Annotated in this window: 53 protein-coding genes, 2 tRNA genes and 1 pseudogene (1 of these 56 running past the window's edge); 17 read left to right on the top strand and 39 right to left on the bottom strand. The window is 63.8% G+C overall.

What is annotated here, in order from left to right; genetic code table 11:
• Positions 1-1,285, top strand: the 3' portion of a protein-coding gene (locus tag QMZ05_RS10965; RefSeq protein ID WP_353700759.1) for a porin. Its footprint begins 344 nt before the window's first position; the window shows 1,285 of its 1,629 coding nt (coding positions 345-1,629); its start codon lies beyond the left edge, outside the window; the stop codon is at positions 1,283-1,285.
• 85 nt (positions 1,286-1,370) lie between these two features.
• On the opposite strand, the gene QMZ05_RS10960 is transcribed toward QMZ05_RS10965, so the two are convergent.
• The gene (locus tag QMZ05_RS10960; RefSeq protein WP_353700758.1) at positions 1,371-2,747 is read right to left on the bottom strand and encodes a LysM peptidoglycan-binding domain-containing M23 family metallopeptidase; all 1,377 of its coding nucleotides are present in this window, start codon (positions 2,745-2,747) and stop codon (positions 1,371-1,373) included.
• Between the two features lie 110 nt (positions 2,748-2,857).
• On the bottom strand, positions 2,858-3,514 hold the full coding sequence (locus QMZ05_RS10955; protein WP_353700757.1) for a protein-L-isoaspartate(D-aspartate) O-methyltransferase: 657 nt from the start codon (positions 3,512-3,514) through the stop codon (positions 2,858-2,860).
• Positions 3,515-3,886: 372 nt separating this feature from the next.
• On the opposite strand from QMZ05_RS10955, the gene QMZ05_RS10950 reads away from it, so the two are divergent.
• Positions 3,887-4,264, top strand: a complete 378-nt coding sequence (locus QMZ05_RS10950; protein WP_095734447.1) for a response regulator — start codon at positions 3,887-3,889, stop codon at positions 4,262-4,264.
• A gap of 102 nt (positions 4,265-4,366) precedes the next feature.
• On the opposite strand, the gene surE is transcribed toward QMZ05_RS10950, so the two are convergent.
• The 12 genes and pseudogenes from surE to QMZ05_RS10890 form a co-directional block, all read right to left on the bottom strand.
• Entirely contained in the window at positions 4,367-5,134 is a 768-nt protein-coding gene (surE, locus tag QMZ05_RS10945) for a 5'/3'-nucleotidase SurE (RefSeq protein WP_353700756.1), read from the bottom strand.
• A 78-nt stretch (positions 5,135-5,212) separates the two neighbouring features.
• Positions 5,213-6,304 (bottom strand): hypothetical protein, encoded by a 1,092-nt coding sequence (locus QMZ05_RS10940; protein ID WP_353700755.1) that lies wholly within the window; start codon positions 6,302-6,304, stop codon positions 5,213-5,215.
• A gap of 16 nt (positions 6,305-6,320) precedes the next feature.
• Positions 6,321-7,652 (bottom strand): serine--tRNA ligase, encoded by a 1,332-nt coding sequence (serS, locus tag QMZ05_RS10935; RefSeq protein WP_353700754.1) that lies wholly within the window; start codon positions 7,650-7,652, stop codon positions 6,321-6,323.
• Positions 7,653-7,850: 198 nt separating this feature from the next.
• Complete coding sequence (gene tatC / locus QMZ05_RS10930) at positions 7,851-8,657, bottom strand: twin-arginine translocase subunit TatC (protein WP_146984055.1); 807 nt, start codon at positions 8,655-8,657, stop codon at positions 7,851-7,853.
• Positions 8,654-9,175: a Sec-independent protein translocase protein TatB gene (tatB, locus tag QMZ05_RS10925; protein WP_353700753.1), complete on the bottom strand. Its 522-nt coding sequence runs from the start codon at positions 9,173-9,175 to the stop codon at positions 8,654-8,656. The genes tatC and tatB overlap by 4 nt, the downstream gene beginning before the upstream one ends.
• 160 nt (positions 9,176-9,335) lie before the next feature.
• Positions 9,336-9,569 carry a twin-arginine translocase TatA/TatE family subunit gene (locus QMZ05_RS10920; RefSeq protein WP_146984058.1) on the bottom strand — a complete coding sequence of 78 codons (234 nt, stop codon included), beginning with the start codon at positions 9,567-9,569 and terminating at the stop codon, positions 9,336-9,338.
• A 345-nt stretch (positions 9,570-9,914) separates the two neighbouring features.
• A pseudogene (gene scpB, locus QMZ05_RS10915) lies at positions 9,915-10,610 on the bottom strand (SMC-Scp complex subunit ScpB); the annotation flags it as partial.
• Between the two features lie 22 nt (positions 10,611-10,632).
• Positions 10,633-11,454, bottom strand: a complete 822-nt coding sequence (locus tag QMZ05_RS10910) for a ScpA family protein (protein WP_050420355.1) — start codon at positions 11,452-11,454, stop codon at positions 10,633-10,635.
• Positions 11,451-12,473 carry a beta-N-acetylhexosaminidase gene (gene nagZ / locus QMZ05_RS10905; RefSeq protein WP_353700752.1) on the bottom strand — a complete coding sequence of 341 codons (1,023 nt, stop codon included), beginning with the start codon at positions 12,471-12,473 and terminating at the stop codon, positions 11,451-11,453. The genes QMZ05_RS10910 and nagZ overlap by 4 nt, the downstream gene beginning before the upstream one ends.
• A gap of 46 nt (positions 12,474-12,519) precedes the next feature.
• Positions 12,520-13,992 carry an SPOR domain-containing protein gene (locus QMZ05_RS10900; RefSeq protein WP_353700751.1) on the bottom strand — a complete coding sequence of 491 codons (1,473 nt, stop codon included), beginning with the start codon at positions 13,990-13,992 and terminating at the stop codon, positions 12,520-12,522.
• Positions 13,993-14,110: 118 nt separating this feature from the next.
• Positions 14,111-15,907 carry an arginine--tRNA ligase gene (gene argS, locus QMZ05_RS10895; protein ID WP_353700750.1) on the bottom strand — a complete coding sequence of 599 codons (1,797 nt, stop codon included), beginning with the start codon at positions 15,905-15,907 and terminating at the stop codon, positions 14,111-14,113.
• A gap of 10 nt (positions 15,908-15,917) precedes the next feature.
• The gene (locus QMZ05_RS10890; RefSeq protein ID WP_353700749.1) at positions 15,918-17,126 is read right to left on the bottom strand and encodes a deoxyguanosinetriphosphate triphosphohydrolase; all 1,209 of its coding nucleotides are present in this window, start codon (positions 17,124-17,126) and stop codon (positions 15,918-15,920) included.
• A gap of 137 nt (positions 17,127-17,263) precedes the next feature.
• On the opposite strand from QMZ05_RS10890, the gene erpA reads away from it, so the two are divergent.
• On the top strand, positions 17,264-17,593 hold the full coding sequence (erpA, locus tag QMZ05_RS10885) for an iron-sulfur cluster insertion protein ErpA (RefSeq protein ID WP_016846874.1): 330 nt from the start codon (positions 17,264-17,266) through the stop codon (positions 17,591-17,593).
• Between the two features lie 63 nt (positions 17,594-17,656).
• Here erpA and QMZ05_RS10880 read toward each other — a convergent pair whose 3' ends face one another.
• A complete protein-coding gene (locus tag QMZ05_RS10880; RefSeq protein WP_353700748.1) occupies positions 17,657-20,785 on the bottom strand; it encodes an efflux RND transporter permease subunit in 3,129 nt (1,042 codons plus the stop codon).
• A 3-nt stretch (positions 20,786-20,788) separates the two neighbouring features.
• Positions 20,789-21,922, bottom strand: a complete 1,134-nt coding sequence (locus tag QMZ05_RS10875) for an efflux RND transporter periplasmic adaptor subunit (protein WP_353700747.1) — start codon at positions 21,920-21,922, stop codon at positions 20,789-20,791.
• A gap of 171 nt (positions 21,923-22,093) precedes the next feature.
• On the opposite strand from QMZ05_RS10875, the gene QMZ05_RS10870 reads away from it, so the two are divergent.
• The gene (locus QMZ05_RS10870) at positions 22,094-22,552 is read left to right on the top strand and encodes a GNAT family N-acetyltransferase (protein WP_353700746.1); all 459 of its coding nucleotides are present in this window, start codon (positions 22,094-22,096) and stop codon (positions 22,550-22,552) included.
• Between the two features lie 10 nt (positions 22,553-22,562).
• The gene (xth, locus tag QMZ05_RS10865) at positions 22,563-23,360 is read left to right on the top strand and encodes an exodeoxyribonuclease III (protein ID WP_279705920.1); all 798 of its coding nucleotides are present in this window, start codon (positions 22,563-22,565) and stop codon (positions 23,358-23,360) included.
• 49 nt (positions 23,361-23,409) lie between these two features.
• On the opposite strand, the gene QMZ05_RS10860 is transcribed toward xth, so the two are convergent.
• The 5 genes from QMZ05_RS10860 to QMZ05_RS10840 form a co-directional block, all read right to left on the bottom strand.
• Positions 23,410-24,246: a tetratricopeptide repeat protein gene (locus tag QMZ05_RS10860; RefSeq protein WP_167528861.1), complete on the bottom strand. Its 837-nt coding sequence runs from the start codon at positions 24,244-24,246 to the stop codon at positions 23,410-23,412.
• On the bottom strand, positions 24,233-25,957 hold the full coding sequence (gene ilvD, locus QMZ05_RS10855; RefSeq protein ID WP_353700745.1) for a dihydroxy-acid dehydratase: 1,725 nt from the start codon (positions 25,955-25,957) through the stop codon (positions 24,233-24,235). Before ilvD ends, QMZ05_RS10860 begins: the two co-directional genes overlap by 14 nt.
• A gap of 346 nt (positions 25,958-26,303) precedes the next feature.
• Positions 26,304-27,890, bottom strand: a complete 1,587-nt coding sequence (locus tag QMZ05_RS10850) for a diguanylate cyclase (protein ID WP_353700744.1) — start codon at positions 27,888-27,890, stop codon at positions 26,304-26,306.
• Positions 27,891-28,193: 303 nt separating this feature from the next.
• On the bottom strand, positions 28,194-29,171 hold the full coding sequence (locus tag QMZ05_RS10845) for an NADPH:quinone oxidoreductase family protein (protein ID WP_353700743.1): 978 nt from the start codon (positions 29,169-29,171) through the stop codon (positions 28,194-28,196).
• Between the two features lie 74 nt (positions 29,172-29,245).
• Complete coding sequence (locus QMZ05_RS10840; RefSeq protein WP_353700742.1) at positions 29,246-30,433, bottom strand: ABC transporter substrate-binding protein; 1,188 nt, start codon at positions 30,431-30,433, stop codon at positions 29,246-29,248.
• A 196-nt stretch (positions 30,434-30,629) separates the two neighbouring features.
• Between QMZ05_RS10840 and QMZ05_RS10835 the strand changes: the two genes are divergently transcribed.
• Together QMZ05_RS10835 and QMZ05_RS10830 are read left to right on the top strand one after the other, a co-directional pair.
• On the top strand, positions 30,630-31,523 hold the full coding sequence (locus tag QMZ05_RS10835) for a LysR family transcriptional regulator (RefSeq protein WP_353700741.1): 894 nt from the start codon (positions 30,630-30,632) through the stop codon (positions 31,521-31,523).
• Between the two features lie 266 nt (positions 31,524-31,789).
• Positions 31,790-31,972: a hypothetical protein gene (locus QMZ05_RS10830; RefSeq protein ID WP_146984079.1), complete on the top strand. Its 183-nt coding sequence runs from the start codon at positions 31,790-31,792 to the stop codon at positions 31,970-31,972.
• Between the two features lie 273 nt (positions 31,973-32,245).
• Here the strand turns inward: QMZ05_RS10830 and QMZ05_RS10825 are convergent, their stop codons facing one another.
• From QMZ05_RS10825 to QMZ05_RS10810, 4 genes are all read right to left on the bottom strand, one after another.
• Positions 32,246-33,160, bottom strand: coding sequence for a hydroxymethylglutaryl-CoA lyase (locus QMZ05_RS10825; RefSeq protein ID WP_353700740.1), 915 nt, complete (start codon positions 33,158-33,160; stop codon positions 32,246-32,248).
• The gene (locus QMZ05_RS10820; protein WP_353700739.1) at positions 33,157-35,166 is read right to left on the bottom strand and encodes an acetyl/propionyl/methylcrotonyl-CoA carboxylase subunit alpha; all 2,010 of its coding nucleotides are present in this window, start codon (positions 35,164-35,166) and stop codon (positions 33,157-33,159) included. The genes QMZ05_RS10825 and QMZ05_RS10820 overlap by 4 nt, the downstream gene beginning before the upstream one ends.
• A 2-nt stretch (positions 35,167-35,168) precedes the next feature.
• Positions 35,169-36,773, bottom strand: a complete 1,605-nt coding sequence (locus tag QMZ05_RS10815) for a carboxyl transferase domain-containing protein (RefSeq protein ID WP_353700738.1) — start codon at positions 36,771-36,773, stop codon at positions 35,169-35,171.
• 85 nt (positions 36,774-36,858) lie between these two features.
• A complete protein-coding gene (locus QMZ05_RS10810) occupies positions 36,859-38,031 on the bottom strand; it encodes an isovaleryl-CoA dehydrogenase (RefSeq protein WP_074126098.1) in 1,173 nt (390 codons plus the stop codon).
• A 192-nt stretch (positions 38,032-38,223) separates the two neighbouring features.
• On the opposite strand from QMZ05_RS10810, the gene QMZ05_RS10805 reads away from it, so the two are divergent.
• Positions 38,224-38,877 (top strand): TetR/AcrR family transcriptional regulator, encoded by a 654-nt coding sequence (locus tag QMZ05_RS10805; protein WP_353700737.1) that lies wholly within the window; start codon positions 38,224-38,226, stop codon positions 38,875-38,877.
• Positions 38,878-38,879: 2 nt separating this feature from the next.
• Complete coding sequence (locus QMZ05_RS10800; RefSeq protein WP_353700736.1) at positions 38,880-39,377, top strand: Lrp/AsnC family transcriptional regulator; 498 nt, start codon at positions 38,880-38,882, stop codon at positions 39,375-39,377.
• Positions 39,378-39,431: 54 nt separating this feature from the next.
• On the opposite strand, the gene QMZ05_RS10795 is transcribed toward QMZ05_RS10800, so the two are convergent.
• A complete protein-coding gene (locus QMZ05_RS10795; RefSeq protein ID WP_074126096.1) occupies positions 39,432-39,737 on the bottom strand; it encodes an ETC complex I subunit in 306 nt (101 codons plus the stop codon).
• Positions 39,738-39,996: 259 nt separating this feature from the next.
• Here QMZ05_RS10795 and opgC point away from each other — a divergent pair, with 259 nt between their 5' ends.
• Positions 39,997-41,160, top strand: coding sequence for an OpgC domain-containing protein (opgC, locus tag QMZ05_RS10790; protein ID WP_353700735.1), 1,164 nt, complete (start codon positions 39,997-39,999; stop codon positions 41,158-41,160).
• A gap of 234 nt (positions 41,161-41,394) precedes the next feature.
• On the opposite strand, the gene QMZ05_RS10785 is transcribed toward opgC, so the two are convergent.
• From QMZ05_RS10785 to QMZ05_RS10760, 6 genes are all read right to left on the bottom strand, one after another.
• Positions 41,395-43,215 (bottom strand): carbamoyltransferase C-terminal domain-containing protein, encoded by a 1,821-nt coding sequence (locus tag QMZ05_RS10785; protein WP_353700734.1) that lies wholly within the window; start codon positions 43,213-43,215, stop codon positions 41,395-41,397.
• Positions 43,216-44,253: 1,038 nt separating this feature from the next.
• Positions 44,254-45,030, bottom strand: a complete 777-nt coding sequence (locus QMZ05_RS10780) for a cyclase family protein (RefSeq protein WP_353700733.1) — start codon at positions 45,028-45,030, stop codon at positions 44,254-44,256.
• Positions 45,031-45,371: 341 nt separating this feature from the next.
• Positions 45,372-45,448: transfer RNA gene (locus QMZ05_RS10775), tRNA-Pro, on the bottom strand.
• Between the two features lie 116 nt (positions 45,449-45,564).
• Positions 45,565-46,047 (bottom strand): DUF192 domain-containing protein, encoded by a 483-nt coding sequence (locus QMZ05_RS10770; RefSeq protein ID WP_353700732.1) that lies wholly within the window; start codon positions 46,045-46,047, stop codon positions 45,565-45,567.
• Positions 46,048-46,221: 174 nt separating this feature from the next.
• Positions 46,222-46,884, bottom strand: a complete 663-nt coding sequence (locus QMZ05_RS10765; protein WP_074126089.1) for a cold-shock protein — start codon at positions 46,882-46,884, stop codon at positions 46,222-46,224.
• Between the two features lie 199 nt (positions 46,885-47,083).
• Complete coding sequence (locus tag QMZ05_RS10760) at positions 47,084-47,800, bottom strand: Sir2 family NAD-dependent protein deacetylase (protein ID WP_353700793.1); 717 nt, start codon at positions 47,798-47,800, stop codon at positions 47,084-47,086.
• 249 nt (positions 47,801-48,049) lie between these two features.
• Here QMZ05_RS10760 and QMZ05_RS10755 point away from each other — a divergent pair, with 249 nt between their 5' ends.
• Positions 48,050-48,211, top strand: coding sequence for a hypothetical protein (locus QMZ05_RS10755; RefSeq protein WP_353700731.1), 162 nt, complete (start codon positions 48,050-48,052; stop codon positions 48,209-48,211).
• Positions 48,212-48,321: 110 nt separating this feature from the next.
• Here the strand turns inward: QMZ05_RS10755 and QMZ05_RS10750 are convergent, their stop codons facing one another.
• From QMZ05_RS10750 to QMZ05_RS10740, 3 genes are all read right to left on the bottom strand, one after another.
• Positions 48,322-48,597, bottom strand: coding sequence for a hypothetical protein (locus QMZ05_RS10750; protein ID WP_353700730.1), 276 nt, complete (start codon positions 48,595-48,597; stop codon positions 48,322-48,324).
• A 306-nt stretch (positions 48,598-48,903) separates the two neighbouring features.
• Complete coding sequence (locus QMZ05_RS10745; protein ID WP_353700729.1) at positions 48,904-49,089, bottom strand: hypothetical protein; 186 nt, start codon at positions 49,087-49,089, stop codon at positions 48,904-48,906.
• Between the two features lie 243 nt (positions 49,090-49,332).
• Positions 49,333-49,680, bottom strand: coding sequence for a GrlR family regulatory protein (locus QMZ05_RS10740; RefSeq protein ID WP_353700728.1), 348 nt, complete (start codon positions 49,678-49,680; stop codon positions 49,333-49,335).
• 169 nt (positions 49,681-49,849) lie between these two features.
• Between QMZ05_RS10740 and QMZ05_RS10735 the strand changes: the two genes are divergently transcribed.
• From QMZ05_RS10735 to QMZ05_RS10715, 5 genes are all read left to right on the top strand, one after another.
• A complete protein-coding gene (locus QMZ05_RS10735; RefSeq protein WP_157863264.1) occupies positions 49,850-50,023 on the top strand; it encodes a hypothetical protein in 174 nt (57 codons plus the stop codon).
• A gap of 97 nt (positions 50,024-50,120) precedes the next feature.
• Complete coding sequence (locus tag QMZ05_RS10730) at positions 50,121-50,369, top strand: hypothetical protein (protein WP_353700727.1); 249 nt, start codon at positions 50,121-50,123, stop codon at positions 50,367-50,369.
• A 683-nt stretch (positions 50,370-51,052) separates the two neighbouring features.
• On the top strand, positions 51,053-51,301 hold the full coding sequence (locus QMZ05_RS10725) for a hypothetical protein (protein WP_353700726.1): 249 nt from the start codon (positions 51,053-51,055) through the stop codon (positions 51,299-51,301).
• Positions 51,302-51,482: 181 nt separating this feature from the next.
• Positions 51,483-51,935 (top strand): VOC family protein, encoded by a 453-nt coding sequence (locus tag QMZ05_RS10720; RefSeq protein WP_050420326.1) that lies wholly within the window; start codon positions 51,483-51,485, stop codon positions 51,933-51,935.
• 382 nt (positions 51,936-52,317) lie between these two features.
• Positions 52,318-52,959: a glutathione S-transferase gene (locus QMZ05_RS10715; RefSeq protein ID WP_353700792.1), complete on the top strand. Its 642-nt coding sequence runs from the start codon at positions 52,318-52,320 to the stop codon at positions 52,957-52,959.
• A gap of 63 nt (positions 52,960-53,022) precedes the next feature.
• Here the strand turns inward: QMZ05_RS10715 and QMZ05_RS10710 are convergent, their stop codons facing one another.
• Both QMZ05_RS10710 and QMZ05_RS10705 read right to left on the bottom strand, forming a co-directional pair.
• Positions 53,023-53,268, bottom strand: coding sequence for a hypothetical protein (locus QMZ05_RS10710; protein WP_353700725.1), 246 nt, complete (start codon positions 53,266-53,268; stop codon positions 53,023-53,025).
• Positions 53,269-53,299: 31 nt separating this feature from the next.
• On the bottom strand, positions 53,300-53,557 hold the full coding sequence (locus tag QMZ05_RS10705) for a PilZ domain-containing protein (RefSeq protein WP_050420322.1): 258 nt from the start codon (positions 53,555-53,557) through the stop codon (positions 53,300-53,302).
• Between the two features lie 337 nt (positions 53,558-53,894).
• Between QMZ05_RS10705 and QMZ05_RS10700 the strand changes: the two genes are divergently transcribed.
• Positions 53,895-54,581 carry a class I SAM-dependent methyltransferase gene (locus QMZ05_RS10700; RefSeq protein ID WP_353700791.1) on the top strand — a complete coding sequence of 229 codons (687 nt, stop codon included), beginning with the start codon at positions 53,895-53,897 and terminating at the stop codon, positions 54,579-54,581.
• Between the two features lie 130 nt (positions 54,582-54,711).
• Here the strand turns inward: QMZ05_RS10700 and QMZ05_RS10695 are convergent.
• Together QMZ05_RS10695 and QMZ05_RS10690 are read right to left on the bottom strand one after the other, a co-directional pair.
• Positions 54,712-54,786 (bottom strand) — tRNA-Glu (locus tag QMZ05_RS10695).
• A gap of 394 nt (positions 54,787-55,180) precedes the next feature.
• On the bottom strand, positions 55,181-55,517 hold a 337-nt coding region (locus QMZ05_RS10690; protein ID WP_353700724.1), incomplete at its 5' end, for a hypothetical protein.

The following is a 55,517-nucleotide window of genomic DNA, read 5'->3' as shown; positions in this document are numbered from 1 at the left end:
CGACAACACCACCGTCACCCTTTACGGCCACGTCGATCTCTCCGGCGACTTCTTCAACGCCGGCGTGTTCGATCAGGGCAACAAGTTCGGCGTTTCGAGCAACCTCACCTATTTCGGCGTTCGCGCCCGCCACAATCTCGAGCCGTATGGCTTCGCTGGATGGGCCGCCGTGGCGCAGTTCGAATCGCTGGTCGAGGTCGCGGCTGTTCCAACCGAGCGCGCCGCGTTCGGCACGCGCGACAGCTTCATCGGAATGGAAACGCCGTGGGGCGCGATCAAGGCCGGCAAGTCCGATACGCCGTACAAGAAATCGACTTCCAAGTTCGATCCGTTCTCGGCCACGCTTGGCGACTACAATTCGATCATGGGCAACACCGGCGGCGACCTCCGCGCCGAGTTCGATTGGCGCGCGGGGCACGCGGTCTGGTACGAGTCGCCGATCTGGAACGGCTTCCAGGCGACCTTGATGGCCTCGCCGGGACAGAACACGGCGCGTGACAACAGCGATTTCGCGCTCGGCGACTTCAACTGTCCCGCCACGTCCTCCCGCGGCAGCGGCAGCGGCTTCCCGCTGACCTCGGCGCCTGAAGGCTGCACCGACGGTTCGTACGGCAACCTCTACAGCGCAGCACTGACCTACAACAAGGGTCCGTTCACCGCGGTTGCAGCCTATGAGATGCATGAGGGCACCAACCGCACCGGCGACGAGGCCGTCACGCCACTCAGCAATGGCGGGGTATTGGTCGTACCGCCCGGAGCCGTCGGCATCGCCAACGAATGGGCCGCGAAGCTCGGCGCCGGCTATGGCTTCAACGACGGCATCGGCAAACTGCAGCTCTACGGCATCTATGAGATCATGCGCCGCGAGCACACCGTTGCCGACTTCAACGAGCGGTCGCGTGACGGCTACTTCATCAGCGCCACGCAATCGGTCGGCGCCTGGGACGTCAGCGCATCCTGGGCTCACGCCAACGCCTCGCCGGGCTCGCCCGGGACCGGCATCTTCAATACCTACACCGTCACGCCGCCGGCTGGCTCGGCCGACTTCGCACTGAACTCGGTAGACAGCAGCGCCGATCAATATGCGGCCGGCGTGAAGTATCACTTCAGCCCGTTCGCGACCTGGTATCTCGTCGGCAGTTATCTACGGAACGGTCCCGGCGCACACTACTGCCTCGGTGCAAGTGGTCACGGCTATGCCATCTGCGGACGCGATGCCAACAACAACGTGGTTGCCGGCAACAAGGCCAAAGCAGTCACGACCGGCATGACGTTCGACTTCTAGATCAAACAAAACGGGGGAGGCTTGCGCCTCCCCCGTTGTCTTTGTTGTGAGACTTGGAAGTCCCTTGGAAGTCCCGGCGCGTAGCTTATGCGCCGTTGAGGAACTGGAGCGGATCGACCGGAGACGATCCCTTGCGAATTTCGAAGTGGAGCTGCGGCGAGCCTGCCTCGCCGGTCTGGCCCGACTTGGCGATCACCTGGCCACGCTTGATGGTATCGCCGCGCTTCACCAGGATTTCGCTCGCATGGGCATAGGCCGTGACGTAGCCGTTGGAGTGGCGGACCAGCACGAGATTGCCGTACCCCTTCAGCTCATTGCCCGAATAGGCGACGACGCCGTCTTCGGCGGCCTTCACCGGCGTGCCCTCGGGCACCGCGACGTTGATGCCGTCATTGACCTTGCCGTTGGTCTTCGAGCCGTAGGCGGTGATGACCTTGCCGCGCACCGGCCAGCGGAACGTCGGCAATGCGCCGGTGGCTTCGCTCGACTTGGTGACGACAGGCGTTTCTGCGGCGGCGGCCGGCTGTTCGACAGTTGCGGACGGCTGAACCAGCCGCGCGCTCTGCTGCGGCAGCGCCGTGGCGACGACCTTCGGGGCCGCCATGGCCGGCGCCGGAGCGACCGCGACCGGTGCGGCAGCAACAGGCTGCGCAACCGGCGCGGGAGCTGCCATCGCAGTCTTGGCGCCGGGCACCACGAGCTTCATGCCGAGGCTAAGCCGGGCCGACTGGTCGAGATTGTTGGCACGCGCGAGCTCGGCCACCGGGATGTGATGCTGGCGCGCGATGCTGTGCAGCGTGTCGCCGCGATTGACGTAGTGGACGCCGGCAGGCGCGGCCGCCACGGCGACGGGCCGCGTGGCCGGTGCGGCCATCGCAGGCGCCGCGGCCACTGCCCCTGGACGCGGAATGATCAGCTGTTGGCCGGGCGACAGAGCGCGCGGTCCCTTGTAGCCATTGGCGTGCAGGATCTCGGCGGTCGACACGTTGTAGCGGCGCGCCAGCACTTCCAGCGTGTCGCTGGTGCCGACGATGATGGTGGTGCCGCTATGCGAAGCATGCGCGGCAGCGACCGAATGCGGCACGCTGCCGGTGGCCTCGATCTGCGGGCGCGCCGGCGGCGGAGTGTAGGACGACATCCCGCGCCCGCCTCCGGAGACGCCGGCATTGGCGACCGGGTAGGACTGCGGCGCGGCAACCGGCGGCGGCAATGGCTGCGACTGATACTGCGAATACTGCGGTTGGGTTCGCGGCCGCGCGTATTGCGGCAGCTCGCGCGGCGGCGGCGCCTGCACGGTGCCGGTCGGCTGCGGATCGAACGCAAACGGATTTTGCGAGTAGGAGTTTTGCGAGAAGCGCGACGACATGTCGGCGCTGCAACCGGCAAAAGCCATGGACATCAGCGTCAGCACCGCAACCTGCGGTACGCGACGCGAGCGAAGCAACTCAACAACCCCAGACATGGTTACTCACTCGTACGCAACAAAAGACTGTTTTGAGTAAACACGTCGCGAGTAAATAACCGCTTAACCCTGCGAATAAGGCGTTGGTGCCAAGCAGCAAATCGCCAAATCTACAATTCGCGCGCGATTCCGGGCAACGCCGGCACAAAGCGGACGTCGACCAGTTCCTTGCGGTCGAAGCCGCTCTCGGTCCGCACCACGCGGACCAGGGTCTGGGTGCCCTGGTGCGGCCCGACCGGGGCGATCAGGATGCCGCCCGGATCGAGCCGCTCCAACAGCTTGTCCGGGATATGCTCCATCGCCGCGGTGACGATGATGCGGTCGAAATCGCCCGCCCCGGCCGGAACGTCGAAGCCGTCGCCGAGCAGTACCTCGATGTTGTAATAGCCGAGCTTTTCAAGCCGTTTGCGCGCGCCGTCGGCCAGTGTCCGGTACCGCTCGATGGTCAGAACCTGCTTGCACAGCCGGGACAGGACGGCCGCCTGATAGCCCGATCCGGTGCCGATCTCGAGCACGCGGTGATCCTTCTGCAGCTGCAGCTGCTCGGTCATGTAGGCCACGACGAAAGGCTGGCTGATGGTCTGCCCGCAGGCGATCGCAAGCGCGCTGTCGCGATAGGCCTCGTTGCGATCGCGTGGATCGACGAACATCTCGCGCGGCACCTCCTCCATCGTGCGCAGCACCGCCTGATCGCTGACCCCTCGCCGCCGCAGGGTGAGCTGAAACATCATCTTCTCGGTTGGATCGGGCTTCAGGGCCATGTTCATCAGCGTCTCTGGGCAGCAGCGCGGAATCTTGCTCCTGCTAGATGCCATTGAAATCCGAAATACCGCGTTAAGGAAAAATTTCCCGTCACCTTTTGTTCCCGGCCAGGAACCGACACGCCGATTTCGTGTTGGCGCCAATCCGCAAGCTTCCCATATAATCGACCGTGATGCGCTGATAACGCCGAGATTGCGCGGGCGACGGTTGAGCCGTTGCACCCGGTCAGTGTCTGGACGAATCTCGCGCAACGAGTCAGTCAGGACGATCCGGCGACGCAGCGGCGCGCGCTGGAAACCGACTAATTCCCAAACGTTTGCATTGCGCCTTGGAGTGTTATTTGCGAGCCTATTTCAGGGACGGGCAAGGATTCCATCATGACAGCGATACGGCCGGCGGGCTGTTCAGTTTTCCTCGTGGAGGACGAGGTCATGATCCGGATGATGGTCGCCGATATGCTGGAAGAGCTCGGCCATAGTGTCGCGGCCGAGGCCGGCGAAATCGGCGAAGCGGTCAAGCTCGCACAATCGACCGAATTCGACCTCGCGATCCTCGACGTCAACGTCAATGGCAAGGTGATCACCCCGGTCGCCGAGCTGATCAACGCCCGCAATCGCCCCTTCATCTTCGCGACCGGCTATGGCTCGTCCGGCCTGCCGCCGGAATATCGCGATCGTCCGGCGCTGCAAAAGCCCTTTCAGCTGGAAACGCTCGCCCAGGTGATCTCCAGCGCGATGCGGAGCGCGCCGGTTTAGTTGGCAGATTGTTCGTAGCCCGGATGAAGCGCAGCGCAATCCGGGTGCCATCCGCGCTGGGAATGCCCCCCGATTTCGCTGCGCTTCATCCGGGCTACAAATTTACTTCAGGGTATCAACGAGCGTCTCCGAAAACGCATCATCGGTGCGATCGAGCCGCAGCGGCGTCACCGAGACGTAGCGCGCGGCAAGCGCGGCGAGATCGGTGCCTTCGGCCGGCGTATCCATCATCGCCGCGCGCTCGAAGCCGATCCAGAAATACGGATTGCCGCGTCCGTCGTGACGGCGATCGATCTTCAGAAAACCCTGGTTGCGCTTGCCCTGCCGCGTGATGCGGATGCCCTTGACGTCGTCGGGCATGCAGGACGGGAAGTTGACGTTGATGACGGTGTTCCTCGGCACGCCAGCGCCGATCACCTTGCGGATGATGTCGGGCCCGAACTTCAGCGCGGTGTCCCACAGCGGCGCGTTGCGCGTCTCGATCGAAAATTCCTGCGACAACGCAAATGACGGAAAGCCCAGGATAGTGCCTTCCAGCGCGCCGGCGATGGTGCCGGAATAGACCACGTCCTCGGCAACGTTGCGGCCCTTGTTGACGCCGCTCAGCACGAGATCCGGCAGCTTGTCACCGAGGATGTGGCGCGCGCCCATGATGACACAGTCGGTCGGCGTGCCGCGGACCGCGAAATGGCGCGGGCTGACTTCGCGCAGGCGCAGCGGATCGTTGAGCGACAGCGAATGCGAGACGCCGGATTGATCTAGCTCGGGCGCAACGATCCAGACGTCGTCGGACAGGGCGCGTGCGATCTGCTCGACGACCTGCAGGCCGGGTGCGTGGATGCCGTCATCATTGGTGCAGAGAATTCGCATCCGTCAAAGTGCCTTTGGTTCCGATTCGACGCGGGTTTCTCGAATTGCGGGTTCTCGAGTGATTGCCGTCTTAACCGGCTAGGGGCGCGGAGGCAAACCCGGCGAAGGCCCGCGCCAACGCGCCGACGTCACCCGCCACGGCTGCAGAAATTTGCCGCTGCCGGCGATCTTGCGGACGAAGACCGGCCAGGCCGGCCTCCGCACAACTTTGACGACGGGCACCAGCGGCGGCACTTCGAGTTTTTTGGCCGGCGCGGCCTGGCGTCCATCGTCGAGGGCTTGGGACTTGAGAGCTTCTGATCTGACGGGCTCAGGCTTCCGAGATTCAGGCTTGGGAGCCTCCCGTTGTGCAGGTTCAGCCTTGGCAGGTTCAGCCTTGGCAGTTTCCTTGGCGGGTTCAGCTTTGGGAGATTCAACCCTGCGCGCCTCAGGCCTGGGCGGCTCTGACGCAACAGCTGCGGATTGGCGAGGCTCGGGCGGCTTTGGAAGCTCCGGTTTGAGCAACTCGGCCGCGGCGGCTTCGCCCTTGCCGGGTGCAGATGGGAGAGGCTCGGGCTTGAGCGATACAGGCCTGGCGGGCTCTGCCTTCGGGGGCTCGAATTTCCGGGATTCGGGCCTTTGCACCTCGGGAGCGACCGGTGCTGTTTCGCGAAGCTCGGGCTTTGCGGCCTTCGGAGGCTCCGATCTAGGCAGCTCGGGCCTGATAGGTTCGACCTTGCGCGGCTCAAGCTTCGGCGTCTCAAGCTTCGGCAATTCGGGCCTGGGCGGCTGCGGTGTGGGCGCCTCCGCGGCCGGCGGCGGCGTTACCGATTTCGATTTCAGCCTCGCCAGCAGTTCCTCGATCGAGGGCACTGATGCTGCGTCAAGCGGAGTTCGCGGCGCGGCGGGTGGCGTCGCCCGGACCGGAGGTGGCGGTGCCGCAACTGCCGCCGGCGGCGGCAGATCAGCCGGCGCCAATTGGGCGAACTTGCCGCGCGCGATCTCCAGCGCCTTGTCGAAGTCGGGCCGGTCGATCCACGCCTTCGACTGCACTTCGCTCACGCGGGCTTCCCACAAGCGCGCAGCCTCGATGTCGTAATAGCCCATCTGCTTCTGGTTGATCAGCTGCAGACCATGGCCGGTGACGGCCCATTGCTTGCCAAGCCAGTGGATGTCACGGTGGAGCGGCATCGCACTGGCCCTCGCCTTACATGCCGTGCTCGATGACCTTGAGCCCGCCCATATAGGGCTGCAGCACGTCGGGCACCGCGATCGAGCCATCCTGCTGCTGGTAGGTCTCCATCACAGCGATCAAGGCGCGGCCGACCGCCGTGCCGGAGCCGTTCAGCGTATGCACGAAGCGCGGCTTGCCGTCGGGGCCGCGGTAGCGTGCATCCATGCGGCGGGCCTGAAAGTCGCCGCACACCGAGCAGCTGGAGATCTCGCGATAGGCACCGCCGTCGCCCTGCCCCGGCATCCACACCTCGATGTCGTAGGTCTTCTGCGCGGAGAAGCCCATGTCGCCGGCGCACAGCGTCATCACCCGATAATGCAAATCGAGCTTCTGCAGCACCTGCTCGGCACAGGACAGCATGCGCTCGAGCTCATCCTTGCTGGCCTCGGGCGTCGTGATCGACACCAGCTCGACCTTGGTGAACTGGTGCTGCCGGATCATGCCGCGCGTGTCGCGTCCCGCAGCTCCCGCTTCGGCACGGAAGCACGGCGTCAGCGCGGTGAGCCGCATCGGCAGCTCTTTCTCGTCGAGGATGGATTCGCGCGCGAGGTTGGTCAGCGAGACTTCCGCGGTCGGAATGAGGCCGAGACGCTCGCTGCGCAGATCGGCATTCGGCGTCGAGAGCAACTCACCCTTGATCGCCCAGAACTGGTCGTCCTCGAATTTGGGCAACTGGCCGGTGCCGAACATCACGGCATCGCGCACCAGCAGCGGCGGGTTGATCTCGGTGTAACCGTGCTCGCCGGTGTGCAAATCAAGCATGAACTGCCCGATCGCACGCTCGAGCCGCGCCAGCCCCTTCTTGAGCACGACGAACCGCGCGCCGGACAATTTCGCCGCCGCCTCGAAATCCATAGTGCCGAGCGCGGTGCCGAGGTCGTCGTGCAGCTTCGGCGCAAAGCCGTAGTCGCGCGCCTTGCCGAACACATGGTGCTGGACATTGCCGTGCTCGTCGACACCGTCGGGCACCTCGTCAAGCGGCAGATTGGGAATCGACGACAGCTGCTTCGTCAGCTCTTCATCGGCAGACTTCGCGGCCAGCTCGAGCTCGGGCATCGTGGTCTTGAGCTCTGCGACTTCGGCCATCAGCTTGGCCGCCCGCGTCTCGTCCTTTGCCTTCTTGGCGTCACCGATCTCCTTAGAGGCCGCATTGCGCCGCGCCTGGGCCTGCTCGGACGCCAGGATCGCCGCGCGCCGCTTCTCGTCGATCGCCAGCAGCGACGGCGACAGGGCTTCAAGTCCGCGGCGCTTCAGGCCGGCGTCGAAGGCGGTCGGGTTGTCGCGGATCGCTTTGATGTCGTGCATGGCAGTCCTGATGGCGGGCTTGCAGATAACGTCGTACGTCAACGCTTGCGTTGCATGTTTCCACTACCACGGCCGTCATCGTCAGCGAAAGCGGGTGATCCAGTATTCCAGCGGCGTCAGCGTGTGACGGAGGGGCCGCGGCGTACTGGATACCCCGCTTTCGCGGGGTATGACGGCGGGGAATGTGACCAAATCACCCTACTCGGCCGGATTGGTCGCCGACGGCGCCCCCGACGAGGCGTTCGTGGCGGCGGCCTTCTTCTCCACCATGCGCACCGCGATGATGGCGCCCTCATAGAGCGCGAGCAGCGGGATCGCCAGCGAGGCCTGGCTCAGCACGTCAGGCGGCGTCAGCACCGCGGCGATGATGAAGGCGATCACGATGAAGTAGCGCCGCTTCTCCTTCAGCATCTTCGAGGTGACGATGCCGATGCGGCCGAGCAAGGTCAGGATCACCGGCAGCTGGAACGCGATGCCGAAGGCGAAGATCAGCGACATCATCAGCGACAGATATTCGCCGACCTTGGGCAGCAGTTCGATCTGCGCGGTTTCCGAGCCACCAGCCTGCTGCATGCTGAGCGAAAAGCGGGTGATCATCGGGAAAACGACGAAATAGACCAGCATCGCGCCGAGCACAAAGAACACCGGGGTCGCGATCAAATACGGCAGGAACGCGTTGCGCTCATGCCGGTAGAGGCCGGGCGCCACGAACTTGTAGATCTGGGTCGCGACGATCGGAAACGAAATGAAGCCGGCGCCGAACAGCGCGAGCTTGAGCTGGGTGACGAAATACTCCAGCAGCGCGGTGTAGATGAACTTCGAGTTCGCCGCCCCGGCCACCCAGACATACGGCCAGACCAGGATGTTGTAGATCTGCTTGGCGAAGAAGAAGCAGATGATGAAAGCCACGCCGAAGCCGAGCAGCGCCTTGATCAGGCGCGAGCGCAGCTCGATCAGATGATCCATCAAGGGGGCCTTGCTGGCCTCGATGTCTTCAGCGCTCATGACGCCCTCGCGTCCTTGAGCACGTCCGGCTGTGCCGGCGTCACGTCTTGAGGTGCCGGCGCGGGCTTCACCTCATTGGTGATCGCGAGCGGCTCGCCGGCGGCGGCATGCGCCTCGGCCTCGACGAAGGTTTCCGGCGTCGGCTCGGCCGGCGTCGTGGGCGTCACCGGTGCGTCGCTTGACGTTACCGGTGCGTCGATCGCCGAGGCGACCTGCGCATCGACCGGCTTGTCGATCTGCAGGGCGTCGCTGACGTCCTTCTGCAGCGAGGTCATGATGTTGCCGCTGGTGATGCCGGTTGCGGCTTCCCTGACCTCGTCAAAACTCTTCTTGAGATCGGCCATCTCGGCCTCGCGCATGGCCTCCTGGAACTGGCCCTGGAATTCGGCGGCCATCTTGCGGGCCTTGCCCATCCATTGCCCGACCATGCGCAGCACGCCCGGAAGTTCCTTCGGGCCGATGGCGATCAGCGCGACAACCGCGATGACGACCAGTTCACTCCACCCGATATCGAACATGAATTGTTCCGCCTAAGCGCGCCGCCATCGGCCCCATCGCTCCCAACAGGATGTGGGGCTGCCGGCGCCTTTTCTCAATCGGCGTCCATAGCGCGTCTGTGCGACGGCGTCACCGTTTCGCGCGAAGAAAAACGTCGAAATATACGTCAGTACAAGCGCGTTAGACGGCCTTGCTGCCGACGTCCTGGCGCGCGGCCGACGGCGCCGAATTGTGGTCGATCGACTTGGTGGGCTCGGTCTTGTCCGCGACCTTGTCGTCGTCCTGCATGCCCTTCTTGAAGGCCTTGATGCCCTGGGCGACGTCACCCATCAGGTCCGAAATCTTGCCGCGACCGAACAGCAGCAGGACCACTGCGATCACAACGATCCAGTGCCAAATGCTAAGCGAACCCATCCTGCAACCCTCCAGAAATGGCCGGTGGACCGGCCTGAACATGGCCGGAAGTTAGGCCCGCGGGGTGTCAAAAACAAGGACCTCTGCCGCGGCAAATCGCTGTCGCGGCTACGTAATATTGCTAGGCTTAACCGGGAATATTCCGCCCTATTCGCCCTTCTCGGCGCCATCGTGATCGCCCGCGTCGTCGGCACGCTCGTCTGGCTCGTCGGCCTCGGGCTCGGCCGCGTCAGGCTCGCCTGCCTCCACCTCACCGACCACCTCGGCTTCGGCCTCGGCTGTCGCTTCAACCTCGGTTTCGGTTTCGGTCTCAGCCTTCGGTTCCTCGGCCTCCGGCTCGACGGCCGGCGCGAGCAGCAGTTCCAGCGTATCGCCGGGCTCGAGCGGCTCCTCGTCCTCGCGCAGCGTCGCATCGTCAGATGGCGACGGAACGGAAAAGCCGGTCGGCAGACGCGAGTCGAGCAGACCCGTGCCCTTCAGCTCCTCGAGCCCCGGCAGATCGCCGAGTGCCTCAAGGCTGAACTGCGAGAGGAAGCCGTCGGTGGTTCCGAAGGTCAACGGACGGCCCGGCGTCTTGCGGCGGCCGCGCGGGCGGATCCAGCCGGTCTCCAGCAGCACGTCGATCGTTCCCTTCGACGTGACCACGCCGCGAATCTCTTCGATCTCGGCGCGGGTCACCGGCTGGTGATAGGCGACGATCGCCAGCACCTCGATCGCGGCACGCGACAGCTTCCGCGTCTCGGTGCTCTCGCGCGTCATCAGCCACGACAGATCGCCGGCGGTGCGGAACGTCCACTTGTTCGCGACCTTAACCAGGTTGACGCCACGCGGCGCATATTCCGCCTGCAACTGCGCGAGTGCTTGCTTGATGTCGACGCCGTCGGGCATCCGCTTGGCCAGCGTCGCCTGATCGATCGGCTCGGCCGACGCAAACAACAGGGCTTCCAGGAGCCGCAATTCCTCAGGACGCGCTACCGGATGATCCATAGGAGAAACCTCCTCCTCGGGCTCGTCTCTGCGCACTTCCGCCAAGCTTGCCATGGGCTTGCTCTCCTTCTTCCACTTACTCAACCGACAGGTCCGGCGCGGCCATTGCGGCCTGTGCCTGACGCTTTCGGAAATAGATCGGCGCGAACGCCTGCTTCTGGTTGATTTCCATCTCGCCTTCGCGAACCAGCTCGAGGGCCGCGGCGAAGCTCGATGCGAACACCGTCGCCTTCTGGGTGGGATCGGCGACGTAGTTCATCAGGTACTCGTCGAGACAGCTCCAGTCCTCGGCAATGCCGACCAGCCGCTCCAGCGAGGCGCGCGCTTCGGCGAGCGACCACACGGTACGCTTCTGCAGATGAACCGTGGTCAGCACGCGCGACTGGCGCTGCGTGGCATAGGCCGACAGCAGGTCGTACAAAGTCGCGGTGAATTTCGGATGCTTGATCTCGGCGATCGATTCCGGATTGCCGCGCGGAAAGATATCGCGCTGGAACTGCGGCCGGTTCATCAGCCGGTTCGCCGCCTCGCGGATCGCCTCCAGGCGGCGCAGCCGATTCGCAAGCGCGGTCGCCATCTCCTCGGCGCTCGGCCCCTCTGCGCTCGGCGGTTCGGGCAGCAGCAGCCGCGATTTCAGGAAGGCGAGCCAGGCTGCCATCACCAGATAGTCAGCCGCGAGTTCGAGACGGATCTTGCGTGCCGCCTCGATGAACGAGAGATATTGGTCGGCGAGCGCAAGGATCGAGATCTTCGACAGGTCGACCTTCTGCTGCCGCGCCAGCGTCAGCAGCAGGTCGAGCGGGCCTTCATAGCCCTCGACATCGACCACCAGCGCCGGTTCGCCCTCGGCGAGGTCGGCCGGCCGCCCGGTATCAAACGATAGAATTTCAGCGGTCATGCCGTCCCTACCCGATCCAACAACGCATCCAGTTCAGCCCGTGCCGCCTGCCGGTCGAGCGGCTGGGGCTGCTTCCGCGCGGCGAGCGCAGCCTTGGCGCGCTCAAGCGCCTTGCCGGTCAGTTCCGGCGTCTCCCGCGCGACCTCGCGCATTTCGTCGATGTTGCCGTTGCAATGCAGAATCATGTCGCAACCGGCGCTGACGATGGCGCGGGTCCGCTCGGCAATTGATCCGGCCAGCGCATTCATCGACACGTCATCACTCATCAACAAACCCTGAAACCCGATCAGGCCGCGAATCACCTGTTCGATGATTGTCGCAGAAGTCGTTGCCGGATGGACGGGGTCCAGCGCGCTAAACACAACATGTGCAGTCATCGCCATCGGCAGGTCCGCAAGCGGCTGGAACGCGGCAAAATCGGTCCGTTCCAGCTTGGCCTTGGCGGTATCGACCGTCGGCAGGCGGAAATGACTGTCCGCCGTGGCCCGGCCATGGCCGGGAATATGCTTGAGAACCGGCAGCACGCCGCCCTGTTCCAGCCCATCCGTGACCGCGCGGGCAATCGCCGCGACCTTGTCCGGTTCGGTTCCATAGGCCCGGTTGCCGATGACCGCATCCGCCCCGGCCACGGGAACGTCCGCCAAGGGCAGGCAATCGACAGTGATACCGAGGTCGATCAGGTCGGCCGCAATCAGCCGTGAGCTGAGCCGGGCCGCGGCAAGGCCGAGCTTCGGGTCGGTGTCGTAAAGCGCACTGAAGCTCGCGCCCGGCGGATAGACCGGCCAATGTGGCGGCCCGAGCCGCTGCACCCGCCCGCCCTCCTGGTCGATCAGGACCGGAGCATCGGCCACGCCGGCGACCGACCTGAGTTCCCCAACAAGAGCGGCCACTTGGGCCGGACTCTCGATGTTACGCTTGAACAGGATGAAGCCCCATGGCCGCTCGGCGCGAATGAATTCGCGTTCGGCGTCGTTGAGCGTCAGCCCGGATATGCCCGTGATGAATGCGCGGTTCGTCATTCGGCCGATTAGGCCGTATGCAGCTCACGGGTCAAGGAAACGGCCTTTAATTTCTTTGGATGAGGCACTGCGGCCCACCGGCCGACATCAGGCTCCGGCACAGCTGGTTCGCCTCCTCCGATGACGCGAACGGGCCGGCGAAGGCGCGGTAGTAGACGCCCTTCTCGCCGAGATCGACGCGTTTCACCACCAAAGGCTGCGAACCGAGCACGTTGCGATACTTGCCCTGCAGCGTCCGATACGACGCCTGCGCGTCCGCCTCGTTCTTCTGCGACGACACCTGGACCAGGTATCCGCCGCCGCCAACCGAAGCGGTCGAAGTCGACGCCACCCGGGTCGGGGGCGCGGCCGGAGCTGCCGCCCCGTCCGCCTGCCCGGGAACCAGCGACATTGGCGAGTTCACGCTGGCATTGGCCGCCGACGGATTGCCGCGTGACACCGGGGGCTTCGCCGTGGCGGGCTTGGCCGGCACGGCCGCGGTTGCCTGCGCGCCGTCAGGTGTGTCGCCGCCCTTGACCGAGAGGGTGCGGATCTTGCGCGGCTCGTTGTTCGGCAGGGTCCCGTTGGCAGTGAGCGGCGCCGGCGCGGGCTGCGCCGTCTGCACGCTGGCGGCCGGCGGCGGGTTCGCATTGGCGTTCAGCGGCGGAAACACGACGCGCGGTCCGGCGGTCTTCGAGTTGACGTCGACCGGGGTCTCTTCACGCGACACGATCTTTTCGGTGCCGTCACCCGTCGCCATGCGATCCGGCGTCTTGGCCGGCGCATCGGCCTGGGCCGGAATCACCTTGGTCGGCGTGTTGTCAGCCTTGATGATCGGGGGCTCACCGGTTCGCGGCGAGCCGACATAGTTGCGATAGGCGAGCGCGCCACCCGTGCCGACCACCGCAAGCGCCACGACCGCGGCAACCGTCATCAGGCCACTGCTCCGCCTGCGCGGTTCGGGTTCTTCCTCGTAGGCCTCATAGGCGTAGGGATCGTCCGGATAGGACGGATCGCGCTGCAGATCCTGCTCGCCGGCTTCGAGCTGGCCGTAGAGCGCATCGTCATAGCGCGACGGATCCTGCTCCTGATCACCGCCCTGATAATGCGGCTCCTCATCGAAGGCCTCAGGCTGCCGGGGGGGCTCGACCGGCCGATAGGCTGCGACCGGCGCGGGCGCAGGCGGCTGCGCCTGCTGGGCCGCATAGCGGTGCAACGGATGCACCGGCTTCGGCTGATAGTCCTGCTCCGGCTCCTCGTATTCGGTGTGCTGCACGGGCGGCGGCGCGGCCGCTTCCTGCCGCGCGCGCTGCATCCACGGCGGCGGGCCCGCGGGCGGCGCCTCGTCCTCTTCCGCCTGCGGCTCATACTGTTGCGGCCGCGCATTGGCGCGCGACTGCAGCGGACGCGGCGGCGGCTTGTTGGCGGTGCCAAATGGATCCGTCTGGCCGATCAGCCGGGCCAGTTCAGCAAGCGGATCGCTCTCGGCCTTGGAGGCCGTGTCGGCGGAAAAATTTCGGTCCTGATATCGATCAGCCATTGTGATGATGCATCCCCTTCGGGACAGCGCCAAGATCGCCGGCACAGCCGGTCCGAACGAGTTGGCCCCTGCCAGATGCCCTCACAAATCCCCACTCGTGAGGGCCTAATGCCCCTGCCTACCGCATCTCGGTTGGAGCGTGGACGCCTAGAACAGCTAAGCCCGATGCCAGAACCGAGACGACGCCCTGAACCATTGCCAGTCGCGCCCTCGTGATCTCTGCATCATTATTGATAATGAAGCGTAAATAGGGCAAATCGCGCCCCTTGGTCCAAAGCGCATGAAATTCACTGGCCAAATCATATAGATAAAAAGCGATTCGGTGCGGCTCATGTGCCACCGCCGCGGCCTCGATCATCCGGGGATAAAGCGCAAGCCGCTTGAGCAGGTCGAGCTCGGCCGGGTCGGTCAACCGCTCGACCGCGGCGCTCCGCAGATAGGCCAGCCGGGCCTCGTCGGTCTCCGGCAGGTCGGGAACCGCCTCCTCCCGCGCATTGCGGAAGATCGAATGGCCGCGGGCGTGGCCGTACTGGACGTAGAAGACCGCGTTGTCCTTTGACTGCTCGATCACCTTGGCGAGGTCGAAATCGAGCACCGCGTCGTTCTTGCGGAACAGCATCATGAACCGCACGGCGTCGGAACCGACCTCGTCGACGACTTCGCGCAGCGTGACGAACTCGCCCGAGCGTTTCGACATCTTCACCGGCTCGCCGTCGCGCAGCAGCTTCACGAGCTGCACGATCTTGACGTCGAGCACAGCCTTGCCCGCGGTCACCGCTTTCACGGCCGCCTGCATGCGCTTGATGTAGCCGCCGTGATCGGCACCGAACACGTCGATCAGATTGGTGAAACCACGCTCGAACTTGTTGCGGTGGTTGGCGATGTCGGACGCAAAATACGTGTACGAGCCATCCGACTTGATCAGCGGCCGATCGACGTCGTCGCCGTAGGCGGTGGCGCGGAACAGCGACTGCTCGCGGTCCTCGTAATCCTCGACCGGCTTGCCCTTCGGCGGAGGCAGACGTCCTTCGTAGATGTCGCCCTTGGCGCGCAGGAAATCGATGGTCTCGGCGACCTTGTTGTTGCCTGAGGTGATCAGCGAGCGCTCGGAGAAGAACACGTCGTGATGGATGTTGAGCGCGGCGAGATCGCCCTTGATCATCTCCATCATCATGGCGATCGCCTTGTCGCGCACGATCGGCAGCCACGCGGCTTCCGTCATGTCGAGCAGCTTCTCGCCGTATTCCTTGGCGAGCGCCTCGCCGACCGGCACGAGGTAGTCGCCCGGATAGAGCCCTTCCGGGATCGCGCCGATGTCCTGGCCCAACGCCTCGCGGTAGCGCAGGAACGCCGAGCGCGCGAGCACGTCGACCTGGGCGCCGGCGTCGTTGATGTAATATTCGCGGCAGACGTCGAAGCCCGCGAATTGCAGCAGGCTGCACAGCGCGTCGCCGAACACGGCGCCGCGGCAGTGGCCGACATGCATCGGCCCGGTCGGGTTGGCCGAGACGTATTCGACATTGACCTTCTCGGCCTTGCCGATGTCGCTGCGTCCGTACGCAGAGCCGGCCGCCAGCACGGCGCGCAGCGCATCCGCCCAGACCTGCGGCTTCAAGGTCAGGTTGATGAACCCGGGACCTGCGACATCGACGGAGGCCACCAGCGCGTCGGCACGCAGCCGCTCGGCGATCTTGTCGGCGAGTTCGCGCGGCTTGGCCTTGGCGTCCTTGGCGAGCACCATCGCCGCATTGGTCGCCATGTCGCCATGGCTGGCATCACGCGGCGGCTCCACCACGACGCGGGACAGGTCGATGCCCGCGGGCCAGTTGTCCTCGGCTCCGACCGCGGCACAGATCGCGTGCACGCGCGTCAGCATGTCGGCAAAAAGGTGTGGTGAAGCAGTGGTGTCGGCCATGGCAGGGCGCCTAACGCAAATCCGGGGTCGAGTCAAAAAGCCTTTGGTGTTCGATCAGGGCGAAACGGTCGGTCATCCCGGCAATGAAATTGCCGATCCGCCTGTTCCGCGCGCTCGCGGTCTCCTGCACGCTGCCCTCGATCCATTCCGCCGGCAGGTCACCTGGCGATTGCCGGTAGCGCTCGAACAGGTTGCGCACCACCTGCTCGGCCTCCCGCATGACGATCATCACCCGTCGATGACGGTACATCCGCCGGAACAGGAATGCCTTGATCGCCGCCTCCTGCTCGGCCACCTCAGGCGGGAACGCGATCAGCGGCGCATTGTGGCGCCGCACGTCCTGGGCCGATTGCGGCTTGGCGGTCGCGAGGCGCCGGCTCGCCTCGCCGAACACGGCGCTGATGAAATGTGAGATCAGCTCACGCACCAGTTCAGCGCCGCGCCGGACCTCGTCGAGCCCGGGGTAATGGCGGTCGATCTCGGCGATGATCTCTGATGTCAGTGGCATCTCCTTGAGATCGTCGACCGCGAACAGGCCAGCGCGCAGGCCGTCGTCGATATCGTGCGCGTCATAGGCGATGTCGTCGGCGAAGGCCGCGATCTGCGCCTCGAGCGAGGCATAGCTCCAGAGCTCGAGGTCGTAGGTTTTGTTGTAGTCGGCGATCCCGACCGGAAGGCCGCCTTGCAAATAACGGCCGGCCGGCGCGCCGTTGCGTTCGGTCAGCGGGCCGTTGTGCTTGACGATCCCCTCGAGCGATTCCCAGGTCAGGTTCAGGCCGCCGAATTCCGGGTAGCGGTGCTCCAGCGAGGTGACGACCCGCAGCGCCTGCGCATTGTGGTCGAAGCCGCCGTCGGCCTTGAGGCAGTCGTCGAGTGCCCGCTCCCCGGCATGCCCGAACGGCGGATGGCCGAGATCGTGCGCGAGCGCCAGCGTTTCGGTCAGATCCTCGTCGACCCCGAGTTGGCGCGCCAGCGCGCGGGCGATCTGCGCCACCTCCAGCGAATGGGTCAGCCGGGTGCGGTAGTGATCGCCCTCATGGAAGACGAAAACCTGGGTCTTGTGCTTGAGGCGGCGGAACGCCGTAGAGTGGATCACCCGGTCACAGTCGCGCCGGAACGGGCTGCGGGTCCGGCTCGGCGGCTCCGCGACAAGCCGGCCCCGGCTACGGTCGGGGTCGCAGGCATAAGGCGCGCGGGGGGCAGCCATTCCGACCGACACAGTATTTTAGTCCTTATCCATTTGATTCCATGGTCCGACGCACTTAACTATGACTGAGGCGGCTGACCAAATGAATTGGGCATGACGCCGGGCATGATCCGATCCGGTCATACCCAGAATAGGTTTCGGAGACCGATATGACTGCTGCCATCACCGTCAGCGAACGGGCCGCCCGCCGGATCGGGCAGATCCTCAGCAAGGAAGGCGAAGGCGCCAAGCTGCGCATTTCGGTCGAGGGCGGCGGCTGCTCCGGTTTCCAGTACAAGTTCGACGTCGAACGCACCCAGGCCGATGACGACCTCGTGATCGAACGCGACAGCGCGGTGGTGCTGATCGATCCCGCCTCGGTCCCGTTCCTGGCGGGCTCAGAAGTCGACTTCGTCGACGACCTGATCGGCGCCTCGTTCCGCGTCGTCAATCCGAACGCCACCGCCTCCTGCGGCTGCGGCACCAGCTTCTCGATCTAACGCCCCACGCCCCCACGCAGTTTCCCGACGCGAGCCGGTAACGGGTTCGCGTGAGAGACTACGCTATTCCGCCGCAACCACCTGCGGCCGCTCGACGTCGCCATCCGCCTCCGCCTGGGGATCGAGCTTGCGCCTCAGCCTGCGGTCGATGCGGTCGAGATAGATGTAGATCACGGGCGTGATGAACAGCGTCAGCAGCTGCGATACGCAGAGGCCGCCGACCACGGCGACACCGAGCGGCTGACGCAGCTCGGCGCCGGCGCCCGCGCCGAGCGCGATCGGCAGCGTGCCGAAGATCGCCGCGAACGTCGTCATCATGATCGGGCGGAAGCGCAGCAGCGCGGCCTCGCGGATCGCGTGCTCGGCGCTGAGACCGACACGGCGGCGCTCCAGCGCGAAGTCGACCATCATGATCGCGTTCTTCTTGACGATGCCGACCAGCATCACGATGCCGATCATCGCGATGACCGACAGCTCCATGCCGAACAGCATCAGCGTCAGGATCGCGCCGATGCCGGCCGACGGCAGGCCGGAGATGATGGTGATCGGGTGGATGAAGCTCTCGTAGAGAATGCCGAGGATCACGAAGGCAGCGAACACCGCGGCGAGGATCAGGACGCCCTGCCCGCGCAGCGAATCCTGGAACACCTGCGCGGTACCGGAGAAGCCGGTCGCGATGGTCGGCGGCAGGTTCGCGGTCTGCTCGAGCTCGGTGATCTTGTCGACCGCGTAGCCGAGCGAATTGCCGGGCGCGAGGTTGAACGAGATCGTCACCGCCGGCTGCTGGCCCTGGTGGTTGATCTGCAGCGGTCCGACCGTCGGCACCAGCCGCGCCACCGCATCGAGCGGAATGGTCTGGCCGTTCGCGGTCTTCATGTAGAGCTTTGACAGATCGGACGGATCCACCCGGAACTGCGGCTGCACCTCCAGGATGATCTGGTAGTCGTTCGACGGCATGTAGATGGTGCCGACCTGCCGCGCGCCATAGGCGTTGTAGAGCTGGTTGCGGACCTGATCGACGGTGACGCCGTAGACCGCCGCCTTCTCGCGGTCGATGTCGACCGTCATCTGCGGGTTCTTGATGTAGAGGTCGGTGGTGACGTCGAGGAGCCCTGCGATCTTCTCGATCTTGTCGCGCATGTCAGGCGCGAGGCGGTACAGCGCCTCGGTATCGCCGCTCTGCATCACATACTGATACTGGCTCTTGGAAATCCGCCCGCCGATGTTGAGGTTCTGGATGCTCTGGAAGAACGCCTGCATGCCCGGGATCTCGCGGGCCTTCTGGCGGAGACGGCCGACCACGACGGCGGCGCTGTCGCGTATCTTCTGCGGCTTCAGCGCGATGAACAGCCGGCCGTAATTCGCGGTCGGATTCGGACCACCGGAGCCAACCGTGGAATTGATGTACTCGATCGCCGGATCGGTCCGCAGCACCTCGACCAGCGCCTGCTGACGTACCTTCATCGCCTCGAACGAGGTGTCGGTCGCGGCCTCGGTCACGCCGATCAGGAAGCCGGTATCCTCCTGCGGAAAGAAGCCCTTCGGCACGATCATGTAGAGGTAGATGGTGCCGCCGAGCGTCGCGAGCGTCACCACCAGCATCAGCGCTTTCTTGGCCAGCACCCAGTCCAGCGCCCATTCATAGGCGCGCAGCCAGGCCTCGAACATCGCCTCGAATGCCCGCAGCACGATGTTCGGCCGCTTGGCCGCATCATGCGCGCGCAGCACGCGGGCGCACAGCATCGGCGTCAGCGTGAGCGACACGAAGCCGGAGACGATGATCGAGACCGAGATCGTGACCGCGAATTCGCGGAACACGCGGCCGACGATGCCGCCCATCAAGAGCACCGGGATGAACACGGCGATCAGCGAGAAGGTGATCGAGATGATGGTGAAGCCGATCTCGCGGGCGCCCTTCAGCGCCGCCTCGAACGGCTTCATGCCGTGCTCGATATGGCGGACGATGTTCTCCAGCATGACGATGGCATCATCGACCACGAAGCCCACCGAGAGCGTCAGCGCCAGCAGCGTCATGTTGTTGATCGAGTAATCCAGCGCGTACATCACAGCGCAGGTGCCGAACAGCGAGATCGGCACCGCCAGCGCCGGGATAAAGGTCGCCGACGCCGAGCGCAGGAACAGGAAGATCACGAGGATCACGAGCGCGATCGCGATCAGCAGGGTTTCCTCGACGTCGCTGACCGCCTGCCGGATCGAGACCGAACGGTCCATCATGACCTGCATGGTCACCGAGGGCGGAATCGCGGCGCGCAGCGACGGCAGTTTTGCAAGGACGGCGTCGACGACGGCCACGGTATTGGCGTCGGGCTGCTTCTGGATCGCGAGCACGATCGCGCGCTCGTCGTTCATCCAGGTCGCGATCTTGTCGTTCTCGACGCTGTCATAGACCTTGGCGATCTCGTCGAGGCGGACCGGCGAGCCGTTGCGCCAGGCGACATAGATCTGGCGGTAGTCGGCAGCCTTGTCCATCTGGCCGGAGGCCTGCAATGCAACGTCCTGCTTCGGACCGTTCAGCGTGCCGACCGGCGTCGAGGAATTGGCGCGCGACACCGCGGCACGGATATCCTCCATCGAGACTCCGCGGGCGGCAGCGGCTTCCGGATCGGCCTGGACGCGGATCGCAAATTTCTGCGCGCCGTAGATCAGGACCTGCGCGACGCCCGGCAATTGCGACAGCGCCTGCCCGATCGTGATGTCGCCATATTCATTGACCGCCGACAGCGGCAGCGTCGCCGATCCCAGCGAGACGAACAGTACCGGGAAATCCGCCGGGTTCACCTTCCGGAAGCTCGGCGGAATCGTCATCTCGATCGGCAGCCGGCGCTGCGCGATCGTCAATGCCGTCTGCACGTCGAGCGCGGCGGCATCGATGCTGCGGTTGAGGTCGAACTGGATGGTGATGACGCTCGTGCCCTGCGAGGAGTTCGAGTTCATCGAGGAGATGCCGGCGATGGTCGAGAGCTGGCGCTCGATGATGCCGGCAACCGATGCCGCCATGGTGTCGGCGCTGGCGCCGGGCAGCGTCGCCGTGACCGCGATGGTCGGGAAGTCGACCTTCGGCAGCGCCGAGACCGGCAGCAGGCGGAAGCCGAACACGCCGAATGCGATGATCGACGCCGTGATCAGCGTCGTCATGACCGGACGGCGGATGCAGAGCTCGGACAGCGTCATCGGTCAGGCTCCGGCCTTACGCGCCCGCAGCTCGACCCGCGATCCCTCCGACAGCAGCAGCTGGCCGTCGACGACGACGCTTTCATCGCCCGCCAAACCGTCCGAGATCACCGATGAGCCCTGGAAGGTGCGATCGACCTTGACCGGCTGGACCTTGGCGACGCCGTCCCTGACGACGAAGACGAAATTGCCGTTCTGGCTGCGCTGGACCGCGACCGTCGGCACCACGACGGCGTCCTCGCTGCGGATGATCAGCTTGGTCTGCACGATGGTGCCGGGCCACAGCGTCTCGCTGGCATTGTTCATGATGCCGCGCACGGTCACCATGCCGGTGGTCGCATCGACGGCGTTCTCGACCATCGCGACCTTGCCGCTCTCGGAGCGCTGGTGGCCGGGAATGGTTGCGATCACCTTTGAATCGCCCTTCCCCATGGCGTCGCGCAAATCGACCAGCGCACGCTGCGGGATCGCGAAGGTGACATAGACCGGCGCCATCTGGTTGATGACCGCGAGCGGCTGGGTGTCGGCGGGACGGACGAAGTTCCCGACCTTGACGTTGGCGGCGCTGATCCGCCCCGAGAACGGCGCTCGGATGACAGTGTAGCTTTTCTGGACGCGGAGATTTTCCAGCGCGAACTGGTCGGCCTTGATGGTGCCGATCAGGACGTCGGACTGGGTCTTGGCATTGTCGAGGTTGACCTGGGTGGTCGCGCCCTTGCCGACCAGCTCGGTGTAGCGGCGCAAGTCGCGCTGCGCGCCCTCGAGCTGGGCCTGGTCGCGGGCCAAGACGCCCTCGGCCTGCTCGATCTGGGCATCGATCTGCCGCGCGTCGAGCATGAACAGCAGGTCGCCTTCATTGACCCTGGCGCCGTCCTCGAAATGGACCGAGACGATGGTGGTCTCCAGCCGCGACTTCAGCGCCACGCTGGAGATCGGCGTGACCTGTCCGATCGCATCGACATCGACCGGAACCGATTTGCGTTCCGCCTTGGCGAGGTCCACCGAGACGACCCGCGGCCGCGGGGTCCCGTGTGCAGTGGCGGCACCGCCACTCATCCATGAAGCGCGGGTCATGTAAGCCGCCCCGGCCGCAATGCCGAGAACAGCGACAGTCAGAACCAAACTGCGTTTTTTCATAAGTTTTGCACGTGCGCCGCCCGCTCCCCTTGAGGGCCGGGACGCTTCGCAACTCCCCCGTCGGCAATTGTTACGCCTTGTTTCTGGAGAGGGTTAGCACAGCAGGGCTGCGCATGGTATGCCACCAAAGTGAAAAACTGCGCCGCGTCGAGCGCTGCGAATCGCTGCCTTATGTCCACCTCCGTCCTGATCTGCAGCTGGGAAGACGCCCGCGAACGCGCCGGCGCCATCCGTTACAATGTCTTTGTCGAAGAACAGGGCGTGCCGGTCGAACTGGAGTGGGACGACATGGACGCGTCGAGCTGGCATGCGCTGGCATTGGCCGAGGACGGCACCGCCGTGGCGACAGGCCGGCTGCTCCCCGACGGCCATATCGGCCGCATGGCCGTGCTCAAAATGGCACGCGGCACGGGCGTTGGCGCCCGGGTGCTGGAGGCGCTGATGGCCAAGGCGGCCGAACTCGGCTATCCCGAACTGATCCTCAACGCGCAGACGCACGCGGAGCCGTTCTATGCGCGCGCCGGGTTCGAACGGTGCGGCGACGAGTTCGAGGAAGCCGGCATCCCACACATCGAGATGCGGAAACGCTTGGACCAGGCGGAGCGCTTGCCGACGCGCCGCGTCAAATAGAGGACTTCCGATGACTGTTCGCATCGCCACCTGGAACGTCAACTCGGTCCGGCAACGGATCGAGCTGCTGGTCGCCTGGCTGAAGGAGTGCTCTCCGGACATCGTCTGCCTGCAGGAGATCAAATGCGTCGATGACGCGTTTCCCCGGCTCGAGGTCGAGGCGCTCGGGTATAATGTCGTCACCCACGGGCAGAAGACCTTCAACGGCGTCGCGCTGCTCTCCAAGCTGCCGTTCGACGAGACCAAATCCGGCCTAGCCGGTGACGACGAGGATGCCCATGCCCGCTTCCTCGAAGGCGTCGTCACGCTGAAGCAGGGCGTGGTGCGGGTCGCGTGCCTTTATCTGCCCAACGGCAACCCCGCTAATACCGACAAATATCCCTACAAGCTCAAATGGATGTCGCGGCTTCTTGAGTACGCGAAGGAACGGCTTAAGGCCGAGGAGCCGCTGATCCTGGCCGGCGACTACAACGTCATCCCGGCGGCCCGCGACGTCTACAATCCGGCCGCCTGGACCGACGACGCCCTGTTCCGGCCTCAGACCCGGGAGGCCTTCCAGTCGCTGCTCGGCCTCGGCCTGACCGATGCGCTGCGTGCGGTCAATGACGAGCCCGGCCAGTACACTTTCTGGGACTATCAGGCCGGCGCCTGGCAGAAGAACTGGGGCCTGCGGATCGACCATCTGCTGATGTCGCCGCAGGCCAGCGATCGGCTGATCGATGTCGGTATCGACAGCTATGTCCGCGCCTGGGAGAAGCCGTCCGACCATGTCCCGGTCTGGGCCGATCTCGATTTCGAGACCGCCTGAGCCCCAGGCAAGCCCCGAAGGCCGCCCGCGATATCAGTCGCGGCGGCCTCTAATCGCGACGACCTTGCACCCAGTGCTCGAGCATCTGCAGCGCCATCGCACGGTCGTCTTCCGACGCCTTGGCGATCGCCCGGTTGTAGCTTTCCTTGATCCAGGCCTCGTCGGGCGTTGCGCTGTCACGCGCCAGGGTCAGCCACATCAGGCCGCGCGCCCGCTGCGGCGGCAGCCGGTCGCCGTTGAATAGCATCTGGCCGAGCAGCGCCTGCGCCTGATGCTGGCCCTTCTGGGCGGCGAGCCCGAGCCAGCGCGCGCCATAGCGGAAATCGTCCCGCGAGGCGTCGGGCGTCTTCAGGTACAGCCGGGCAAGGTCGTACTGGGCGTCGGCGTTACCGAAATAGGACGCCGCATAGGAGAACATCTCCCGCGCCCGCTCGGTGTCCGCCTTCACCTTGGAATTGGGAATGCCGCTCAGATAATAGCGGCCGAGCGCCACGAAGGCGTTGGCCACGATCGAGGCCTGCGGCGCCGACGGGGAATCCTCGGCATGCGCATTGGCGATCCGGCTGAAATACTCGAAGGCGCGCATGTCGTCCTGGATCACGCCGTCGCCCTCGGCGTACATCTTGCCGAGCTTCCACTGCGCCACGGGATGGCCGCCCTCGGCCTGATACTGCAGAGTGCTGAACGAGGAGGTCGGCGCGGTCGCGGTCGGTGCGACCGGGCTCGCAGCCCGCTTCAGCGCGGCGGCCGTCCCCGGCTGCGGGGAAACCACCGGAAGAACGGTATCCTGGGGGCTTACCGGGGCTCCGTCGAATCCGAATCCAGGGCCCGCCACCGGAATGGCCCCTAACGCAAACGCAAAAATCGTACGCTTAAACGTCCGCATAACACTGTTTCTCGTGCGCGCCACCCGGATGGGTGACTGCGCCATCCACCGCCGGCCCCACTTGCTCGGCGTACTTCCACAGCGCACCAGATGTGTGGTTAGTCGCGCGAGGGGCCCATTTGGTCTTACGATTTGCGAGCTCGGCGTCGCTCAATTTTACGTCAAGTGCGCCGGCGACCGCATCGATCTCGATGATGTCGCCGTCCTGCAATAACCCGATCGGCCCGCCGACGGCCGCTTCAGGTCCAATATGTCCGATGCAGAAGCCACGGGTGGCGCCGGAGAACCGGCCATCGGTGATCAGGGCAACCTTGCCCCCCATCCCCTGCCCGGTCAGCGCCGCCGTGGTCGCCAGCATCTCCCGCATCCCGGGACCGCCCTTCGGCCCCTCGTAGCGGATCACAATCACTTCGCCTTCCTTATAGGTGCGCTTCTGCACCGCCTCGAAGGCGTCTTCCTCGCGGTCGAAGCACCGGGCCGGACCGGTAAACTTCAGGTTGGACATGCCCGCGACCTTCACGATCGCACCCTCCGGAGCGAGATTACCCTTCAGACCGACAACGCCACCTGTCACGGTGATAGGTTTGTCGGCCGGCCGCACCACATCCTGGTGCGGATTCCATTTCACGCTTTTGAGGTTTTCGGCGATCGTTCGGCCAGTGACGGTCAGGCAATTCCCGTGCAGGTGGCCATTGTCGAGCAGCGTCTTCATCAGCAGCGGAATGCCACCTACTTCAAACATGTCTTTGGCAACATAACGGCCGCCCGGCTTCAAATCCGCGACGTAAGGAGTCTTTTTGAAGATTTCGGCAACGTCGAACAAATTGAATTTAATGCCGCACTCATGGGCGATCGCCGGCAGGTGCAGCGCAGCATTGGTCGAGCCGCCCGAGGCCGCAACCACAGCCGCAGCATTCTCAAGGGCTTCGCGGGTAACGATGTCGCGCGGCCGGATGTTTTTCTGGATCAGCTCCATCACCTTCTCGCCGGCGGCGGCGCAGAAGGAGTCGCGGATCTCGTAGGGCGCCGGCGCCCCGGCCGAATACGGCAGCGCGAGGCCAATCGCCTCGGACACGGTCGCCATGGTGTTGGCGGTGAACTGGGCGCCGCAGGCGCCAGCCGACGGGCACGCCACCCGCTCGATCTCGTCGAGGTCCTCGTCCGACATGGCGCCGACCGAATGCTTGCCGACCGCCTCGAACATGTCCTGCACGGTAACCGGTTGCCCGCGGAAGTTGCCGGGCAGGATCGAGCCGCCATAGATGAAGATCGAGGGCACGTTGAGCCGGACCATCGCCATCATCATGCCCGGCAGCGACTTGTCGCAGCCGGCGAGCCCGACCAGCGCGTCATAGGCGTGGCCGCGGACGGTGAGCTCGACCGAATCGGCGATGCATTCGCGCGACGGCAGCGACGAGCGCATGCCGTCATGGCCCATCGCGATGCCGTCGGTCACGGTGATGGTGCAGAACTCGCGCGGCGTGCCGCCGGCGGAAGCCACGCCCTTCTTCACTGCCTGCGCCTGGCGCATCAGCGAAATGTTGCAGGGGGCCGCTTCATTCCAACATGAAGCAACGCCGACAAACGGTTGATGAATCTGGGCTGTCGTCAGCCCCATCGCGTAGAGATAGGAACGATGCGGCGCGCGCTGGGGCCCTTCCGTCACGTGACGGCTCGGCAGCCTGCTCTTGATGTTCGTCTTGACGTCCATCGCGACCCTGTTCCGACGCTCTTTTCCTGCGCTCTTTCCTCCATCAACGCCGGAACCCGAAAAAATGTCCCGTCGTCGGAGCGCTGGCTATTCAGCTAGGTGAATATCCTTTCATGGGAGGGTGTGGCTAAAAAGCGGCGCGACTACGGATGGGCTGCTTTTAGGATTAAATGTTCAGGTGTCGTTGCAAAAACGCAACAATCGTGGCCGCCGCGCAACCATGTATTACCAGTCCTTATGGGAACCTGACAGGCGCCTGACAAAGCAGTCTTTAAGTTGCGGCATCTGAATTAATTTCGCTCTAGTTGTGAGCCGACCGATGAGAACGGGACGCGTGGCGCTTCGCCTACTCCGCTGCCAGCTTCGGTGGCGCCGGAGGCGCCCAGCACTCGACACGATTTCGGCCACGCTCCTTGGCCTGGTACAGCGCCGCATCGGCGGCCCTCATCAGGGCTTCTATCCCGGGCATGCTCGTGAAGGCCTCGGCAACGCCGATGCTCACCGTGAGCGACACCGGACGATCATCCGCGCCCAGGGTCAACGCTTCCGCCCGCTTGCGAATGCGCTCGGCGACCGTGCGGGCGCGCGACAACGTCGTTTCCGGCAAGAGGACGGCAAACTCCTCGCCTCCGACGCGGCCCACAACGTCGGACTTGCGTTTCCCGCGAATGCAAATCTCGGCAACGGCCTTGATCGCCTCGTCGCCGACCGCATGGCCGAACCGGTCGTTGATGCTCTTGAAGTGATCGATATCGACCATCAAGACGGATACGGAACGGTAGTAGCGCTGAAACCGGCTCCACTCTGCATCCAACGTGGTCAGGAAGTGCCTGCGGTTGAACAGGCCGGTGAGCGGATCGGTGGTCGCGAGCACCTCGAGCTGTTGCGCGTTGCGTACGAGATCGGTGACGTCGACAAAGGTCAGCATCCGACCGCCGTTTGCCATCGTCGAGCAATGGACCCTGATGTTGCGGCCGTCCGGCGTCTGCACGTCGCGCTTGTGATCGCCGGCCTTGATCTCCGCGATCCGCTTCGCCGGAAAGGCTTTGACCTGCTCCGGCGTCGCGCCGGTCGGGACTGCGCGGCGATTGCGCGTGATAAGCGTGACGTAAGCCGGATGCCGCGCGACCTCCTCCTCGCTCACCTCCCAGAAATCCCGCATTCTCCGGTTGAGGAAGATCGCATTGAGATCACCATCGAGCAGCACGACACCGTCCTCAACATTCTCAAGCGCACCGGTCAGCACCTTCAGCTTGTCGGACGCGCGCACGATGTCGGTCACGGGCGTATAGCTCACCATCCGTCCGCCGTCGGGCAGCGGCGTGCACTGACACCGAACCACATCGCCGTTGCTGCGCCTGAGATCGATCGGGTTTGCGTCCCCGACGCTCACAAGACGGACGCGCTCGGCAACATAGGCCTGGAGCTGCTCGGCCGGCAGCTCATAGGCCATGATCTTGCAGCCGTGATGCATCAGATCGGTGAAGCTGGGGTTGCGGTCGGCAACCGCGTCGGGGAGCGCCCACATGTTCCGGAACGCGCGGTTGATGAACTGGGCTTTCAGCTCTGCGTCCAGGAGCAGGATGCCGACCGGGATCTGATCGAGCGCCGCCCGCAGCGCCAGCATGTGCCCGCGCAGGATATCGCCGCTGCGCCGCTCGGGAATGGCGGCCGGCGCGGGAGCGGCAGGAACTGCAGGCGCCGGCGCCGCGGCACTTGCCCGCTGCTCCTCAAAGGCAAGGCCGAGCTGCCGGTCCGACTGCCACAGCCGTTTGCACGGCCTCACCTGGTTGGTGCCGACAAGCAGCAGTTGGACGTGGTCGGGAATGCCGATCGTGGCTTCGAGTTCCACCGTCGCGCCCGCATCGGTGAGCTGCCGGACCGTGCAGTCGAACGCGGACCGCCCGAAATTGAAGACGATCTTCCCGGCCAAGAAAGTTCGGCCGCGAGAAGCTGACACCTGTCCGGACATGGCTGGAACCTACCTGGAGCAATTGCGAGCCCGCTCACATCAGCACTTTTGAGTCACCAAGCCATGAACGCTATCGGGGGATTTTGAATCGGCAACCGACGACGAGGATTGCGTGCGCTGCACTGCAAAACGAGTTCCATTTGGTGGCCCGCCCCCCGGTGCCCCCCTTCATCTGACCGCGCGTTGCGCTACCCCGTTCGGCGAGCCATCAGGCGCGCAAGTGTGCGCCGGAAAGTCGACGGGATCTGTGAAGCGCAACGATCGTCAATCGATCCGAACGACCATCTTCCCGAGCGCCGAGCGCGTCGTCATCGCCGCGAATGCTCCACGAAAATCCTCAAAGGCAAAAATCCTGCCCACCACGGGAACAAGTGTCTTGTTGCTCAGCCAGGTGAACAGTTGCGCAATCACCCGCTCCCGCACCTCAGGCTCACGACGGCCAATCTGGGCCAGGTCGACGCCCAAAAGTGCACCTCCTTTTAGAAGAGGCAAATTGAACTTCAGCGCCGGGATGTTTCCCGACGCGAAGCCGATCACGAGGTGCCGGCCATTCCAGGCAATCGAGCGAAACGCCTGCAGGCTCAACTCGCCCCCGACCGGATCATAGATGACGTCTGCGCCATGACTTCCCGTAAGTCTTTTGAGTTCGTCTCGCCATCCCTCATGCGTGTAGTCCAAGCCTGCATCCGCACCACATTCGATCGCAAACTGGCGCTTCTCTTCAGTCGAGGCCGCCGCAATGACGCGTGCACCCAGCAACTTTCCGAGCTGCACGGCGGCTATTCCAACGCCGCCTGCAGCGCCCAAGACCAGGAGTGTCTCGCCGCTGCGCAGCTTTCCTCGTGCGCTGAGCGCGTAAAGCGCCGTGAGGTAGTTGGCGAAGAACGAGGCGCCCATCTCGGGCGTGACGCCATCCGGCGTCATGAACAGGTCGGCAGCCGAGGCGCAGATATACTCGGCGAGACTGCCGTTTCTGACCATCCCTATCACCGGCGTGCCCGGCGCGAATCCCTCGATATCTGAAGCCACTGCATCGACGACACCCGCAAATTCCGAGCCCGGCGTAAACGGCAAGGGGTCCTTGGTCTGGTAGAGGCCCTGCACTTTCAGGCCATCCACGAAGCCGACGGCGGCTGCCTGGACCCGAACGCGAACCATCCCCGAAGACAATTCCGGCTTGGCCACGTTCTTGATCGCGATGTTTTCAATGCGATCGTAATCCTCGACGACAACTGCCTTCATGACCCCTCTTGGTAGCTCAAGCCCGGCGAGACGTCTCGCAGCGGCTGGTCGAAACAGACTTCTGTCGCAGCGCGCTATTCCGGCAACAGCATCCATCGCCTGCCTTCAAACTTCATCAGGCGAACCTTCTTGATCAACCGATAATCGGTCTTGCTGGTCTCGAGCGTGATCCCGGGAAGCAGCATTGGAACACGAAAGTTGACGCTCGCAGCACTCGCCATGATGCCCTTTCGGGTCAGATCCCGGCCGGCCGCTTCCAGAATCTTCACAAGGCACCAAGCCTGCGCGTAAGCGTAGACATTCAGGTAATCGTTCACGTCGCCCTGCGGATGGTATTTCGACATCCAGGCGCGCCAATCCTTCATCTCCGTATCGTCCGCCCACTGCGGATCACTCGCGTCCTTGAGATACGCCGAACTGACGACGCCTTGCGCCGCCTCATAGCCCGCCGGTTCGAGGACGCCGGCAACGCTGCTTGCGGTCTGGGCGACGAACGTGGCGGGCTTCCAGCCAAGCTCGTGGATTCCTCTTATGATCTGGGCGCCAAACTTGGGCGTCGCGTGAAAGAAGAAGGCCGTCGCTTCGGACGATTTCAATTTCGCCAACTGAGAGGTGACCGTCGGCTCCGATGTATCGTACGTCGCTTCACCGGCAAGCAGCGACACCTTGTCGCCAAGGCCGGCCTTGAATCCCGTGGCGTAGTCCCTTCCCGAATCGTCGTTCGCGTACATGAGCGCGATCTTGGCGCCCGGCTTGTCTGCAAGGATGCGCTTCGCATAAGTAGACGCTTCGTCGAAATAGTTCGGCTGCCACGGCATGGTCCAGGGATATTGGGCAGGGTCCGTGAGATTGGTTGCCCCCGCGGCAAGAAGGAGATGGGGCACGCCTTTCGCATTCAGATACTTGCGTATCGCAAGGTTCGTGGGCGTACCCAGGCTGCCGAAGATCAGCGCCACCTCGTCCTGCTCAACGAGCTTCCTGGTCTGCTCGACCGTCTTCGGTGGGCTATAGGCATCATCAAGGCAGAGGAGCTCGATCTTTCGGCCGTTCACTCCGCCGCGGTCGTTTATCATCGAGAAGAAGGCTTCGTGAGCCCGTCCAACGACGCCATAGGCAGATGCCGGACCTGAGAACGGTACGGTTTCGCCGATCTTGATTTCCTGCGCCGTGATCCCCGGCATCTCCTCGGCTGCGAAGCCCGTTCTCGTGGTCGCAGCAGCCAGCAAGCCGGCGAGAGCATCCCGCCGCGTCAGCTTGATCATGATGGTGTTTCCTTGCTCCAGTAGGCTTTTCTTATTGCCCGAACACAGTCCCAGTTTGACGCATCGATCAGCGCCGGTTCTGGAGACGCTTGTGCTCCACCCGTCCCCGCCTCAGGTTTGCTCCGGAAATCAACGTACTATAGGTTGCGAAGGAGCACTCCTTGGGAGGCAAAGATTTCAGTTATCGGTTTTTTCGATGAGTGGTCCCAATCTGCAGAACGTCGCAACATTTCTCAAAGTGGTGGATTTGGGCGGGTTCGCGTCGGCTGCACGGGAGCTTGGTGTCACGCAATCGACCGTGAGCCGGCGCGTAGCCGATCTTGAGCAGCATCTGGCGTGCAAGCTGCTTGAACGTACGACAAGGCGATTGTCTCTTACCGAGGCGGGCGCTCGCTACTGCGAGTCTGTTCGTGCGCTGGTGACAGGTCTTGCGGCGGCCGATGCCGACCTCAACGACGATCACGGTCACGCCCAAGGTTCGCTTCGGGTCACGGCTCCTCTCGGATACGGGCGCACATGTGTTCTGCCGGCTCTCGCCCAATTCTCGGAACTGCATCCTCAGGTGCATTTGCAAATCGACTTCTTCGATCGCTACGCGGACCTGTTCAAGGATGGCTATGATTTCGCGATCAGGTTAGCCGAGCCGCAGGTGACCGGGCTTGATGCCAGGTCAGTGGGCTGGATCAAGCCGTTTTTATGCGCAACTCCGACGTTTCTGAATTCACGACCCATCAAGAAAATCGAAGACCTCGAGTCGGATCGTTGCCTCGTACAGCGCACCTACGCGCCGCGAACGGTATGGTCGGTACGGCACGCCGGGGTTTCAAAGCATCTGCAGATCAAGCCGCGCATGGTGCTGAGCGACATCTACGCAATCCATGATATGGCCCTCGCGGGGGTAGGCGCGGCTATCCTCCCGGATTTTCTTGTCACGGAAAATCTGAACCAGGGTCGATTGTCGCTGGTATCGCCGGATATCGCCTTGGATCCCGTCCCGATCTTTCTGGTGTGGCCGAGCTACAAGGCTAATTTGCCTCGGGTCAGGGCATTGCGGGAGTTTCTCGAGCAGGCACTTCGAACTGAACCGTAAACCGCTGGCAGTTCGTAGGACAGATGAAACGCTGCCATGTCCATCAATGCGCGCGGAGACAGGATGGGGATCGCTTCCGCCTTCGCTGTTCGAGCTACGGCGGACAAATCGCTCCACCCATCCTGCGGCTACAGTTCCATCCCCCATCAATCGGTCAATGTCGCTGTCGGGAAGAATTTAGTTCTATCGTATAATTATGCTACGCTAGACGCAGCCGGAGGAGTAGCGTCGCAACTCCCTCAGTAACAGTCAGGGAAACGCCCGCCATGTCTGCTCTCCAAGCGAAGCTGGAACGTTTTGAGACCCTCGCCAACGAATGCGAGCTGATCGCGAGCAGGACGCTGGATGGGAGCAACCGCGAACTATACCAGCGGCTAGGCGGGCATTATCGCGAGCTGGCGACCGATATGAGGACCATGATTGCGACCATCGACGCAGCGGCGGCGTAAGAAAAAGGGCCGCTCGAAACAACAAGCGGCCCAAGTCTAGGGAGGAAACGCCCTCAAGGAGGGCGGCGATAGCGCAAGGCGCTACCGCACCCTGCCCATATGGGGTGAGAGTTCGGCTTCGGGAGCCCGGACTACGCAAGCCAGGGGCGCGACTTGTGCGCCTTGAATCTGGGCTTCCCAGCGCATAGCTCTGAATGCGACCGCTGGAGACTGCGACCGCCTGGAGACAACGAGCACTTCGCGGGTAGCACGCAGCGATACCCACCCCAAAATCTACGACGCGCCGAGCCGCTTTCGCTTCGCGTTCAGCGCCGAGGCGACGCGGCTCACCGGCGGGCGGCCGAGCAAGGTGGCGACCTCGTTCGTCGTCGCCAGCAACCTGTCCATGTCCACGCCGGTTTTCACGCCCATGCCCTCGAGCATGTAGACGACGTCCTCCGTCGCGACATTGCCGGTGGCGCCAGGGGCGTAGGGGCAGCCGCCGAGGCCGCCGGCAGCGGCATCGATGACGCGGACGCCCTCTTCCATGCCGGCGTAGAGGTTGGCCAGCGCCTGGCCATAGGTGTCGTGGAAATGCATCGCAAGGTTGGCGACCGGAAGCTCCGCGCCGACCGCGCGCAGCATCTCCCTGGCCTTGAGCGGCGTACCGACGCCGATGGTGTCGCCGAGCGAGATTTCGTAGCAGCCGAGATCCCACAGCGTCATCGCGAGATCGGCGACCGCCTTCGGCTTGATCTCGCCGTCGAACGGACAGCCGAGCACGCAGGAAATATAGCCGCGCACCTTGACGCCATCGGCCTTGGCGCGCGCCAGCACCGGCTTGAAGCGCTCGATCGACTCCGCGATCGAGCAATTGATGTTGGCGCGCGAAAAGCCTTCGGAAGCCGCCGCGAACACCGAGACCACCTTGGCGCCGGCCGCACGCGCTGCGTCATAGCCCTTCTCGTTCGGCACCAGCACATGGAATTCGGCGTCCTTGATATGGCCGACACCGCGCAGCACCTCATCGGAGCTCGCCATCTGCGGAATCGCTTTCGGCGAGACGAAGGCGCCGACTTCGACGGTGTTGAGCCCTGCCGCCACCAGCGCCTCGACGAAGGCGATGCGCGCCTCGACGCTGACCGGCGTCTTCTCGTTTTGCAGGCCGTCGCGCGGCCCCATCTCGACGATGCGGATCTGATCGCTCATGACGCGGCCTGAGGTTCGACCTCAGCAAGCTCGACGCCCTCGCCGACGATGTCGCCGACCTTGCATTTCAGCTTCTTCAGCACACCGGCATACGGCGCGCGCAAGGTCTGCTCCATCTTCATCACTTCGAGCGTGAGGATCGGCGCACCCTTCTCCAAGGTCGCGCCCTCCTCGGCCAGCAGCGCGACCACGGTGCCCGGCAACGGCGCGACGATCTTGTCCTCGCCGACCTGCTCTTCGCTCTCGCCGCCGAACGGATCGACCCAGTGCAGGTCGAAGCGACCGTTGCGGGTGCGCAGGTAAAGCTCGTGGCCCTCGATGACCGAGGCGACGCGCGACTTGAGGCCGTTGAGCGTCAGGTCGAAGCCATCCTCGCCGGCCGACGAGATTGCAAAGGTGAGCTCGCGCCCGCCGACCGATAGCGTCGACGGGCCGTTGCCATAATGCAGCGTGATGGTTTGCGGCGGCTCATGGCCTTGCCGCAACGAGAACACCCGCTGGCGGCGGCCGACCGGCATCCAGCCGAACGCCTGCCAGGGCGAATTCGCCTCGCGCCTCGCCGCCATCTGCTCGTCATTGACGATCGCAGCCACTGCCGCGCAGAGCTCGAACTCGCCGGCGGCGCCGGTGCCGGCCGTCAGGTTCTTCAGCTCGCGCTCGATGAAGCCGGTATCGATCGCATTGGTGCGGGTCGCCGGATGCGTCACCAGCGCCGACAGGAACGGAATGTTGGTGACGATGCCGCGGACGTCGGTCTGCTCCAGCCCGCGATTGAGCCTCTCGATCGCGCCTTCGCGCGTCGGCGCCCAGGCGATCACCTTGGCGAGCATCGCGTCGTAGTATGGCGAGACGTTATCGCCGCTGCGATAGCCGGCATCGATGCGCAGGCCGTCGCCGTCCGGCGGCGTCCGCCAGGTCTTGATGCGGCCCACCGAAGGCATGAAGTTCTTCTGCGGATTTTCCGCGTAGACGCGCGCCTCGATGGCATGCCCGTTCAGCTTGATCTCATTCTGCTTCAGCGGCAACGCCTCGCCGAACGCGACGCGCAGCTGCCATTCCACGAGATCGACGCCAGTGATCAACTCGGTGACGGGATGCTCGACCTGCAAACGGGTGTTCATCTCGATGAAGAACACGTCCTTGCCGTCGGAGACGAACTCGATGGTGCCGGCGCCGACATAGTTGACCGCACCGGCGGCCTTGCGAGCGGCCTCGCAGACCGTCTCGCGTTGCGCGGCGTTGAGGGTCGGCGACGGCGCCTCTTCGATCACCTTCTGGTGACGCCGTTGCAGCGTGCATTCGCGCTCCCACAGCGAGAGCAGATTGCCATGGCTGTCGCCGATGATCTGCACCTCGATGTGGCGTGGGTTCTGGACGTATTTCTCGATCAGCATGCGGTCGTCGCCGAACGCCGCCTTGGCCTCGCGCTTGGCGCTGGTGATCGCGGCCGTGAGTTCGGCCGCCGAATTGACCACGCGCATGCCGCGGCCGCCGCCGCCGGCCGACGCTTTCACCAGCACCGGGAAGCCGATCCGGTTCGCGGCCTCGGCCAAAATCGCCTCGTCCTGCGCCTCGCCGTGATAGCCGGGCACCAGCGGTACGCCGGCCTTCTCCATCAGCGCCTTGGAGCCGGACTTCGAGCCCATCGCCGTCATCATCCCGGCGGTCGGGCCGACGAACACCAAACCACCGTCGAGGCAGGCCTGCGCGAACTCGGCATTCTCCGACAGGAAGCCGTAGCCGGGATGCACCGCCTCCGCGCCGGTCTCCTTGGCCGCCGCGATGACGCGCTCGATATTGAGATAGCTGTCGCGCGCTCGCGCAGGACCGAGCAGCACGGCCTCATCGGCGAGCGCGACATGCATCGCGTCGCGGTCGGCCTCGGAATAAACCGCGACAGTGCGCAGCCCCATGGCGCGCGCCGAGCGGATAACGCGGCAGGCGATCTCGCCACGGTTGGCGATCAGAAGCGTGCGGAAACGCCGGTAGAGTTTTGAGCGGTCCATGATCACATCCTGAACAGGCCGAATTTGGTGGGCTCGATCGGCGCATTGGCGGCGGCCGACAGGCCGAGCCCGAGCACCAGACGCGTGTCGGCGGGATCGATCACGCCGTCATCCCACAGCCGCGCCGTGGCGTAATACGGATTGCCTTGCTTCTCGTATTGCGCGCGGATCGGCTCCCGGAACTTGTCTTCCTCTTCCGCCGACCAGCTCTCGCCCTTGGCCTCGATGCCGTCGCGCCGCACCTGGCTCAGCACCATCGAAGCCTGCTCGCCGCCCATCACCGAGATGCGGGCGTTCGGCCACAGCCAGAGGAAGCGCGGGCTGTAGGCGCGGCCGCACATGCCGTAATTGCCGGCGCCGTAGGAGCCGCCGATCACGACGGTGAATTTCGGCACGCCGGCGGTCGCAACCGCCGTCACCAGCTTGGCGCCGTCGCGCGCGATGCCGCCGGCCTCGTACTTCTTGCCGACCATGAAGCCGGTGATGTTCTGCAGGAACACCAGCGGGATGCCGCGCTGGCAGCACAGCTCGATGAAATGCGCGCCCTTCAGCGAGCTCTCGCTGAACAGGATGCCGTTGTTGGCGATGATGCCGACCGGATAGCCCCAGATATGGGCGAAGCCGCAGATCAGGGTGGTGCCGTAGAGTTTCTTGAACTCGTCGAACTCGGAGCCATCGACGATCCGCGCGATGATGTCGTGCACGTCGAACGGCTTGCGGCCGTCGGCGGAGACCACGCCGTAGACCTCCTCGGCGGGAAACAGCGGTTCCTGCGGCGGGCGCATATTGAGCGCCGCCTTCGCCGGCTGCTTCAGCGTGCCGACGATGCGGCGCGCGATCCCGATCGCGTGCGCATCGTTCTGCGCGTAGTGATCGGTCACGCCCGACTGCCTCGAATGCACATCGGCACCACCGAGCTCTTCGGCGGTGACGACCTCGCCGGTCGCGGCCTTCACCAGCGGCGGGCCGCCGAGGAAGATCGTGCCCTGGTTGCGCACGATGATGCTCTCGTCCGACATCGCCGGCACATAGGCGCCGCCGGCGGTGCAGGAGCCCATCACGATCGCGATCTGCGGGATGCCCTGCGACGACATCTGGGCCTGGTTGTAGAAGATGCGGCCGAAGTGCCGCTCGTCGGGAAAGATCTCGTCCTGCAGCGGCAGGAAGGCGCCGCCGGAATCCACCATGTAGACGCAGGGCAGATTGTTCTGCCGCGCGATGTCCTGCGCGCGCAGATGCTTCTTCACCGTCATCGGGTAATAGGTGCCGCCCTTGATGGTGGCATCGTTGGCGACGATGATGCATTCACGGCCCGCGATGCGCCCGACGCCGGTGATGACGCTCGCCGAATGCACGTCGCCGCCGTACAGGCCATTGGCGGCGAGCGGCGACAGCTCGAGGAACGCGGTGCCGGGATCGACCAGCAGATCGACGCGGTCGCGCGCCAGCATCTTGCCGCGCGAGGTGTGGCGCTTGCGCGAGGTCTCACCGCCGCCGCCGGCGACATGCCTGAGCTTGTCGCGGAGCTCCGCAACCAGGCCTCGCATCACGTCGGCGTTGCGGGCGAATTCAGAAGACGTGGGATCAATCGTCGAATGAAGCGGCATCGGTGTTGCACGTTTCGTTGGAGGAGCCGACGGGATTTGGGGAAGCGGGCCGCCGCGCCGGAGGGCGCGACGGCCGTTGCGAGGCTCAGGCCGTCTTGGCGAACAGCTCGCGGCCGATCAGCATGCGGCGGATCTCGCTGGTGCCGGCGCCGATCTCGTAGAGCTTGGCGTCGCGCAGCAGGCGGCCGGTCGGATAGTCGTTGATATAGCCGTTGCCGCCGAGCAGCTGGATCGCATCCAGCGCGCATTGGGTGGCCTTCTCCGCTGCATAGAGGATGGCGCCGGCGGCGTCCTCGCGCGTGGTCTCGCCGCGGTCGCAAGCCTTTGCCACCGCGTAAACGTAAGCGCGCGAGGCGTTCATCGTGGTGTACATGTCGGCGATCTTGCCCTGCACCAGCTGGAACGAGCCGATCGGCTCGCCGAACTGCTTGCGCTCGTGGACGTAGGGCAGCACCACGTCCATGCAGGCCTGCATGATGCCGATCGGCCCTGCCGCGAGCACCGCGCGCTCATAGTCGAGGCCACTCATCAGCACGTTGACGCCGCGGCCGACCTCGGAGAGCACGTTCTCCTCCGGCACTTCGCAATCCTCGAACACCAGCTCGCAGGTGTCGGAGCCGCGCATGCCGAGCTTGTCGAGCTTCTGCGCGGTGGAGAATCCCTTCATGCCCTTCTCGATGATGAAGGCGGTCATGCCACGTGGGCCGGCGTTGGCATCGGTCTTGGCATAGACCACCAGCGTCTCGGCGTGCGGACCGTTGGTGATCCACATCTTGTTGCCGTTGAGGATGTAGCGGTCGCCCTTCTTGTCAGCCCGCGTCTTCATCGAGACCACATCCGAGCCGGCGCCGGGCTCCGACATCGCGAGCGAGCCGACATGCTCGCCCGAAATCAGCTTCGGCAGATATTTGCGCTTCTGCGCCTCGTTGCCGTTGCGGCGGATCTGGTTGACGCAGAGATTGGAATGCGCGCCGTAGGCCAGTCCGACCGAGGCGGACGCCCGCGAGATCTCTTCGACCGCGACGCAATGCTCGAGATAGCCGAGGCCCGAGCCGCCATACTCCTCCTCAACCGTGATGCCATGCAGGCCGAGCGCGCCGATCTTCGGCCAGAGGTCGCGCGGAAAGCTGTTGGAACGATCGATCTCGGCGGCACGCGGCGCGATCTCGTTGGTCGAGAAATCATGCACCGTCTCGCGGATCGCGTCCGCGGTCTCGCCAAGGTCGAAATTGAAGATTGCCGCCTGGTTCGAGGCCATGATCCCTCCCGTGAGATTCATCCTGCAATTAAACGATCATACGTTTTTTTCTTGGCTTCGCAAGCGACTGTGCTAAGGTTGCTGCATGAAATCCGCAGTTCATTGAATTCACTGGGATTTCATGCGATAAACATACGGTCGTTCGCTTGTTTCCGGCACTCCCTGACAAGCCAACATCCCTCCGAGGCCCCGATGGCACGCACGATCGGCTCACATGGCCCCACGACGCTGGAGGCGATCCGCAAGGCCGGCGTGCGCCTGATCTTCGAGCATGGCTACGAAGCCATGAGCCTGCGCCAGCTTGCCGCCGAGGTCGGCATCCAAGCGGGCTCACTCTACAATCATATCTCAACCAAACAGGACCTGCTGTTCGATCTGGTGCAGGACCATATCAACGATTTGCTGCGCGAGCTTGATCAGGCGCTGGAAGGCAAGGCCGATCCGGTCGAGAGGCTGCGCGCCTTCGTGGCCTTCCACGTCACCTATCACATGACCCGCAAGCGCGAGGTCTTCATCGCCAATTCCGAGCTGCGCAGCCTCGATGCCAAGAACTACGACGCCGTGGTGGCGTTGCGCGGCGCCTATGAGCAGCGGCTGGCGCAGATCCTCACCGACGGGGCGTCGGAGGGCGTGTTCGAGGTCGTCGACATCCAGGTCGCGACCTTCGCGATCCTGGCGCTGCTGACCGGGCTGTGCACCTGGTACCGGCCCGGCGGCCGGCTGACCCGCGACGCCATCATCGCAGCGCACGAGAAGCTGGTGCTGTCGGGCGTTGCGCCGCAGACCGCGGCCAGCCAGGCGAGCCACGGCAGCAACGGTCCGCGGACCGCAGTGGCGGGTTCGTGACCGTGACAGAGCGCCCACAGCTCGATGACATCGATCTGCGGATCCTGTCCGAGCTGCAACGCGACGGCCGGATCAGGATCAACGAGCTCGCCGAGCGGGTCGGCATCACGGCCCCTCCCTGCTTGCGTCGGGTCCGCGCCCTGCGCAGCCGCGGCGTGGTGCAGGCGATCCGCGCCACGCTCGACGAACGGCTGCTCGGCTATGAGGTGACGACCTTCGTCCTGATCCAGCTCGACAGCCAGAACCTGGTTGCGATCGAGGCGTTCGAGGCCGCCGTGGCGGAGGTGCCGCGGTTCCTGCAATGCTGGCGGATCTCGGGCGATGCCGATTTCATGCTGAGATGCGTCGCGCCCAGCGTCGACGACATGCGTCAGCAGTTGCTGCAATTCGCCGGCCTGCCCAACGTGCGTAAAATTCGAAGCTTTCCCGTGCTCGGCGTTTCCAAGGATGCGCCGCTGCCGATTCCGGGCGCCCTCGCCGCGCCAAGCCAGGCGGGCTGATCCGATCGCCGGCCCGGGTTGGTCGAACCAGTCGGTTCGGTCAATGGGGCCCGACTAGTGGGTCCACGGCTCCCAGCGGCGGAACGCAAAATTGTCCGCATAGGCGATCTGGCGGTGCGCCGAATCCTTCGGCTCGATCACCTGGTAGGCGATGCCCTTGCGCTCGCAATAGGCCACCGCCTCCTCCTTGGTATCGAAGTGCAGCGTGAGCTGCTGCTTCATGTCGGTCGACGAGGTCCAGCCCATCAAGGGCTCCACGGTGCGCGGCTGCTCCGGCTCGTAGTCCAGCTGCCACGCCTTGGTCTTGGCACGTCCCGATTGCATCGCGTTTTTGGCGGGCTTAAAAATGCGTGCGGTCATGGATGGTCGGCCCCGTGGGATGTGCAACATGGAAGCGATTTGAAGGAAACCGTCGGGATAGTATAGAGACACCGTTCAACGAACTGATCGGTGATTCCTCGATCTCGGAGGTCGCCTTCGCCGGACCGGTATAGTCATTCTACCGCGCTGTGACAATCTGGCCCCGGGGGCGCTCCGGAGGCTCTCCTTTGGGCCCGCGGGGCCAGATTGCCATAGCGCGGTCTTCTCGACAGCATCACCTCGAGGAAGCGGCGCCCCCATGGAAATCCACGCTCATTTGCCCGAAAAAGGACGTGACCTCCGGCTCGACCTGTTCCGCGGGATCGCGAACTGGGCGATCTACCTCGATCACATCCCCGACAACATCGTGAACTGGATCACGACGCGCAACTACGGCTTCAGCGACGCCGCGGACCTGTTCGTCTTCATCTCCGGCTACACTGCGTCCTTCGTCTATGCCCGCATGATGCTGGAGCGCGGCTTCATCGTCGGCGCTACAAGGCTGACCAAGCGGGTCTGGCAGCTCTATGTCGCCCACATCATCCTGTTCGTGATCTACATCGCCTCGATCAGCTATCTGGCGCTGCGCTTCGGCGATTCCGAGATCATCAACGAGTTCAATGTCGCCGGTCTCGTCGACAACGCTACCGAGACGCTGCGCCAGGGCCTGTTCCTGAAGTTCAAGCCGGTCAATCTCGACGTGCTGCCGCTCTACATCGTGCTGATGGGCCTGTTCCCGCCGGTGCTGTGGTTCATGCTGCGGCGGCCGAACTGGACCATGCTGGCCTCGCTCGCGCTCTGGCTGGTCTCGCGCCATTTCGGCTGGAACCTGCCCGCCTACCCGGCCGGCACCTGGTACTTCAATCCGTTCGCCTGGCAGGTGCTGTTCGTGTTCGGCTCGTGGTGCGCGATGGGCGGCGCGCGCGCCAACATGCACATCATCAACTCGCGCTACACGCTGTGGTTCTGCATCGCCTACATGATCTTCGCGCTGATCATGACGATGGCCGGCCGCTTCCCGGACTTCGGCGCGATGTTCCCGGACTGGCTGTATTCGGCCTTCAACCCGAACGACAAGACCAACCTCGCGCCCTACCGCTTCCTGCACTTCGTGGTGATCACGGTGCTGGTGATCCGCTTCGTCCCGAAGGACTGGTCGGCGCTGGAGTGGAAGGTGTTCGATCCCCTGATCGTGTGCGGCCAGCAGTCGCTCGCGGTGTTCTGCGTCGGCGTGTTCCTGTCCTTTGTCGGACATTTCGAGCTCTCGATGAGCTCGGGCTCGCTGTTCGCACAGATCTTCGTCAGCATCTCCGGCATCGCGATCATGACGATCGTGGCCTATTACATCTCGTGGTCGAAGCGGCAGGACAAGCCGATCAAGCCGCCGGCACAGAAACCCGCGGCGCCGGCGAAGGCGGCGTAACCCTCCCAGTTGAGCATGGTCGCGCAAACGCTTCGCGTTTGGTTGAACTGGATCGGCAGCGGAGCTTCACCTCTCCCTTGGGAGAGGTCGGCGCGTAGCGCCGGGTGAGGGGTCACGGTCTCTCGTTAGAGCTGCGCCCCCTCACCCGATTTGCTTCGCAAATCGACCTCTCCCCAACGGGGAGAGGTGAAGCGAGTGCGTCGCCAAAGCGCTTCGATCTCAATTCATCTTGCTCTAGCTTCCGCCGCGGCTGGGGTCCTGCGTGGTCGAGGAGACGATGGTGGCAACGTCGCCGAACGTCGTCATCACGGGCGTCACGACCTTGTGCATGGCGGTCTTCGACACCAGCGTGTCGTGCAGCACGAGGTTGTCGATGCCGGTGGTGAGGAAGCAGCTCACCGCATCCTGCGGCGTCTCGATGATCGGCTCACCCTTGACGTTGAACGAGGTGTTGATCAGCACCGGCACGCCGGTCAGCGCCTCGAACTCCTTCAGCAGGCGATAGAGCATCGGGTTGGTCTCCTCCCGGACGCTCTGCACCCGCGCCGAGCCGTCGACATGCACGATCGCCGGGATCCTGTCGCGCCACTCCGGCCGTACCGGCTTTGCGATCAGCATGTAGGGCGAGTCCTCCTCACCCTCGAAGATCTCCTTCATGCGCTCGGCCAGCACGATCGGCGCGAACGGCCGGAACGCCTGGCGGTGCTTGACGCGGCTGTTGAGGATGTCCTTCATCTCGGCCTTGCGCGGATCGGCGATCAGGCTGCGGTTGCCGAGTGCGCGCGGCCCGAATTCGGAGGGTCCTTGAAACCAGCCGGTCACGCGCTGGTCGGCAAGCAGCTTCGCGGTGTCGCGGCAGATGTTGTCGCTGCGCTTCGCATCGATCTGGATGCGCACCAGGAAGCTTTGCAGCGCGGCCGCCACCTCGGCGTCGCTGTAGCGCCGGCCGACATAGGCATGGTCCATCACGAACGAGCGGCGCTGTTTCAAAATCTCCAGCCAGCCGTAATAGGCGCAGCCGATGGCGATGCCGTCGTCGCCGGCGGCGGGCTGGATCCAGACGTTCTCGAAGCCGGCCTCGCGCGCGATCCGCCCGTTGGCCACGCAGTTCAGCGCGACGCCGCCGGCGATGCAGAGGTTCTTCGCGCCGGTGCTCTCGCGCAGCCAGCGCGCCCGCGCCAGCAGCACGTTCTCGGTGTCGTCCTGCACCCGCCAGGCGATATCCTCCCAGTGCCGCATCGTCGGGCTCTTGTCCCAGCTGCCGCTGTCGAGCACGAAGGGCTGCTGGTTGTCGGCGCCCCAGAACGGCACGTGCAGTCTGCCGTCCTTCATCTCGAGCAGATGGCCGACCTGCTCGCGGCGGCCATAGGGCGCAAGCCCCATCAGCTCGCCGCACTTGTTCCAGTCGCCGAACACATAGGTCGAGACGCGGCTGTACAGCGCGCCGAGACCCGGCATGTTGTAGAACTCGTCCGACAACAGACCGCGCGCCGGCTCCATGAAGACCTTCTTCAGGCATTCGAGCCTGGTGTCGTCGAACCTGTAATAGCTCTCGGACTCGCGGGCGAGCGGCGAGGCCGCATCCTGCGGATAGGACTCCATCGCGTCGGCCTGGTAGCTGCCGACGCCGTCGACGATCATCACGACGCCATCCTTGAACGGCGACACCGCGAACGCGCTGTAGGCATGCGCAAGGTGATGCGAGATCGACACCACCTTGTCGGATTTGGAACGAAACAGCGGATGCTTGATTGCCTCGTTGCGTTCGGCGATCGGCAGGAAGCCCGGCATGTCCTGGTGGAGCATCCGCTCCTCCATCTCGGGCACCGGCAGGATGTAGCTGTTGCGCACCACGAGATCGACGTCGTCGAGCGTGATGCCCTCGGCGGACAGGCAGTAGTCGATGACTTCCTTGTAGAAGCCGGAGGCGTGCTTCTCGCGGGTGATGCGCTCCTTGGAGATCGCGTAGGCGATCGCGCCGTCACGCAGCAGGCAGGCGCTCACGTCATGGTCGTAGACGTTGAGACCAAGGACGTAGGTGTGTTGTTTCGGCATGGGCACTCTTCAGGGAGGACTCTCAACGCTCAGAGAACATGATCGTGTCGACTTCAAGTTCGCGACCGCACTTTCCGCGGTTCGCAAATCTCTGCTTCTGCGATGCACAAATCAAATCGGCGCCAAGTCGATGCAAAGTCGATGCAATGCAAGATGAACAGAATGAACGGCGGATGAACGACAAGATGAGCGCAGCAACCACGTCGTCCTTTGCAGGCGGGAGTGTAACTTGACCTTACCTTTTGGTCTCAATAGAGTCGTTAAAGCTCGCAAGAACCTTAGTGAAAATATTGTCTTAGCATGCTCGAACCGGATGCCGGTGTCGCGCGTCTAAGCGAGACAGCCAGCATCAGTTCAGATGTTTGGAAGTGACTGGAGATCTTCAGAATGACTAAACGCTACAATATCCTGACTCGTTGCCTTGCAGCAGTCGCTTTGTTGTTCGTCTATGTCGCAAGCACCTCTGCCATCCTGGTTGGCGCCACCACCTCGTCGGCGCAAGCACAATGGCGCGGACGTGGCTATGGCTATCGCGGCGGCTGGGGTCGCGGCCGCGGATGGGGTTATGGTCGCGGATATGGTTATGGCCGCGGCTATGGCTACTACGGCGGTTATGTCGGTCCCCGTTGCTGGTGGACCCCGCGTGGTGTTCGCGTTTGCCGGTGGTAACAACCACCCGGCCGACACAAGCGATATTGAAGACATAAATCAGGTGCGTCGATTTCGGCGCACCTGATTTTCTTTTGGGCGGTACCTTTTGGGACTTAATCTTTTGGGACTTGGCTCGCCCGGACGCGCGCAACAGTCCATGGCGCGCAAGAAAGAGCCCCGGGAGACGCCGGGGCTCTAGTCACGGGAGAGAACGCTTCGGAAATCGGGACGCGAGGAGGAGCCGGCGGCCCGATCACCCAATGCATCTACTGCGTGCATGAGAGCAGATTCGGCCTCCTCAGGCTGTAGCCGTATCGCAACAACCTGCAGTAATGAACAGCCTGTCCACCGGTTCCCTCGCCCGCCGAAAACCGCCTGAGCCATGGCCTAACCGTCGAGGATGGCAACCGCCCTCGTCCACCCCGCCGACGCACGCTCGATCTTCACCGGGAAGCACGACACCATGAATCCGGTCGACGGCAGCAGCTCGAGATTGTGCAGTTTCTCGATGTGGCAATAACCGATGTGCCGCCCGGCCTTGTGGCCTTCCCAGATCAGACTGGCGTCCCTGGTTTCGGCATATCTCTTCGCGGTGAAAACGAACGGCGCATCCCAGCTCCAGCCGTCGATGCCGGTCAGCCGCACGCCGCGCTCGAGCAGATACATCGTCGCCTCATAGCCCATGCCGCAGCCCGAATTGACGTAGTCGGGCTGGCCGTATTTCGCGCCGGCGCTGGTGTTGACGACGACGATCTCGAGCGCCGACAGCGTATGCCCGATACGCTTCAGTTCGGCCTCGACATCGCCGGCGGTTGCAACGTAGCCGTCGGGCAGATGCCGGAAGTCGAGCTTCACGCCCGGCTGGAAGCACCATTCCAGCGGCACCTCGTCGATGGTCCATGATCGCTCGCCGCGGTTCATGGTCGGGTGGAAATGCCAGGGCGCATCGAGATGCGTGCCGTTGTGGGTCGAGAGCGAGACCTGCTCGACGGCCCAGCCCTGCCCGTCCGGCAGATCCGCAGCCTTCAACCCATCGAAGAACTGCAGCATGCGCGGCAGCCCCTGCTGATGGTCGATATACTGGATGGTCGGGTGGTTGCCGGGCGGATCGGCCGGAACGTCGTTCTGCAGGGGAACGGAGATATCGATCAGTCTGCGCGCCATGGTGCCTCCTCGCGGATTGGTCTTGTCAGGCTGGACTACCCTGCCAGCCCGCGCGCGTGATCGGCAAGCCACATCCGCTCGGGATCGCGGCTGATGACTCACCACCGGACTGCGGCAAGGCAGCACAACGTTGAACCTATTTCCCGCCGAGGCGACCCATGGGCACTGGGGATTTCAGGGCCCAGTATTCGACGGCGCCGTCCGGACGAAGATATTCCGTCCGGGCGGCGTTGTTGCGTCAGGCAAGACAATCTCGATCGAAGTTTGCTTGTGCACGTAGTCCCGCGCGGCCAAGCCACAGCCTGCCCGGTCAGCTCTTTCGATCAAGCTTTGCGATGGGATGGTCGGGGCAGCTGGATTCGAACCAACGACCTGCAGTACCCAAAACTGCCGCGCTACCAGGCTGCGCTATACCCCGACATTTCCGAGAAGCCCCGTGGATACACGCTTCAGCCAGCGCCAGCAAGGCACCGGTGACGGGCTTCGGGCCGCGAAATCGGCGGCGGTTTCCGTCCCGAAATCGCGTCAAGAAACCTAGTGACCGCCGAACAGCGGATGGCCGACCCGATCGCCGGGCTGGATGCCGTATTTCTGCGCGGTCCCGGCAATCACCTCGAGGACGCCCTTGGCGAGCCCCCGCGACGGAATGATCTTGGTCGACAGCGGCTCGGTGTTCTCGGCGATCCGCAGGATACGCCCGTCGGCGCGGATGAAGATCATGTCGAGCGAGATGTAGGTGTTCTTCATCCACATCGACACTTCCTGTTCCGGCGTGAAGTCGAACAGCATGCCTTTGCCGTCCGCGAGCTCCTTCCGGTACATCAGGCCGGTCTCCTTCTCCTGCTCGGTGGTCGCCATTTCGACGGAGAAGACGTGCACGCCCGATTTGGTGACGATCTCGAGCGGCTGGACGCTGGCTGCCTGCGCGGCCGGGGCCAGCAGCAGCGCGCCGAACATCATGACGAGGGAGGCCACCAGCCACGGGCGAAGCCGCCCAACCACGCGATCGAAATTCATCGACAAATACTCACACCGGGGAAGATTTTCCGGCGGACCCTAACCCGATGATTGCGGCAAATGCCAGAGCCCTGGAGGCTCGCCGGCGGCTCACGTTTCCGTCAGGGCGGACGACCGTTGTATTGGGCATGATCTTTTCGGAAAGCCGCTTCGCACTTTTCCGGATCATGCCTTTTAGTGCGACGACAGCGCCGACGGACCGGTCTCCGGGTGGATCTCGGCGGCCATCATGCCCTTGGAGCCGGGCCCGAACCGCACCAGCACATACTGGCCGGGGCGCAACTCGGTCATGCCGAAGCGGCGCAGCGTCTCCATGTGCACGAAGATATCGGGCGTGCCCTCGCCGCAGGTCACGAAGCCGAATCCGCGCAGCCGGTTGAACCACTTGACTTGTGCACGCTCGAGCCCGCTGGTCGCGGTCACCGTGACATGGGTTCGCGGCGGCAGCATCTGCGCCGGATGGATCGCGGTCGACTCGTCCATCGAGACGATGCGGAAGGCCTGGTAGCCCTTCGCGCGCTGCACGCACTCGACGACGAGGCGCGCACCCTCATAGGCGGTCTGATAGCCGTCGCGCCGCAGCACCGTCACGTGCAGCAGGATGTCGGGCCAGCCATTGTCGGGGACGATGAAGCCGTATCCCTTGGAGGCGTCGAACCATTTGATGACGCCGGAGACTTCGACGAGGTTTGCCGCGGCGTCGCCGAGACCGGAGAAGGCATCCATCGCCGGATCGCGCGGCCCGCTGCCGTACTCGCCTTGTCCAATCCTGCTTTGCCCAACTCCGCCTATCGGCGGCCCGCCGAGCTTCTTGGACTCAAATCCGTCCGACCCCATGACCCCGGACCCCACACATCAAATGCAGAGCGCCGACGTTGCGGCGCACCCAGTACACGCTGCTTTCCATGACCAACTCATTTGGACGCTGCGCGAATCTCTCAACCAAAAGATAACACTCCCGCTTCCCGGGCATAGCTAAAAAACGATTCTTGCGGGAACTATGAACAGGCTTGCACAGCCGCGAATCAATCCGGCGTCAGTTGCCGACGAAAGGACCAAGCGTGTCGCCGATGTCGTGACGGATCACCAGATCGGCGATGTCGTCCTGATCGGTCGGCTCGTTGTTGATGATCACGAGCCGCGCGCCGCTCTCCTTGGCCATCATCGGAAAGCCCGCGGCGGGCCACACCACCAGCGAAGAGCCGATCGCCAGCAGCAGGTCGCAATGCCTTGCGAGTTCCGTCGCGCGGCGCATCGCATCCTCGGGCATCGACTGCCCGAACGAGATCGTCGCGGTCTTCACCGGATCACCGCACTCCGCGCAGTCGGGCGCACCACCGGCCCTGTCGAAGTGCAGCTTCACCCACGAGAGGTCGTAGGCCTTGCTGCAACCGATGCAGCGGGCGTAGGTGGTGTTGCCGTGCAGCTCGATGACGTCATCGGCCTTGAAGCCCGACGCCTGATGCAGATTGTCGATGTTCTGGGTGATGATGCCGGGAACCTTGCCTGCCCGGTACAGCGACGCGAGCGCACGATGCCCGCGCCCCGGCTTGGCAGCCGCAAATGTCGGTTCCATCGCGAAGCGGCGCCGCCATGACTCGTCACGCGCCTCCTGACTGGCGACGAACTCGTCGAACGGGATCGGCCGCTTGCGGGTCCACAGCCCGCCGGGCGAGCGGAAGTCGGGAATGCCGCACTCGGTGGAGATGCCTGCCCCAGTGAACGGCACGATCGACGATGCCTCGGCAATCATGTTGCCGAGCCGCTCGACGCCGCTGCGCAGGTCTTTTGCAATCGAGTCTTTTGCAATCACTGAAGACGATCCGGTTGGTCGCCGCGACTATAGCACGGCCGCACCGATTGCGAGCTCGACCGTGACGCGAGCGATCAGGCCGCCTGCCGCCTCAGCATCATCACATTCCTGCACGGCCTGCTCCGCATTGACGCCCAATTCGCCCACGCCAATGCGCGCGGGATAGGACCAATACGATGAGGATGGGCAATGACGGATCTGGAAGAGCGCGTCGCGCGCGAGCGCGAGGAGATCGTCGCGCGCATCGCCAGCTTTAGGGCGACCCAGCAGAAGTTCGAGCGCGATCGCCAAGAGTATTACGACAACACGCTCGGCAACGTCTGGAGCGGATCTCAACGCAAGAGCGCCTGATGTCGTCCACGCGCGCTCCCCAGACGGCCGATGCGCGCGCGTTCCCGCTCTATCGCATCATGACGCACGAATGAGAAAGCCCGGAGCGGTGTGCTCCGGGCTCGTCGCCGTTACCAATAGTGGCGATAGTAGTGGTGCCGATAATACGGGCCGCGATAATAGGCGTAACCGTCGTCGTAGTAGCCGTAGCGCGGGCCGTAATAGCCGTAGCCGGGCCCGTAATAATAGCGTGGGCCGTAATACGCACCGGCTGCGCCAGCTGCGAGCGCGCCGGCAGCCAGACCGAACGCCAGGCCAGGTCCGATATGGCGCGCCTGCGCCGGCGCGCTGACCATCGTCGCGCCAACCGTCGCAACCGTCGCCAAAACTGCCAATGTCTTTTTCATGGGCAACCTCCTCACGTTGTTATGTGCACCAACGCGAGCGGATTGGGATGGTTGCAGCAAAACGCCTGTTCCGGTTCCCCAGCCATGCGATAGCGCAAAGCTACCATCGGTTAGCGCCGGAACAAAAACACAACCTCAGTGATTAGCTGTGATGTAAGCGAGGTTGGCATCGATGCCGGCATGGATGGAACTGCTGCTGAACGTGATGGGCTTTGCCGGCTTTATCGGCATCGCGATGTATCACAAGCATCCGAACGGGAAGCTGCCGGACTGAGCGTCGGCGTCGCCCCCGCGAAGTGCTGCGCCTCAGTTTGCCTTGCGCGCCTCTCCCGCCGTGCGGACCAGCCGGTCCGCCTTCACGAGCACCTTGCCACTGTCCGGCTGCGGCCGAAGCCAGAAGCTGATCACCACAAAGGCGGAACAGAACAGCAGGCCCACCACCATCACACGCCGGTGGGTCGGTCGGTCAGCGCTATGGAACGATGGCGTCATGGCTGTCACCTGCAACCATCCCTAGCGCAATCGCAGGTGGTGACAACGCAATGCCACTCTTAACCTAACTCGGTAGGGTTAGCGGTGGCCCGGTATGGCGCCGATGGGAACGTCCTGGTCGCCGGCTGCAGTGGAATCCACAACATATCCAGCGCTTGTCCGCAGCAAATTCACAGGGGCCGTAAGCCCGTTTCCTCAACAGGCTTCGGCTCTTGCCGCACACTCGTCCACAGCCTCGCCCGATCAGGCGTCCGCCAGGCGTTTCAGGGTCGCCTGGAAGCTCAGGCTGCGGGTTCCGACCAGCACGGTCCCGAACGCTTCGGCCTCGTCGCCGCTGAAGGTGCCGGAGAAGCCGCTCGTCACCTCGTGCCCGGCGAACAGCGGCCGGGCGAACGGATCGGAAAACGGGGAATGCTGGTTGGTCCTGAGGTGCCCCTTCCAGGTGCCCTCGCCGGCCCTGTAAGCGCCGATCGACCAGAAATACGGCCCGCCGCCGATCAGGAGACCATCCCGCAGGATCAGGACGCCACTGTCGCGGCCGCGCACGCCGTCGGTCATATGGATATGGATCGAATAGAGCCCGTTCCGCATCGATCGCGCCGTCCGGTCCTGAAGGGCTGGCAGTATGACGCCAAGCCGGGCGGCGCGCGAGCACGCCGATACCGCCCGGTCGCCGATTCGGGCCGAAAGCGCGGATCCAGACGCTAACAACTCGTTAAGAAAGCCCTGACAAGGTTCGGACCGCCGGAGGGAGAGAGCCATGCTCATTTACCCCGTACCTGTCGAAGTGACGCAAGCCAGGGTGCAGCTCGTCGTCGATCAGACGGCGAAGGAGCAGCCGCGCATCATCAGCGCCGATGTTCTTGACGTCTTCGCCGCCAAGAACAAGGCCGACCGTGATGCCGTCGAGACCATGCTCGACATCAAGGTGTGAACGCAGCGCCAGCGGAATGCGGGCCAGCGCAGGTTCGATCGCCAGAGGAACCACTCCAGGACCTGCGGGTCGTCTCCACTGAAACCAGGAGACAGCCATGAACAGGCTTATCGTCGTCGGTACTCTCGCCCTGATATGCGGCCCAGCGTTCGCCCAGAATGCGGGTCCCGCCCCGCAGAGCGGCATGGAGCGGCCTGAAAACACCAACGGGGCCACACCGAAAGGTGCGATGGACACCACGGGCATGGATGTGAAGCGAGCCAACGAGTCCGAGACAAAGGACACGACGACGCGTGGCACAGCCGGCGCTTCAAAGTCAGGAACCAATCCGCCGAAGCCACATTGACGAGCGGAACGGCGATCACACGAGTGGTGCCGGCAAGATCACCGCCCTGTCGGCTTTTGCAAGACCCTGCGAATCCCCCTCGCGGGGTCTTTCCTTTGAACCTTTTGCGCGCAGCGAAGACATATCGGCACTGGGGATTTCAGGGCCCAGCATCCGGCGCAGCGCTGTGGGACGAACATATTCCGTCTACGCGGCGCTGTTGCATTTTATGAATTCAACCTTAAGTTTGATCCCCAACAGTTGACGGCTCACGCCCTGAGAGATCCCCAGTCCGTCAACTGGGAAAGCCCCGCATCCAGCCTGCGGGGCTTTCTATTTTCCGGCCCCGGGAACCTTCTGTCCGCTGCGACATTGTATGCTTGGTTGCCGGCACGATCTCCCCAAGGCCGGTCGGCATCAGACCTCGCGAGCCCGCTCGCGGGGTTTTGCTTTTTTAGAGGATGTCCAACCTCGCGCGTCCTTGATTGGCGGGGATGAGCATTCGATGAGATAGAGGCGCGTGCCTCCAAGGCTCGACCACGAAAGCCCTGTCCTGGAATTTTCCTGGAATTTTCCTGGGCGGGGCTTTCTCGTATCACGTGCGGAGCATGCTTGCGGCGATGCGGCGGCGCATAAATTTAGATACTGCGCCAATTGGGCGGCAACCCCTGACTGCTAGCAAGGCGTGGCATCAGGGACAGCCCATGTCAGAAGACCAATCGTCAGCCGATCTCGCGCCGATCATGTGGAAATGGTTGGTGCGGCTGATCTGGTTCGGCAGCATCGGATTTTTTCAGTTCGCCGAGATCGAGCGATACCTGAGCGGCAACACCTGGCGCCCCTTTTTCGGCCTCTACGCCGGCCTGCTGTTCGCTCTCGTCATCTGGTTCATGGCCTCTGCGATCCGGAACATCGCTCAGCGCAGGGAGGCGCGGCACGGCCCATCGACCTGACGAGATTCCCTCGAGCCTTCACGCAATCGCGATCATGAATGGCGGGAAAGCACGAACGGCAGCGGGGCAGCCCCGCACGTTAGCGCTGCCCCTCGATGCGATTTGCTGCTAGTTTTCGTCCCCGACCATCCCGCCCAAACAAGCATCTTTGCAAGAATCTGAATCTGCCAGGAGGACAACAATGCGCTATCTCCACACCATGCTGCGCGTCCGCAATCTCGATGTCGCGATGAAATTCTATCAGGACGCACTCGGGCTGAAGGAAGTGCGCCGCATCGACAATGACAAGGGCCGCTTCACGCTGGTGTTTCTCTGCGCGGAGGAAGACCTCCATCTGCTCAAGTCCCTGCCGCAGACCCGCGGCGCGCCGCTGGTCGAGCTGACCTACAATTGGGACGAGGAGAAGTACGGCGAAGACCGCCATTTCGGCCATCTCGCCTACGAGGTCGACGATATCTACGCGACCTGCGAGAAGCTGATGAAGATGGGCGTCACCATCAATCGTCCGCCGCGCGACGGCAACATGGCGTTCGTGCGTTCGCCCGACCTGCACTCGATCGAGATCCTGCAGAAAGGCGATCCGAAGGCGCCGGCCGAACCGTGGGCCTCGATGCCCAACACCGGTCACTGGTAGAGCGCGAAAGTAAACGCCGCACCCGAGCGCACGTTCCTGTCTGCACGTCTCCACCGGTAACGGGCGGGACAATCTCTAGGCGGGACGATCTCTAGGAACGTGTCGCAACCGTTGAAGTTGCCTCCTCATACATTGAATGCGAGGAGGTAACGAGATGGGAAAGGGAATTTTGCTTTGGCTGTTGGGTGTGCCGATCCCGGTGATCATCGTGCTGTGGTTGTTGTTCGGTCGGTGACTGCGTTTTGATGCTGCGTATGAGCGAGGCTCTGCCGCGATGCGGTGGAGCCTCTTTTTTTTGCACTCGATACAATTCACCGCGCGCTTTTCCCCGACTGTTCGGCTAAGAACGCGCGCAAAGCACAACAGCGGGAAGAATCGCGTGATGGACAGCAAGCCGCAACTGACGATCTGGGGCCGGGCCAATTCGGTCAATGTGCAGAAGGTGCTCTGGTGTCTCGCCGAGCTCGACCTGCCCTATCAGCGCATCGATGCCGGCATGCAGTTCGGCAAGAACGATCAGCCTGACTATCTCGCGATGAACCCGAACGGCCGCGTCCCGACGCTGGTCGACGGCGACTATGTGCTGTGGGAATCCAATTCGGTGATGCGCTATCTCTGCATGGCCTACGGCCAGAGCTCGCCGATCTACCCGCAGGCGCCGAAGCTGCGCGCCGCCGTCGACCGCTGGCTCGACTGGACGCTGTCGACGCTGCAGCCGGTCGACCGCCCCGTGTTCTGGGGGATCGTGCGCACGCCGCCGGAGCAGCGCGACATGGTCAAGATCCAGAAGGACGCCGATGCCGAGGCCGTGGTGTGGCGCGTCGCCGAAGCGCAGCTTGCAACGCACCGCTTCATCGAGGGCGATCAGTTCACGATCGCCGACATCGCGATCGGCGCCTTTGCGCGGCGCTGGTTCGGCGTCGAGGGCCTCACCAAGCCGAAGCTGCCCAATCTCGAACGCTGGTTCGGCGAGATCGCGCAGCGGCCGGCCTTTGTGCGCATCGTCGCGCCGCCGATGTCCTGAGCGGCAAGGCGGTCAGAGCATAATCTTTTCGGAAAACCGCTTCGCACTTTTCCGGATCATGTTTCAACGTCCGCTGGACATCCCGGCGCCAACACTGACGGCGCCACCGAGTTTCACGCAGGTGTCGGTGCCTTCGACCTTGACGAAGCCCGGTCCGTACGACGCGCAAGGATTGCTGCGCGTCGCGGATTTTGACGGCAAGGTCCTGCCGGCATCGGGCGGCGTCTGGAAAGTGCGGCGATCGCCGGCTTGCGCGAGCGCTGCGGCGGGAAGCAGGACGGCGATGACGGCGAAACAGGTCTTGCGCATCCGGCCTTTTATCGCGCGGGGCCCAAAGAGGCTAGCGCACGAATTTGACGCCGAACGTCCTGCCCTCGCGCCAGACCACCTCGCAGGCGCGCCCGGTCCGGGCGTCGCGCGAAAACGCCAGCCGCAGCTTGGCCGGCAGCGTGTTGTTGTCCTGGACCGTGATTTTTGCGCCGGTCGAGGACATGTCCTCGACCACGCAGGGCCGCGCGGCGAACCCGCCATCGAGCGTGATCCAGCCGGACTGACGCAGCGATTTGCGCGTTTCGCGTTTCTTGGACCCAAGAGCCATCACATCATCCCCGGGCACACGCCTATCCCCGCGGGCTTACCAAAGAGTTGCGAAATCGTGGCGGATTGCAGCGATTGCGGGCTTGTTCACACCCGCGGGGACGGCGCGGCAAAGCCTCCACCCGAAAGACAATCCGTTCAATTGGCCGGATTTCCGGTTCGGCCCGTAATGGCGCTCCCTGGCGGCGGCAAGGGTGGCACGCAAATGGGGTAATCCACGCGCGCCTTTGAAACTCACTCGAACCTATGCTTTCCCCAAGGGGGGCGACGGCCGTGCACCGGCGGACGGACCGTGGTTTTGACGGCTCGCCCATAGAGATAGAGAAAGGCTTGTGCCGATGCTGGCGCGCTCACTGGACCGCCTCTTGCCGACGCTCAAAGCGATCAACGCCGACGTTTTCGCCAAACGCGCATTCGAGTTCGCGTTTTGGATGAAACTGCGGGCTCAGCAACGAATGTCCGGCATCTATGAACCCTGCTTCACCCAATTGGTTGATCTGGCCTTAGACGATTATCGCGGCAAGAGAGTGCTCGATATCGGCTGCGGCCCACTTGGTACATTAGAGTGGGCCGACATGACGATCGAACGCGTTGGCCTCGACCCGCTGGCTAACCTCTATCAAAAGCTGGGAACTGATAGCCACAAGATGACATATGTGACGGCTCATTCCGAAAGTATCCCCTATCCGGACGGCCATTTCGATATCGTCTCCTGCTTCAATGCGCTCGACCATGTCGATGATCTCGATCAAACAATCGCGGAGATCAAGCGAGTAGTAGCAAAGGGTGGAATATTCTTGCTGGGCGTCGATACTAACCACGCGGCGACGATTGCTGAGCCGATCACAATCGACTGGGGCATCGGTAAGAAATTTCACCCAGAGATGAGCATCGAAGTCGAGCGGCATTATGAACGGTCATCGAACAACTATATCGATGTGATGAATAGCAAAGCGTTTTTCGATCACGCCGATCCTCGCCCCCGGCCCGGCATCATCATTCTCAAACTTCGCAAGGTGCTTTAGTCCGATCGTCGCCGCAGTGGTCGACGCGCCGTCATCCGCTTCAATGAAATTGAGGAAAACTCCCAAACCATTTTGGCCGGCTGGGAAAATCATCGACAACCAGGGAAAAATCAGGCGCTTAAGCTGCCAATGGCGCTCCCTAGCGGAATCGAACCGCTCTCTCCACCGTGAAAGGGTGGCGTCCTAACCGATAGACGAAGGGAGCAAAACTCCCGGCAAATCAATACGTTAGACGTGAGATGCGCCGGACTGGCCGCTACCGGCGAACGGCTGCGACGGGCGAACGTATAGTGGCGATTGGCTGGACGGGCAAGCGTCCAGAACGCTTTTCCCGGATTGCCGGCGCCCGCAGGAGGTCACCTGCAGGACAATCCGGCCTCGATCGAGGTCCAGAAGCCGCAATGCGACGGCACATGCGCATGCGCCCGCGAACCGCCCACATGAATCAGGATGGCGGCCGCAAGCGCGACGACGACGGCGGGAACAATGAGTCTTCGGAACGACATTCTTCGGAACGACATGGGTCTGCGCATCGAACGACATCGTGGCCTAACTAAGGCCCGCAGGCCGGACGGCAGCAACGCGCTCCGCGTCAGCCGCTAGTGGTTGCTGGCGACGTCCTGACGATTGGTCTGCTGCGCGGCGGCCACTGCCGGCGTCCGCTTGATGCAGGTGCTGCAGATCACGAGCTTGCGCGCCAGCCGGTCGTCCGCATCCGCTTCCGACAATTGCGTCTCCGCGACCGCCGGTGACGTGTTGCGCGCATGGCGCCGTGGCGGCGGGGCATTCGGATCCTGCCCGGCACCGTCCCAGGCCAGCGGCCCGGTTCCGGACGGCGGTGTGGTCATGCTGTATTGCTGAGAATATTGCGCGCAGGCGCCGAGCGCGATCGGAAGAAACAGCACAGCGGCCTTGCGGGCCCAGTTCCGGGATGCA

Origin of the sequence: Bradyrhizobium sp. INPA03-11B (genome assembly GCF_040446015.1) — a bacterium.
GTDB lineage: Bacteria > Pseudomonadota > Alphaproteobacteria > Rhizobiales > Xanthobacteraceae > Bradyrhizobium > Bradyrhizobium macuxiense_A.
The sequence above is the reverse complement of the archived record's forward strand: the minus strand, read 5'-3'. Positions and strand labels throughout refer to the sequence as shown.

What these genes read in the sequence shown, in the direction of transcription:
- QMZ05_RS10725 (WP_353700726.1), top strand. Translation starts at nt 51,053, where the DNA reads ATGTCAGAAGACCAATCGTCAGCCGATCTCGCGCCGATCATGTGGAAA.
- QMZ05_RS10815 (WP_353700738.1), bottom strand. Translation starts at nt 36,773, where the DNA reads ATGCCGCTTCATTCGACGATTGATCCCACGTCTTCTGAATTCGCCCGC.
- tatB (WP_353700753.1), bottom strand. Translation starts at nt 9,175, where the DNA reads ATGTTCGATATCGGGTGGAGTGAACTGGTCGTCATCGCGGTTGTCGCG.
- QMZ05_RS10875 (WP_353700747.1), bottom strand. Translation starts at nt 21,922, where the DNA reads ATGAAAAAACGCAGTTTGGTTCTGACTGTCGCTGTTCTCGGCATTGCG.
- QMZ05_RS10770 (WP_353700732.1), bottom strand. Translation starts at nt 46,047, where the DNA reads ATGAATTTCGATCGCGTGGTTGGGCGGCTTCGCCCGTGGCTGGTGGCC.
- QMZ05_RS10910 (WP_050420355.1), bottom strand. Translation starts at nt 11,454, where the DNA reads ATGACCGCTGAAATTCTATCGTTTGATACCGGGCGGCCGGCCGACCTC.
- QMZ05_RS10870 (WP_353700746.1), top strand. Translation starts at nt 22,094, where the DNA reads ATGTCCACCTCCGTCCTGATCTGCAGCTGGGAAGACGCCCGCGAACGC.
- QMZ05_RS10880 (WP_353700748.1), bottom strand. Translation starts at nt 20,785, where the DNA reads ATGACGCTGTCCGAGCTCTGCATCCGCCGTCCGGTCATGACGACGCTG.
- serS (WP_353700754.1), bottom strand. Translation starts at nt 7,652, where the DNA reads ATGCACGACATCAAAGCGATCCGCGACAACCCGACCGCCTTCGACGCC.
- QMZ05_RS10765 (WP_074126089.1), bottom strand. Translation starts at nt 46,884, where the DNA reads ATGGGGTCGGACGGATTTGAGTCCAAGAAGCTCGGCGGGCCGCCGATA.
- QMZ05_RS10740 (WP_353700728.1), bottom strand. Translation starts at nt 49,680, where the DNA reads ATGCGGAACGGGCTCTATTCGATCCATATCCATATGACCGACGGCGTG.
- QMZ05_RS10700 (WP_353700791.1), top strand. Translation starts at nt 53,895, where the DNA reads ATGCTGGCGCGCTCACTGGACCGCCTCTTGCCGACGCTCAAAGCGATC.
- QMZ05_RS10830 (WP_146984079.1), top strand. Translation starts at nt 31,790, where the DNA reads ATGTCTGCTCTCCAAGCGAAGCTGGAACGTTTTGAGACCCTCGCCAAC.
- surE (WP_353700756.1), bottom strand. Translation starts at nt 5,134, where the DNA reads ATGCGAATTCTCTGCACCAATGATGACGGCATCCACGCACCCGGCCTG.
- QMZ05_RS10835 (WP_353700741.1), top strand. Translation starts at nt 30,630, where the DNA reads ATGAGTGGTCCCAATCTGCAGAACGTCGCAACATTTCTCAAAGTGGTG.
- QMZ05_RS10940 (WP_353700755.1), bottom strand. Translation starts at nt 6,304, where the DNA reads ATGCCGCTCCACCGTGACATCCACTGGCTTGGCAAGCAATGGGCCGTC.
- QMZ05_RS10745 (WP_353700729.1), bottom strand. Translation starts at nt 49,089, where the DNA reads ATGACGCCATCGTTCCATAGCGCTGACCGACCGACCCACCGGCGTGTG.
- tatC (WP_146984055.1), bottom strand. Translation starts at nt 8,657, where the DNA reads ATGAGCGCTGAAGACATCGAGGCCAGCAAGGCCCCCTTGATGGATCAT.
- QMZ05_RS10955 (WP_353700757.1), bottom strand. Translation starts at nt 3,514, where the DNA reads ATGAACATGGCCCTGAAGCCCGATCCAACCGAGAAGATGATGTTTCAG.
- QMZ05_RS10900 (WP_353700751.1), bottom strand. Translation starts at nt 13,992, where the DNA reads ATGGCTGATCGATATCAGGACCGAAATTTTTCCGCCGACACGGCCTCC.
- QMZ05_RS10860 (WP_167528861.1), bottom strand. Translation starts at nt 24,246, where the DNA reads ATGCGGACGTTTAAGCGTACGATTTTTGCGTTTGCGTTAGGGGCCATT.
- QMZ05_RS10820 (WP_353700739.1), bottom strand. Translation starts at nt 35,166, where the DNA reads ATGGACCGCTCAAAACTCTACCGGCGTTTCCGCACGCTTCTGATCGCC.
- QMZ05_RS10920 (WP_146984058.1), bottom strand. Translation starts at nt 9,569, where the DNA reads ATGGGTTCGCTTAGCATTTGGCACTGGATCGTTGTGATCGCAGTGGTC.
- QMZ05_RS10805 (WP_353700737.1), top strand. Translation starts at nt 38,224, where the DNA reads ATGGCACGCACGATCGGCTCACATGGCCCCACGACGCTGGAGGCGATC.
- QMZ05_RS10720 (WP_050420326.1), top strand. Translation starts at nt 51,483, where the DNA reads ATGCGCTATCTCCACACCATGCTGCGCGTCCGCAATCTCGATGTCGCG.
- QMZ05_RS10840 (WP_353700742.1), bottom strand. Translation starts at nt 30,433, where the DNA reads ATGATCAAGCTGACGCGGCGGGATGCTCTCGCCGGCTTGCTGGCTGCT.
- xth (WP_279705920.1), top strand. Translation starts at nt 22,563, where the DNA reads ATGACTGTTCGCATCGCCACCTGGAACGTCAACTCGGTCCGGCAACGG.
- QMZ05_RS10705 (WP_050420322.1), bottom strand. Translation starts at nt 53,557, where the DNA reads ATGGCTCTTGGGTCCAAGAAACGCGAAACGCGCAAATCGCTGCGTCAG.
- QMZ05_RS10760 (WP_353700793.1), bottom strand. Translation starts at nt 47,800, where the DNA reads ATGATTGCCGAGGCATCGTCGATCGTGCCGTTCACTGGGGCAGGCATC.
- QMZ05_RS10950 (WP_095734447.1), top strand. Translation starts at nt 3,887, where the DNA reads ATGACAGCGATACGGCCGGCGGGCTGTTCAGTTTTCCTCGTGGAGGAC.
- QMZ05_RS10715 (WP_353700792.1), top strand. Translation starts at nt 52,318, where the DNA reads ATGGACAGCAAGCCGCAACTGACGATCTGGGGCCGGGCCAATTCGGTC.
- QMZ05_RS10750 (WP_353700730.1), bottom strand. Translation starts at nt 48,597, where the DNA reads ATGAAAAAGACATTGGCAGTTTTGGCGACGGTTGCGACGGTTGGCGCG.
- QMZ05_RS10960 (WP_353700758.1), bottom strand. Translation starts at nt 2,747, where the DNA reads ATGTCTGGGGTTGTTGAGTTGCTTCGCTCGCGTCGCGTACCGCAGGTT.
- nagZ (WP_353700752.1), bottom strand. Translation starts at nt 12,473, where the DNA reads ATGACGAACCGCGCATTCATCACGGGCATATCCGGGCTGACGCTCAAC.
- opgC (WP_353700735.1), top strand. Translation starts at nt 39,997, where the DNA reads ATGGAAATCCACGCTCATTTGCCCGAAAAAGGACGTGACCTCCGGCTC.
- QMZ05_RS10785 (WP_353700734.1), bottom strand. Translation starts at nt 43,215, where the DNA reads ATGCCGAAACAACACACCTACGTCCTTGGTCTCAACGTCTACGACCAT.
- QMZ05_RS10730 (WP_353700727.1), top strand. Translation starts at nt 50,121, where the DNA reads ATGAACAGGCTTATCGTCGTCGGTACTCTCGCCCTGATATGCGGCCCA.
- QMZ05_RS10810 (WP_074126098.1), bottom strand. Translation starts at nt 38,031, where the DNA reads ATGGCCTCGAACCAGGCGGCAATCTTCAATTTCGACCTTGGCGAGACC.
- QMZ05_RS10845 (WP_353700743.1), bottom strand. Translation starts at nt 29,171, where the DNA reads ATGAAGGCAGTTGTCGTCGAGGATTACGATCGCATTGAAAACATCGCG.
- QMZ05_RS10795 (WP_074126096.1), bottom strand. Translation starts at nt 39,737, where the DNA reads ATGACCGCACGCATTTTTAAGCCCGCCAAAAACGCGATGCAATCGGGA.
- argS (WP_353700750.1), bottom strand. Translation starts at nt 15,907, where the DNA reads ATGGCCGACACCACTGCTTCACCACACCTTTTTGCCGACATGCTGACG.
- QMZ05_RS10710 (WP_353700725.1), bottom strand. Translation starts at nt 53,268, where the DNA reads ATGCGCAAGACCTGTTTCGCCGTCATCGCCGTCCTGCTTCCCGCCGCA.
- QMZ05_RS10735 (WP_157863264.1), top strand. Translation starts at nt 49,850, where the DNA reads ATGCTCATTTACCCCGTACCTGTCGAAGTGACGCAAGCCAGGGTGCAG.
- QMZ05_RS10780 (WP_353700733.1), bottom strand. Translation starts at nt 45,030, where the DNA reads ATGGCGCGCAGACTGATCGATATCTCCGTTCCCCTGCAGAACGACGTT.
- QMZ05_RS10755 (WP_353700731.1), top strand. Translation starts at nt 48,050, where the DNA reads ATGACGGATCTGGAAGAGCGCGTCGCGCGCGAGCGCGAGGAGATCGTC.
- QMZ05_RS10825 (WP_353700740.1), bottom strand. Translation starts at nt 33,160, where the DNA reads ATGAGCGATCAGATCCGCATCGTCGAGATGGGGCCGCGCGACGGCCTG.
- erpA (WP_016846874.1), top strand. Translation starts at nt 17,264, where the DNA reads ATGACTGCTGCCATCACCGTCAGCGAACGGGCCGCCCGCCGGATCGGG.
- ilvD (WP_353700745.1), bottom strand. Translation starts at nt 25,957, where the DNA reads ATGGACGTCAAGACGAACATCAAGAGCAGGCTGCCGAGCCGTCACGTG.